At 59.7% G+C, this 57028-nt stretch carries 53 protein-coding genes (2 of these 53 running past the window's edge); 23 read left to right on the top strand and 30 right to left on the bottom strand.

The annotated features are described in order from the left end of the window. The 5 genes from H7C18_RS19540 to H7C18_RS19560 form a co-directional block, all read right to left on the bottom strand. On the bottom strand, window positions 1-849 hold the start of the coding sequence (locus tag H7C18_RS19540) for an ATP-binding response regulator (RefSeq protein ID WP_185130771.1). The gene continues 903 nt to the left of window position 1, outside the view; 849 of the gene's 1752 nt are visible here — the first part of the coding sequence; the start codon lies at window positions 847-849; its stop codon lies beyond the left edge, outside the window. Between the two features lie 40 nt (window positions 850-889). After that, window positions 890-1948: an HD domain-containing phosphohydrolase gene (locus tag H7C18_RS19545; protein WP_185130772.1), complete on the bottom strand. Its 1059-nt coding sequence runs from the start codon at window positions 1946-1948 to the stop codon at window positions 890-892. A gap of 161 nt (window positions 1949-2109) precedes the next feature. Then, complete coding sequence (locus H7C18_RS19550) at window positions 2110-2739, bottom strand: NAD(P)-dependent oxidoreductase (protein ID WP_185130773.1); 630 nt, start codon at window positions 2737-2739, stop codon at window positions 2110-2112. An 83-nt stretch (window positions 2740-2822) separates the two neighbouring features. Then, window positions 2823-3821, bottom strand: a complete 999-nt coding sequence (locus tag H7C18_RS19555) for an N-acetylglucosamine kinase (RefSeq protein ID WP_185130774.1) — start codon at window positions 3819-3821, stop codon at window positions 2823-2825. Between the two features lie 34 nt (window positions 3822-3855). After that, the gene (locus H7C18_RS19560) at window positions 3856-4848 is read right to left on the bottom strand and encodes a LacI family DNA-binding transcriptional regulator (RefSeq protein WP_185130775.1); all 993 of its coding nucleotides are present in this window, start codon (window positions 4846-4848) and stop codon (window positions 3856-3858) included. A gap of 268 nt (window positions 4849-5116) precedes the next feature. Here H7C18_RS19560 and H7C18_RS19565 point away from each other — a divergent pair, with 268 nt between their 5' ends. Beyond that, the gene (locus H7C18_RS19565; RefSeq protein ID WP_238357813.1) at window positions 5117-7417 is read left to right on the top strand and encodes a PAS domain S-box protein; all 2301 of its coding nucleotides are present in this window, start codon (window positions 5117-5119) and stop codon (window positions 7415-7417) included. A gap of 48 nt (window positions 7418-7465) precedes the next feature. On the opposite strand, the gene H7C18_RS19570 is transcribed toward H7C18_RS19565, so the two are convergent. The 3 genes from H7C18_RS19570 to H7C18_RS19580 all read right to left on the bottom strand — a co-directional run bounded on the left by H7C18_RS19570 (window position 7466) and on the right by H7C18_RS19580 (window position 10301). Then, on the bottom strand, window positions 7466-8083 hold the full coding sequence (locus tag H7C18_RS19570; protein WP_185130776.1) for a glycerol-3-phosphate acyltransferase: 618 nt from the start codon (window positions 8081-8083) through the stop codon (window positions 7466-7468). Next, window positions 8080-9180 carry a glycosyltransferase family 2 protein gene (locus tag H7C18_RS19575; protein WP_185130777.1) on the bottom strand — a complete coding sequence of 367 codons (1101 nt, stop codon included), beginning with the start codon at window positions 9178-9180 and terminating at the stop codon, window positions 8080-8082. The genes H7C18_RS19570 and H7C18_RS19575 overlap by 4 nt, the downstream gene beginning before the upstream one ends. A gap of 206 nt (window positions 9181-9386) precedes the next feature. Beyond that, entirely contained in the window at window positions 9387-10301 is a 915-nt protein-coding gene (locus H7C18_RS19580; RefSeq protein ID WP_185130778.1) for a nucleoside hydrolase, read from the bottom strand. Window positions 10302-10491: 190 nt separating this feature from the next. Here H7C18_RS19580 and H7C18_RS19585 point away from each other — a divergent pair, with 190 nt between their 5' ends. Further along, window positions 10492-11292 carry an IucA/IucC family C-terminal-domain containing protein gene (locus H7C18_RS19585; protein WP_185130779.1) on the top strand — a complete coding sequence of 267 codons (801 nt, stop codon included), beginning with the start codon at window positions 10492-10494 and terminating at the stop codon, window positions 11290-11292. A gap of 187 nt (window positions 11293-11479) precedes the next feature. Here H7C18_RS19585 and H7C18_RS36075 read toward each other — a convergent pair whose 3' ends face one another. The 5 genes from H7C18_RS36075 to H7C18_RS19605 form a co-directional block, all read right to left on the bottom strand. Then, window positions 11480-11563 (bottom strand): putative holin-like toxin, encoded by an 84-nt coding sequence (locus tag H7C18_RS36075; RefSeq protein WP_225038886.1) that lies wholly within the window; start codon window positions 11561-11563, stop codon window positions 11480-11482. 168 nt (window positions 11564-11731) lie between these two features. Further along, the gene (locus tag H7C18_RS19590) at window positions 11732-13864 is read right to left on the bottom strand and encodes a glycoside hydrolase family 36 protein (RefSeq protein ID WP_185130889.1); all 2133 of its coding nucleotides are present in this window, start codon (window positions 13862-13864) and stop codon (window positions 11732-11734) included. 550 nt (window positions 13865-14414) lie between these two features. Continuing rightward, window positions 14415-15755 carry an ABC transporter substrate-binding protein gene (locus H7C18_RS19595; protein WP_185130780.1) on the bottom strand — a complete coding sequence of 447 codons (1341 nt, stop codon included), beginning with the start codon at window positions 15753-15755 and terminating at the stop codon, window positions 14415-14417. Between the two features lie 128 nt (window positions 15756-15883). Beyond that, the gene (locus tag H7C18_RS19600) at window positions 15884-17533 is read right to left on the bottom strand and encodes a response regulator transcription factor (protein WP_185130781.1); all 1650 of its coding nucleotides are present in this window, start codon (window positions 17531-17533) and stop codon (window positions 15884-15886) included. Further along, window positions 17526-19358: a cache domain-containing sensor histidine kinase gene (locus H7C18_RS19605; protein ID WP_185130782.1), complete on the bottom strand. Its 1833-nt coding sequence runs from the start codon at window positions 19356-19358 to the stop codon at window positions 17526-17528. The genes H7C18_RS19600 and H7C18_RS19605 overlap by 8 nt, the downstream gene beginning before the upstream one ends. Before the next feature lie 179 nt (window positions 19359-19537). Between H7C18_RS19605 and H7C18_RS19610 the strand changes: the two genes are divergently transcribed. Together H7C18_RS19610 and H7C18_RS19615 are read left to right on the top strand one after the other, a co-directional pair. Further along, entirely contained in the window at window positions 19538-20425 is an 888-nt protein-coding gene (locus H7C18_RS19610) for a carbohydrate ABC transporter permease (RefSeq protein WP_185130783.1), read from the top strand. After that, entirely contained in the window at window positions 20425-21258 is an 834-nt protein-coding gene (locus H7C18_RS19615; RefSeq protein ID WP_185130784.1) for a carbohydrate ABC transporter permease, read from the top strand. Before H7C18_RS19610 ends, H7C18_RS19615 begins: the two co-directional genes overlap by 1 nt. A gap of 402 nt (window positions 21259-21660) precedes the next feature. On the opposite strand, the gene H7C18_RS19620 is transcribed toward H7C18_RS19615, so the two are convergent. Then, window positions 21661-22590 carry a phosphotransferase family protein gene (locus H7C18_RS19620; RefSeq protein ID WP_185130785.1) on the bottom strand — a complete coding sequence of 310 codons (930 nt, stop codon included), beginning with the start codon at window positions 22588-22590 and terminating at the stop codon, window positions 21661-21663. A 142-nt stretch (window positions 22591-22732) separates the two neighbouring features. Between H7C18_RS19620 and H7C18_RS19625 the strand changes: the two genes are divergently transcribed. The 3 genes from H7C18_RS19625 (at window position 22733) to pepT (ending at window position 25398) form a co-directional block, all read left to right on the top strand. Then, window positions 22733-23176, top strand: coding sequence for a DUF1284 domain-containing protein (locus tag H7C18_RS19625; protein ID WP_185130786.1), 444 nt, complete (start codon window positions 22733-22735; stop codon window positions 23174-23176). Window positions 23177-23346: 170 nt separating this feature from the next. After that, complete coding sequence (locus tag H7C18_RS19630) at window positions 23347-24141, top strand: lipoate--protein ligase family protein (RefSeq protein WP_238357835.1); 795 nt, start codon at window positions 23347-23349, stop codon at window positions 24139-24141. A gap of 24 nt (window positions 24142-24165) precedes the next feature. Further along, the gene (gene pepT / locus H7C18_RS19635; protein WP_185130788.1) at window positions 24166-25398 is read left to right on the top strand and encodes a peptidase T; all 1233 of its coding nucleotides are present in this window, start codon (window positions 24166-24168) and stop codon (window positions 25396-25398) included. 147 nt (window positions 25399-25545) lie between these two features. Here the strand turns inward: pepT and H7C18_RS19640 are convergent, their stop codons facing one another. Beyond that, the gene (locus H7C18_RS19640; RefSeq protein ID WP_185130789.1) at window positions 25546-25875 is read right to left on the bottom strand and encodes an MGMT family protein; all 330 of its coding nucleotides are present in this window, start codon (window positions 25873-25875) and stop codon (window positions 25546-25548) included. A gap of 51 nt (window positions 25876-25926) precedes the next feature. Next, a complete protein-coding gene (gene mraY, locus H7C18_RS19645; RefSeq protein ID WP_185130790.1) occupies window positions 25927-26877 on the bottom strand; it encodes a phospho-N-acetylmuramoyl-pentapeptide-transferase in 951 nt (316 codons plus the stop codon). A 232-nt stretch (window positions 26878-27109) separates the two neighbouring features. Between mraY and H7C18_RS19650 the strand changes: the two genes are divergently transcribed. Beyond that, window positions 27110-27571: a PaaI family thioesterase gene (locus H7C18_RS19650; RefSeq protein WP_185130791.1), complete on the top strand. Its 462-nt coding sequence runs from the start codon at window positions 27110-27112 to the stop codon at window positions 27569-27571. A gap of 77 nt (window positions 27572-27648) precedes the next feature. Here the strand turns inward: H7C18_RS19650 and H7C18_RS19655 are convergent, their stop codons facing one another. Beyond that, entirely contained in the window at window positions 27649-28833 is a 1185-nt protein-coding gene (locus H7C18_RS19655) for an MFS transporter (RefSeq protein ID WP_185130792.1), read from the bottom strand. Between the two features lie 173 nt (window positions 28834-29006). On the opposite strand from H7C18_RS19655, the gene H7C18_RS19660 reads away from it, so the two are divergent. Further along, the gene (locus H7C18_RS19660; RefSeq protein WP_185130793.1) at window positions 29007-29321 is read left to right on the top strand and encodes an ArsR/SmtB family transcription factor; all 315 of its coding nucleotides are present in this window, start codon (window positions 29007-29009) and stop codon (window positions 29319-29321) included. 153 nt (window positions 29322-29474) lie between these two features. Here H7C18_RS19660 and H7C18_RS19665 read toward each other — a convergent pair whose 3' ends face one another. The 3 genes from H7C18_RS19665 to H7C18_RS19675 form a co-directional block, all read right to left on the bottom strand. After that, window positions 29475-30656 (bottom strand): NAD(P)/FAD-dependent oxidoreductase, encoded by a 1182-nt coding sequence (locus H7C18_RS19665; protein WP_185130794.1) that lies wholly within the window; start codon window positions 30654-30656, stop codon window positions 29475-29477. Between the two features lie 31 nt (window positions 30657-30687). Next, window positions 30688-31125 carry a helical membrane plugin domain-containing protein gene (locus tag H7C18_RS19670; RefSeq protein WP_185130795.1) on the bottom strand — a complete coding sequence of 146 codons (438 nt, stop codon included), beginning with the start codon at window positions 31123-31125 and terminating at the stop codon, window positions 30688-30690. Window positions 31126-31524: 399 nt separating this feature from the next. Beyond that, complete coding sequence (locus tag H7C18_RS19675) at window positions 31525-32529, bottom strand: ABC transporter substrate-binding protein (protein WP_185130796.1); 1005 nt, start codon at window positions 32527-32529, stop codon at window positions 31525-31527. A gap of 203 nt (window positions 32530-32732) precedes the next feature. On the opposite strand from H7C18_RS19675, the gene H7C18_RS19680 reads away from it, so the two are divergent. The 5 genes from H7C18_RS19680 to H7C18_RS19700 all read left to right on the top strand — a co-directional run bounded on the left by H7C18_RS19680 (window position 32733) and on the right by H7C18_RS19700 (window position 38931). Continuing rightward, entirely contained in the window at window positions 32733-34127 is a 1395-nt protein-coding gene (locus tag H7C18_RS19680) for an extracellular solute-binding protein (protein ID WP_238357814.1), read from the top strand. An 85-nt stretch (window positions 34128-34212) separates the two neighbouring features. Beyond that, window positions 34213-35103: a carbohydrate ABC transporter permease gene (locus H7C18_RS19685; RefSeq protein ID WP_185130798.1), complete on the top strand. Its 891-nt coding sequence runs from the start codon at window positions 34213-34215 to the stop codon at window positions 35101-35103. A 15-nt stretch (window positions 35104-35118) separates the two neighbouring features. Next, on the top strand, window positions 35119-35946 hold the full coding sequence (locus H7C18_RS19690; RefSeq protein ID WP_185130799.1) for a carbohydrate ABC transporter permease: 828 nt from the start codon (window positions 35119-35121) through the stop codon (window positions 35944-35946). A gap of 39 nt (window positions 35947-35985) precedes the next feature. Beyond that, window positions 35986-37761, top strand: a complete 1776-nt coding sequence (locus H7C18_RS19695) for a cache domain-containing sensor histidine kinase (protein WP_420481872.1) — start codon at window positions 35986-35988, stop codon at window positions 37759-37761. 3 nt (window positions 37762-37764) lie between these two features. Then, the gene (locus H7C18_RS19700) at window positions 37765-38931 is read left to right on the top strand and encodes a response regulator (RefSeq protein ID WP_185130800.1); all 1167 of its coding nucleotides are present in this window, start codon (window positions 37765-37767) and stop codon (window positions 38929-38931) included. Between the two features lie 4 nt (window positions 38932-38935). Here the strand turns inward: H7C18_RS19700 and phnE (H7C18_RS19705) are convergent, their stop codons facing one another. From phnE (H7C18_RS19705) to H7C18_RS19720, 4 genes are all read right to left on the bottom strand, one after another. Next, window positions 38936-39742, bottom strand: coding sequence for a phosphonate ABC transporter, permease protein PhnE (phnE, locus tag H7C18_RS19705; RefSeq protein WP_185130801.1), 807 nt, complete (start codon window positions 39740-39742; stop codon window positions 38936-38938). 15 nt (window positions 39743-39757) lie between these two features. Further along, window positions 39758-40573 carry a phosphonate ABC transporter, permease protein PhnE gene (phnE, locus tag H7C18_RS19710; protein WP_185130802.1) on the bottom strand — a complete coding sequence of 272 codons (816 nt, stop codon included), beginning with the start codon at window positions 40571-40573 and terminating at the stop codon, window positions 39758-39760. Then, window positions 40563-41348: a phosphonate ABC transporter ATP-binding protein gene (gene phnC / locus H7C18_RS19715; protein WP_185130803.1), complete on the bottom strand. Its 786-nt coding sequence runs from the start codon at window positions 41346-41348 to the stop codon at window positions 40563-40565. The genes phnE (H7C18_RS19710) and phnC overlap by 11 nt, the downstream gene beginning before the upstream one ends. An 89-nt stretch (window positions 41349-41437) precedes the next feature. Next, complete coding sequence (locus H7C18_RS19720) at window positions 41438-42553, bottom strand: phosphate/phosphite/phosphonate ABC transporter substrate-binding protein (protein ID WP_420481873.1); 1116 nt, start codon at window positions 42551-42553, stop codon at window positions 41438-41440. A gap of 370 nt (window positions 42554-42923) precedes the next feature. On the opposite strand from H7C18_RS19720, the gene H7C18_RS19725 reads away from it, so the two are divergent. Then, window positions 42924-43436 (top strand): C40 family peptidase, encoded by a 513-nt coding sequence (locus H7C18_RS19725; RefSeq protein ID WP_185130804.1) that lies wholly within the window; start codon window positions 42924-42926, stop codon window positions 43434-43436. Between the two features lie 63 nt (window positions 43437-43499). On the opposite strand, the gene H7C18_RS19730 is transcribed toward H7C18_RS19725, so the two are convergent. The 3 genes from H7C18_RS19730 to H7C18_RS19740 form a co-directional block, all read right to left on the bottom strand. Then, window positions 43500-43892, bottom strand: a complete 393-nt coding sequence (locus tag H7C18_RS19730) for an ArsR/SmtB family transcription factor (protein ID WP_185130805.1) — start codon at window positions 43890-43892, stop codon at window positions 43500-43502. Then, window positions 43879-44295, bottom strand: a complete 417-nt coding sequence (locus H7C18_RS19735) for an SRPBCC family protein (RefSeq protein ID WP_185130806.1) — start codon at window positions 44293-44295, stop codon at window positions 43879-43881. Before H7C18_RS19735 ends, H7C18_RS19730 begins: the two co-directional genes overlap by 14 nt. Window positions 44296-44401: 106 nt before the next feature. Next, window positions 44402-45631, bottom strand: coding sequence for an MFS transporter (locus tag H7C18_RS19740; protein ID WP_185130807.1), 1230 nt, complete (start codon window positions 45629-45631; stop codon window positions 44402-44404). A 196-nt stretch (window positions 45632-45827) separates the two neighbouring features. Here H7C18_RS19740 and H7C18_RS19745 point away from each other — a divergent pair, with 196 nt between their 5' ends. Next, complete coding sequence (locus tag H7C18_RS19745; RefSeq protein ID WP_185130808.1) at window positions 45828-46424, top strand: nitroreductase family protein; 597 nt, start codon at window positions 45828-45830, stop codon at window positions 46422-46424. 43 nt (window positions 46425-46467) lie between these two features. Here the strand turns inward: H7C18_RS19745 and H7C18_RS19750 are convergent, their stop codons facing one another. Next, window positions 46468-47739 carry a TolB family protein gene (locus H7C18_RS19750; RefSeq protein ID WP_185130809.1) on the bottom strand — a complete coding sequence of 424 codons (1272 nt, stop codon included), beginning with the start codon at window positions 47737-47739 and terminating at the stop codon, window positions 46468-46470. Window positions 47740-47887: 148 nt separating this feature from the next. Here H7C18_RS19750 and H7C18_RS19755 point away from each other — a divergent pair, with 148 nt between their 5' ends. Both H7C18_RS19755 and H7C18_RS19760 read left to right on the top strand, forming a co-directional pair. Further along, the gene (locus H7C18_RS19755; RefSeq protein ID WP_185130892.1) at window positions 47888-48331 is read left to right on the top strand and encodes a MarR family winged helix-turn-helix transcriptional regulator; all 444 of its coding nucleotides are present in this window, start codon (window positions 47888-47890) and stop codon (window positions 48329-48331) included. A 130-nt stretch (window positions 48332-48461) separates the two neighbouring features. Then, the gene (locus H7C18_RS19760; RefSeq protein WP_185130810.1) at window positions 48462-49931 is read left to right on the top strand and encodes a catalase; all 1470 of its coding nucleotides are present in this window, start codon (window positions 48462-48464) and stop codon (window positions 49929-49931) included. A gap of 94 nt (window positions 49932-50025) precedes the next feature. Here the strand turns inward: H7C18_RS19760 and H7C18_RS19765 are convergent, their stop codons facing one another. Beyond that, the gene (locus H7C18_RS19765; RefSeq protein ID WP_185130811.1) at window positions 50026-50517 is read right to left on the bottom strand and encodes a hypothetical protein; all 492 of its coding nucleotides are present in this window, start codon (window positions 50515-50517) and stop codon (window positions 50026-50028) included. Window positions 50518-50725: 208 nt separating this feature from the next. Here H7C18_RS19765 and H7C18_RS19770 point away from each other — a divergent pair, with 208 nt between their 5' ends. The 3 genes from H7C18_RS19770 to H7C18_RS19780 all read left to right on the top strand — a co-directional run bounded on the left by H7C18_RS19770 (window position 50726) and on the right by H7C18_RS19780 (window position 54642). Continuing rightward, a complete protein-coding gene (locus tag H7C18_RS19770) occupies window positions 50726-52054 on the top strand; it encodes a phytoene desaturase family protein (protein ID WP_185130812.1) in 1329 nt (442 codons plus the stop codon). A gap of 42 nt (window positions 52055-52096) precedes the next feature. Beyond that, window positions 52097-52990, top strand: a complete 894-nt coding sequence (locus tag H7C18_RS19775) for an RNA polymerase sigma-70 factor (protein WP_185130813.1) — start codon at window positions 52097-52099, stop codon at window positions 52988-52990. A gap of 248 nt (window positions 52991-53238) precedes the next feature. Beyond that, the gene (locus H7C18_RS19780; protein ID WP_420481874.1) at window positions 53239-54642 is read left to right on the top strand and encodes a methyl-accepting chemotaxis protein; all 1404 of its coding nucleotides are present in this window, start codon (window positions 53239-53241) and stop codon (window positions 54640-54642) included. Here H7C18_RS19780 and H7C18_RS19785 read toward each other — a convergent pair. After that, window positions 54639-55757 carry a branched-chain amino acid aminotransferase gene (locus tag H7C18_RS19785; RefSeq protein ID WP_185130814.1) on the bottom strand — a complete coding sequence of 373 codons (1119 nt, stop codon included), beginning with the start codon at window positions 55755-55757 and terminating at the stop codon, window positions 54639-54641. The genes H7C18_RS19780 and H7C18_RS19785 overlap by 4 nt on opposite strands. Window positions 55758-55881: 124 nt before the next feature. Between H7C18_RS19785 and H7C18_RS19790 the strand changes: the two genes are divergently transcribed. Beyond that, window positions 55882-56781: a LysR family transcriptional regulator gene (locus tag H7C18_RS19790; protein WP_185130815.1), complete on the top strand. Its 900-nt coding sequence runs from the start codon at window positions 55882-55884 to the stop codon at window positions 56779-56781. Window positions 56782-56795: 14 nt separating this feature from the next. Further along, on the top strand, window positions 56796-57028 hold the 5' end (the start) of the coding sequence (locus tag H7C18_RS19795) for a Crp/Fnr family transcriptional regulator (RefSeq protein WP_185130816.1). The gene runs 274 nt beyond the window's last position; the window shows 233 of its 507 coding nt (coding positions 1-233); the start codon lies at window positions 56796-56798; the stop codon falls past the right edge of the window.

Genomic DNA, 57028 nt, shown 5'->3' on the forward strand with positions numbered 1-57028 from the left:
TCCCCCGAGCATCTCGCACAGCTTCCGGGTGATCGCAAGACCCAGTCCCGTTCCCCCGTACTGCCGGGTCGTCGAGGAATCCGCCTGAATGAACGCTTGAAAAAGCCGATCCACCTGATCCTCCGTCATGCCGATCCCCGTATCCCGGACGCGGAAGGAGTACCCTGGCGGTCCACCCGCCGTCTCCGGTTCCGGCTCGGGAATCAGCTCCAGCCGAATCGTGCCCCCTTGGGTGAACTTGGCGGCGTTGCTGAGCAGATTGTACAAAATCTGGCGCAGCTTGGTCGTGTCCGTCCGCATCCTTCCGAGCGCCGCCTCGATCTCGAGCCGGTTGCCGCCTGCCTCGACCATCGGCCTTACGGTAGTGACCGTCTCCCGGATCAGCTGAGGCAGATCGCATTCTTCGAGGTACAGGCTCATCCGTCCCGCCTCGATCTTGGACAAATCGAGGATGTCGTTGATCAGCATCAGCAGGTGCTTGCCCGCATGGTGAATGCGGCCCAGGTCGGCCGCGAACTCCGGCTCGTCCTTCTCCTCGGCTTCTTCCTTCAGCATTTCGCTGTACCCGATAATGGCGTTGAGCGGAGTGCGCAGCTCATGGCTCATATTGGCAAGGAACTGGCTCTTGATCCGGCTCGCTTCCACCGCCTCGTCCCGGGCGCGCGACAATTCTTCCGTCCGCTCCCGGACCAGCTCCTCCAGCTGATCGTTCATGCGGATCAGCTCCCGATTGATGGCGCCGATCTCGCGGCCCTTCTGCTCCGCGAGCCGCTCCGCCGCCTGGCGGGCCGCCCTTTCCCGCTCCAGCTCCCGGCGCAGCAGCCGAATCTCCTCTTCCGTCGCTTCCATAGGTCACTTCCGCTCGGTTATGTCATGCTTTCCGGCCCGGTCAAGCCGAATGTTCCCGCTCCCTCGCCCTGCTCTCTCCGATTACGCTTAAGAAAGCGTCGACCACGTCCGGGTCGAAATGCGCTCCCCGCTGCCGTTCGATCTCCGCCACCGCTTCCTCCCGGGTCCAAGCCCGCTTGTACGGCCGCTCGTGGGTAAGGGCGTCGAAAAAATCGGCGATCGCCACGATGCGTCCCGCCAGCGGAATTTGATGGCCGCTCAACCCTTTCGGATATCCCGTGCCGTCCCACTTCTCGTGATGGGACGCGGCAATCGTGCCGGCCAACTGCAGCGCGGGAAAGGAGCTTCCGTCCAGGATGCTCGCCCCGATCGTCGTATGATGCTTCATCTGCTCGAATTCCTCCGGCGTGAAGCGGCCCGGCTTCAGCAAAATGCTGTCGGGGATCCCGATCTTGCCGATATCGTGCAGCGGGGAAGCCTGCCGGATGAGCGCGGCTTCCGAAGGGGCAAGTCCCATCGCCCTGGCCACCAGGTACGCCAACTCGCCGACCCGCTGCGTATGGCGGCCCGTATCGTCGTCCCGGTATTCCGACGTCCGCGCGAGCAGCTCCAAGATTTCCTGCTTCGCTTGCAGAACTTCGACCGTCCGCGCCTCCACGATCTGCTCCAGATGCTGGTTCTGATGCTGAAGCTGCAAATGAAGATAGCGGGTTTTGAGCAAATTCTGAATCCGCAGCGTTACCTCGGCCCGGTCCAGAGGCTTGGTCAGAAAATCGTTCGCGCCCAGAAGCAGCGCTTCCTTTCTGGCTTCCGGAGTCACGTCGGCGGTGAGAACCACGACCGGCACGTAATAGCCGTCCTCGCCCCGCTCCCCAAGCTGCCGGAGCAAGTCGAAGCCGTCGACGCCCGGCATGTGCAGGTCGATCATCACCAGATCGGGCTCCACCTCCCGGTAAAGCCGCCCGAAGTCCCGCGGATTCGTCGTGCTATAGATGGAATCGAATCCCGCCCGGCGCAAAATCCGCTCCAGCAAGGCGATGTTGACTTCCTGGTCGTCGACGATCAGAAAGCGCGCTTGTTTTCTCCACTCATTGTCCATTCCACGGCGCCCCGTTCCAAAATCATCCTGTTTTCACCCATTATACGGGAAAATTCGACATAAAACGAGATGTTTGCCAAAGACGATTTTCTCCGGGAAACGAAAGAAAACGCAAAAAAACCGGCTTCCCCTAAAGGAATGCCGGCCTTCTTGACGTCCGATTATTTTTCGGAAGCGACGGTAATCCGTTCCTTCACGTGCGCGGCCCGCTCGATCTCGTCGACGACGGCGACGGCGTAGTCCTCGTAGCTGACATAGCTCTCGCCTTGGGAATTGACGAGCAGATGATCCTTGCCCTTCAGATAAGAGCCGGTTCTCCTGCCCGGCGCGATCTGGGCGGAAGGGCTGACGAACGTCCATTTCAAGTCCGCCGCCGCCTGCAGATCCTCCAGATTCTGCCCCTGGCTCTTCGCCAGCGGCCGGAACGCGTCCGGGAACTCCGGCGTGTCGAACAAGCGAACCGTTTTCCCGGGATCGGCGAACAAGCTGCCCGCGCCGCCGACGACGATAAGCCGGGTGTCCGACCCTTTCAGCGCCTCAATCAGTCGACGTCCCGCATCCACGTTAAGCTCCGGCTTCTCGAAAAATCCTGCGGCATTCACGACGACATCGTAAGAAGTCAAATCGGCGGACGTCAGCTCGAACATGTCCTTCACGACGACGTGAGCAGCCTCTGCGGGCGCTTTGGCCGCATTCCGCACGATCGCCGTAACCTCATGGTCCCGGCTTGCCGCCTCTTTCGCGATGTTGCTTCCCGCCTTGCCGCCTGCCGCGATGACCGCGATTTTCATAGCTTCGTTCCTCCCCGGTATGATTGTTCTATTGTAACCATTCTAGTTACATGTCGCCCGACTGTCAACTCGCTTTGATAGGATTACCCGGAGACCGGCCCGCTATGGCCGATCAGCCGGAAATCCGAAATTCGCCGCAGCCGGGCCTCCAACTCGTCCGGGAGAGATTCGCCGCCCGCTTCGCAGGCCGTCCAGACCGCTCCGACGACCGGTTCGATTCCAAGCTTGACGATGGAAGCGAAAGGAGCGATGCCGCGCACGGCCTCCTCGATCGGTCCCGTTACGAAAGTTCCCTCGCCTCGGGTCAACACGCTGCCGACGAGGACGACGTCGAACGTCTCCTCCTCCATTCCGAGCCTGCGAATGACGGCACGGGCGGACTTGCCGAGCTCCTCGCCCTGCCTGCGCAAAATGGCGCGGGCAGTCTCGTCTCCGAGGAGGGACGCCCGGAACAGCAGCTTTACCGCGTCGAGCGGAACCGTTCTTCCGTGATCCAGGAAGTCGTGGAACATCTCGTTCACGGTGCCGTAGCCGAGCAGCTCGAGCAGCATCCCGGTCAGCAAGGTCGGCTCCTCGCGCCCTTCCCACGCGCGAATGACGGCGCGGTAGGCTTCCACCGCCAAATCCCGGCCGCCGCCGAAATCGCCGTACTCGTACTCGAAGCCGCCGCACTGGAACGTCTCGCCCGACGCGTTGCGTCCCGCCGCGTTGGTGCCGCTGCCGCAGATCAGCACGACGCCGCAAGGCCTGCTCGTGCCCGCCCGCAGCCCAATCATCGTATCGCATACGATGTCGCTTCGGGCAATTCCAAGCTCGGCGATCATCGGCCTCAGCACGCGAAAATCCGCCTCCCGGTCGGCTCCCGCGAGGCCGAAGCAGGCCCGCTCGATCTCCCCGGCCGTCACGCCCGCCTCCGCCAGCGCCGCCTCAACCGCTTCGAATAGATGGCGTTTGGCCCGCTCGGCTCCGAGCTGATGGTTCCCGTTTCCGCTCGCTCCTTTGCCGACGACGTTGCCCCGCTCGTCCGCGACGAGAGCGTACGTTTTGCTTCCTCCGCCGTCCACGCCCAAATAATAAGCCATCCTGATCTTCTCCCCCGCGGCCGTCTCCGGCCGATTATGCGATCGGCGCCGCCGACTCCCGAACCACCAGCTCCGGCTCCAGCTTCACCGTCACGCTTCTCTGCGGCGCCCCTTCGATTCTCTTCAGCAGCAGTTCCACCCCATGCCTGGCGATCTGCCCGGCCGGCTGGCGGACCGTCGTCAGCCCCGGCCGGAACTCCGCCGCGTAAGGCTGGTCGTCGAACCCGACGACCGACAAATCCCGCGGCAGCCTCAGCCCTGCGTTCTTGCACGCATCCATGACGCCGAGCGCGATGTTGTCGTCCGCCGCGAAGACGGCGGTCGGCAGGCGATCCGCGCGGATCCAGCGCTCCGCGATCTCATAGCCGGACGAGATGCGGAACGTTCCCCGCTCGACGGAGAAAGGCTGCAGTCCGGCTTCCGCCATCGCCGCCCGGAACCCGCGCTCGCGTTCCCGGCTGCTGAGGAACGGCCCGGGGCCGGCGATGTGCGAGATCCGCCGGTGCCCCAGCCCGATCAGATGGCATGCGGCATCGAAGCCCCCCTTGAAATTGTCCACGATCACGGAAGGAGCCGGCGAATGCCGCATCTGGTTATCCAGCAGGACAACCGGTATTTTCCTTCTTTTGAGTTCGAGGACCGACTCGTCTTCCCGGATCGGCGACAGCAGCAGCACCCCGTCGACGCGATCTTCCTTGAACGTGGAATGGGCCGGCGAACCCTCCCCTTCCGGAGAGACCGACAGCGCGAGGTAATAGCCCCTTTCCGCGAGCCGATCGTTGATCTCCTTCGCCACCGCGTCGAAGAAAGAATCTTGGAGCGTCCGCAGCGTCAGCCCGATGATGCCCGTCTTTCCCTTCGCCAGGCTGCGCGCCGACGCGTTCGGGCGGTAGTCCAGCTCCTTCATCGCTTGCAGAACTTTCTCGCGGTTCTTGTCCCGGACCGAAGCCGCGCCGTTCAGCACCCGGGACACGGTAACGACGGACAAGCCCGCCCGCCGCGCCACGTCGAATATGCTCACTTTCATGTTCCGCAACCCTTCCGGCTTGAAAACAGCCGTTCACAAAAATTAAATCGCTTTAACTTTAAGATCTGACTGGATTTTTTAGGAAAACGTTTACTGCCTATATCTTCCGCCCCTTAAACCTCCTCCATTGTATCCGAGCCCTTCGGAATGTTCAACGGTAAAGTATAATCGCTTATACTTTTGAAAATGCAAAGACTCCGCGATTGACATGGCAAGACCGCCGTTGTCTAATTGAAGTTCAGACATCCGGAACCGGGAGGCAGCACCGTTGACGATAAAAGCCAAACTCTCCATCTTCCTGTTCGCCTTGTCGGCGGCCATTCTATTGCTCAATTTATCGATCTTCTACGCATCCAGCAAATCCGACTTGGAGAATCGGATGAAGCAGCAAATGAACGTTATCGCCAAGCAAATCGGCGCAACGGTGCAGTCCACGCAGCAATCCCGCCAATATATGGAGGATACGGCCGGCGTCATGCTTCGGTCCGTGGCGCTTGCCGCCAAGGACAAGCTGAGCCCGGACATCGCGAACATCGACAACGGGCAGCTGCCCGCGCTCAGCCGCGAGCTCGGCGTCGACGGGATCAGCTTATGGGTCCGCCAACCGAACGGCGAGATCGTCGTGGCCCGCTCGTCCGACCCGAAGGAGCTCGGAATCAGCTCGAAGACCTGGGATTACTGGAACACCGCCTTTCAGCAGCTTCTGGATCGCGGCAGCGTGTCGATTCCTCAAGGACAGAAGCTCGAGCACTTCTGGTCCGGCCCGATCAACTACGCTTCCTCCGATCCGGAGCATGTCAATAAATGGGGCTATTACTACGACGGCACCACGAACTATATCATCAATCCGATTATCGACGCGCAGCAGTTTATCCGCTTCGAGAGATCTTCCGGCACCGACGCGGTGATTGCCAAGATCATGAAGGAGAATCCCGATATCCTCGATATATCCGGTCTGAACCCCCCGTTTTTCGGCAAAGAGAAGATTATCAAATACAAGCAAGGCATGCCGGTTTACAACCTGGACGTCCGCGATATCGTATTCGGGGACTACAGTCTTCCGGATCCGAACGACGCGGAGGAGATGAACCTCGCGCTCCGGACCGGACAGATGGTATCCGTTCAGAAGGTAATCGCGGGCCAGTCCGTCATTCGCAGCTTTATTCCGATCAACGCGGACAATCCTTATGTGATCGAATTCAGCTTCAACCGCGATTCGATTCAGCAGCAATTGAACCATCAACTGCTTATTCAAGTCGTCATCTCCGCCGTCCTGGCCGCCGCCGCGATCGTGGCCAGCTACTTGCTCGCAGGGGTGATGCTGCGGCCGATCAACCGAATCTTGAACACGGTCAACGAGATTGCCGCCGGCAGGCTGGACGGAAGAATCCATGTCCGCTCGAAGGACGAACTCGGCCTGCTCGCCTCCCGTATCAACGCGATGAGCAGCAGCATGCGCCACTATTTGTCCAGGATTCAGGAATCCGCCGAAGAGCTGCGCAGCACGAAGCAGTACCTGGAGTCGTTCGTCAACCACACGTCCGACGCGATTCACGTGTCCGACCTGCAAGGCCGCGTTACGCAGGTGAACCACGCGTTCGAAACGATGTACGGCTGGAGCGCGGACGAGATTCTGGAAATGCCGCTCCGCAACGTTCCCCAAGCATACAAAAAAGAGCATCAGGAGGTCGTGGGCAAGGTGCTCCAAGGGGGAGCGGTCGCCGATCTCGAGACGGTCCGTTACGCCAAGGACGGCAGCAGAATCGACGTGAGCCTGACCGTCTCCTCTATACGGGACGAGGCGGGCAAGATCGTCGCGGTCGCTACCATCTCGCGCAACATTACCGCCCGGAAGCAGACCGAGGAGGTTCTGCGCCGATCGGAGAAGCTGTCGGTCGTCGGCCAGCTCGCCGCCGGGGTCGCGCACGAGATTCGCAATCCGCTTACGACGCTGCGGGGGTTCGTGCAGCTGCTTCAGAAGCAAGGAAATTTGCCGCCGACCCATCTGGAGATCATGCTCTCGGAGCTGGACCGAATCAACTATATCGTGAGCGAGCTGCTCATCTTCGCCAAACCGCAGGCGGATCGTTTCCGGCTTGCCCCGGTCCCCGTCATCGTCCGCGATCTGGCGCTTCTGCTGGAATCTCAGGCGAGATTGAGCGGCATCGACATCGTCACCCGCTTCAAGCAGCCGCTTCCCGAGATCCGGTGCGAGACCAACCAGCTCAAGCAAGTGCTGCTTAACTTGATGAAGAACGGCATGGAAGCCATGCACGAAGGAGGTACGCTCGAGGTCGAGGCGGAGGCGCTGGAGGACCAGCAAGGCATCCTCATCCGGATTACCGACCACGGGCACGGCATCGCGGAGGAGAACCTTCCCCGCCTCGGGGAGCCGTTCTACTCGACGAAACCGACCGGCAACGGCCTGGGGCTGATGGTCAGCCAACAAATTATCGCCAATCACAAAGGCTCGATGCGATTTGCAAGCACGCTCGGCGAAGGAACGAGAGTCGAGATCCGGCTGCCGATCGGCGAGCCTTCGGAGGAAAGCGAACAGAACGCGGGCTGAGGAGGAGACGGCCGGGGCGGGCCGGACTGCAACGTCGGCCGTTCCCCCTTACGCCGAATGCTTGAAGCGCCCGTGGTACAAGGCCAGCAGCGACCGGCGATGCGTATAGGCCAGCAGCAGGAAGTTGCCGAGCCAAACCCACAGCAGCGGTTTGGGAAAAGACCTGACGTACAGATAGACGCCAACCAGCAGCAAGCCGAAGACGACCTGGAAAGCGTCGGTCTCCGTGGAGCCGCCGGCGCGGCCTCGGACCGCGAACCGGATAATCGCGAGCAGCGCCGCTTGGATGACGGCGTACGCCAGAGAAGCTTCGAAGGCGGTAAGCGCGCTCCATACACCGAACGTGACCGCGATCGCCTTGCCTCCCTTCCCTTTAAGGAAAGGGGAGAACGCATGGCCCGCGAGCGGCGCCAACGCGACGGGAATCGTCGCCGCGCCTTGAACATAGCCGTTCTGCGTCAGGAGCAGAACCGGAACGTAGCCTTTCAGGAAATCGAGGGCGATGCCGGCAAGCCCGAGCGGGAAGCCGGCGGCTTTCCACAAGTTAAGCGCCCCGGGGTTGCCGTCGCCGACGTTCTTCAGGTTGTGCCGGGCGATCAGCCCGAGCCAGTAAGAGAACATGAGCGAGCCCGACAACCCCGCAAGAGCCGTCCAGATGACGATCATACGCTGAGCTTGCCTCCCACTTTAACCTGTCTCCCTTTCCATATCACCTGCTTGCGGAACACGACCTGGTAGGCGGAATACGCCATGACGATCAGGAAAAACAGCGTGGACAGCGGGTGAAGCACGATCGCCGCCGCGCCGAATCGGCCGACGTAACGAGTGAAGTAGACGATCTGGAGCGTAAACAGCAGATAGCCTGCCGCGAGCGGAATGGCCCAGGAACTGCCGAGGAAGATGAAGAACGATTCCGAAGCGATCAGCCCGACGACCCATGCCGCGACCAGCGCGATCGTTCCCGGGCGGAGCGAGCCCGTGCTGAGAACGGCGCTTTTGGCAAAGCCCTGTATTTCGCTGACGATGCCCTGGGGGTACATGCGGAAGGAGACAAGTCCCGCTCCGATGAAGTTCGCGACGGGGATGCCGGCTTCTCCGAACCGGGCGCCGAGGCTCAGATCGTCCAGCACCTCCGACCTTACGCCGGCATGGCCGCCCATCCTGTCGTAATCCTCCCGCGAGACGACGATGCAGGAGCCGTACAAGCCTTGCCGCGGATTGGACCGCTCGAAGAACGACGTGAACGCGAACACCCCGAGCAGGTTCAACAGGAGCGCCAGCTTCTCGTAGAACTTGCCGGCCGCGTGAAAAGGAACGACGGAGATCGCCCCGCCCGCCCGTTCCCGCGCGCGGACAAGCGATGCCAAAGCCGTAGGCGCCAGGCGGATGTCGGAGTCGAGGAACGCGATCAGATCGCCGGAAGTCCGCTGGTAGCCGTTCCAGACCGCCCAGTTCTTCCCCGTCCAGCCTTCCGGAAGCTCCGGGGAGTCCAGCACGGTGCAGCCGAAGCTCAAGGCGATCTCCTTCGTCCGGTCCTCCGAACCGTCGTTCACGACGACGATCTCCCATGGCCGGAACGTTTGCGAACGCAGAGATTCGAGCAGGCTCGGCAGGTTCGCCTCTTCGTTGCGGGCCGGAATGACGATCGACAGCCTGCGTGCGGGCTCCGTTCCTTCCAAGCCGGCGGGAAGCGTTCGCCTGCGGAACAACAGGAAACCCGACAAGCAGCAAACCGCCAGCAGCCCCCATACCAATGCCCCCATTGTGAGACCTCCTCCGCGAGTCGCCGCAGTTCCCTCTTCCTTCGATATCAGCTACATTTTACCATAAGAAAAAACGGCCGGGTTTATTTTTATATGCTTGTTCCCGCCCAAAAAGAAGCTAAGCTTCCCCCGGGCCGGACCCGGCAAGGAGAAGCTTAGCTTCGAGATGATGTTTGGCGTTTGGGAGCGTCCGGAGCCGACATGCGTTACAGCACACGGCTCAAGAAATGCTTAAGGAACCTTTCGCTTTCCACCCCGAGGCAGACGCGGGCGTTCGGCTCGCCTTCCCGTTCATAGGTCCGCCCCAGCTTCTCTCCTTCGGTGTCGACGCCGACGCTAAGCTCCTCCGTCGCGACGAAGCGGGAATCGATCGCCACGCCGATCGCCAGCGGATCGTGCAAAGCGCAGCCTCCGATGCCGGGATAGTCCGCCTCGTAGAAGTCGATATAGAACTCCGTCATATCCGCGAAAAAGTCGCCGAGCTCTCCCGCCGTCCGCCGCCATTCCCGCACCTCGGAACGCGGCAGCAGCGTCTTCAGCGTCACGTCCAGGCCGACCACCGTAAGCGGCAAGCCCGCGCTGAACACGAGATCGGCCGCCTCGGGGTCGCTGAAAATATTCGCCTCGGCGTACGGGGTTACGTTGCCCGGCGCGCGGACGGCTCCTCCCATGATTACGACGCGATCGACGAGCGGGACGATGCCCGGGTCCTTGCGAACCGCCGTCGCCAGATTGGTAAGCGGTCCGACGCAAACAAGCGTTATCTGATACGGGCGCCGGCGAACCTGCTCGATCATAAAATCCGCGGCGTGCCCGGGCGCGGGCTTCCGCGACGGCTCCGTCCAGCTGGCGCCGCCCAGCCCGTCCGCCCCGTGAATATGACGCGGATACTCCGTCTTGACGCGAACGAGCGGCTGCGCCGCCCCCTCGTAGACCGGCGCGTCGGAGCCCAGCTTGTCCAGCACGATCAGCGAGTTGCGGGCTGCTTCCTTCACCGTGATGTTGCCGAAAGTCGTCGTCAGCCCCAGAAGGTCCAGCTCGGGAGAACGAACCGCGTACGCAATCGCGAGCGCGTCGTCCACGCCGGTATCGACGTCCAGAATGATCGGTCTAGCTGCCATCTTGTTTTTCCTCCCCTGATCTTCACCTGCGCCTTGAAATGCCCGATAATCCCTTCAACATTATAGCACTTCCGGTCTAAGGAAAAGGAATCGGCGCCGGATCAGCCCCAGCCACTTACGGGATCCGTCATTGACAAACGCAAATGAAAATCATTATCATAGTAACAGACCGAAATGGAGCGTGAGCGCCTTGAATTGGGATGCAGGCAAGCTGGAACAGAGTTTTTCGGTGGTGTCGAAGGAACGGCCGAATGCTTTATGGACCGCTTCCGCCTCGGATATGGTCCGCCCGGAGACGATGAGCTCTTTCCTTGCCTTGTACCGTTCGCGAATCAAGGCGGCGGAGGACGGGACGGCGGCTACTTATTTTTGCGGATATATCCGTTCCCTCGCTTTTGCCCTGCAATACGGAGTGTCGGTGTACGACCGGGCTCTCCTTCTGCCTTTGGAAAATTTGACGATTCAACTGGTCCCGGACAACGGGTACGATCGGCTCTGGTTCGTCGTTCATTCCTGGGAGGACGAGGCGGCGCCCGGCGATCCGGCCGCCCGGGAGAATTGGCTGGGCGAAATGCTCACCCGCTTCTACCGCGGCACCATCCGTCCCCTCGTTCAAACGATGCAATCGTTGACCGGCCTGCCGGAGGTGCATCTGTGGGGACAACTTCCGACTCTTTTCCAATATTATTCGGATGTTTACCGGGAAGACCCCGACATGCAGCCCTATCTGGACGTCTTCGAGGCGGATTACGCGTTCCTCAGATACGGTTTGGATCCGCAAGAAGCGTTCGGCCGCCCCAAAAACCCGTTCGACGTCAAGCCCCGCTACACCGAAAGCCTGACGGATCCCGGCCGGCAAACGCTGCTCAAGAACGCCTGCTGCCGCTTCTATTGCACCGAAGGCGGGGATTACTGCTTCTCCTGCCCCAGGCTGAAGGAGACCGAGCGGGAGAAGCAGCGCGTTCAATACCGCAGCGCGGCTTCCGTCTGATCATTCTCGGCGAGTGATGGGAAACATATAGGGAATTACAGGTTGCATGATACTAGGATACGTAATAAAATAAAAGCGAAAAACGCTGTGCGGGAACACAGCGCCTCTCTGACACAATTGCCGCTTTTAAGGGCGGTAAGCTAGGCTTGGCTAATTGAAATAGACCGCGGCCTTGGGGAAGGGCGGTCTATTTCCTTTTATGGAAGGATAGAATAAGTACGACCAATGTCGCGAATGAGATCATCAGCGTCAAGGCCTGATACACTTCCATGGCATCACCTCCCTTCCGGGAGACTAGCCGACCGCCCTTGCGAGCTTATTCAATTGTGCCGGTTCGATTCTATCATTTTCTGGAACCTTTTGATAGAGTTTGTCGAGATACAAAAGGCCATCGCCGCAGGGGCGTCTCCGCCCCTGCGGCAATGGCCTTTTTTCTGCGTTACAGCGGGTTTCGGCGGCGAATCTGAAGCTCTATCAGCCGCGCCGTGCGGGCGCGGGGCAGCGTAACCGCCAGTGTGCCCGATGCGGCATCCCATACCGCACGGCTGTCGTGCTCGCTTGGATACGCAATTCGCGCCGCGGCCTCGGCTCCCGCAAGCTGCGGGATCGGCAGCGCGATGTCCGTTTCGTCTCCACCGATCCGCCAAACCGCTACGTAGGCGCGGTTGCCATTTCGCAGCCCGAAGCAGACCCAGTCGTCCTCCGATTTCGGCAGTCCGATCGGCCAGAACGGCAGCGACTCGCGGATGTCGGCGCGGATCGTTTTGTAGTAGTCGAGCGCCTCCTTCACGAGCGCCCGCCGGCGCGGGCTGAGCTCGGCCAGATAGCCGCTCTGGTGAACCCGCAGCAGCATCGCGTTCACCATGTTGAAGACGACCTCCTCGTCGTCCCCTTCGCGCAGCGGATACGACCAGATCGCCGATTGCTCGGGCGTCAGCGCCGAAGGCGAGCTGGCGGCGATCGCCGCGTAGTTGACGTAATCCTCCTGGTCGCTGGTGGATTGAATGCTGTGGCGACTAAGCATTGCATAATCCATCCGCATGCCCCCGCTCGAGCAGTTCTCGATGACGAGGTCCGGATATTTGGCGAAGATCGAATCCAGCCAGGCGAGATAGGCGCGGTTGTGCTGCAGCAGCCCATCGCCGAAGCTGTCCGCGTCCGTCTCGGTGCCGATACCGGCGTTGATGTTGTAGTCCATCTTGATATAGCCGACTCCGTAATCCTCGACGAGCCGGCGAATGACCTCGTTGGCGTGGGCGATGACATTAGGATTCCGATAGTCCAGCTGATACCGGCTGCGGTCCTTGATCCGCTTCCCATGCCGAATGAAAAACCAGCTGTCGTCCGCATCGCGGAGCTTCGGACTGCGGATGCCCATCACCTCAAGCTCCAGCCAAAGGCCGGGAATCATCCCTTTGCTCCGGATGTAGTCGAGCACGTATTTGATTCCTTCCGGGAACCGTTCTTCGGAAGGAAGCCACTCGCCGACGCCGTCCCACCATTCTCCGGCCGCGTACCAGCCCGCGTCGATGCAGAAGTATTCGCTCCCGACTTCGGCTGCGGCGTCGATGAGAGGAAGCAGTTTTTCCGTCGTCGGGCTTCCCCACAGACAATTCATGTAATCGTTGAAAATAACCCGAAGCAGACGATTATCCTCGTTTGGCCTCCGGATGGCGCGGCGATAGACGGTGAACTGTCCGATCGCTTCGTCGAAGCCTCCCCGCACGGCGCCGACCGCAACCGGAACGGAAGCGAACTCCTCGCCCGGAGCGAGCTGCTTCCACCAATGGTTGTCATGCTCGGTCGGACCGCTGACCAGCAGCGTCAGATGATCGAACTGATCGATGATCTCCCAATGCCATGAGCCGTTATGTTCGATCTGCCAGATCAGGCTCGTCCCCGCTTCCTCGTTCTTCAGCACCGCCATCGGGATATGTTCGGCCGCCGACCAGGAGCCGGTGTTGCTGCAGGAGATCCGCTTCGAAGTGCGGTCGGTGAGATGGGACAAGCCGAGCTCGGGCAGCGAGTATTGGCGCCATTGCAGCTCGCTCTGCCAGCCGGTGTGAGGGATGAACAGCGTCATTTTCTCGTCGCGGTCCTTCGCTCCCTCTTTGTCCAGCCCCGTGAGGGCGAACGTGGACACGTACTCGACCCCGACCGGCCCGGCCCCTTCGTTCCGCAGCATCGTCCAGCACCGAAGCGCCGAGATCCCGTCGAAAAATTGCCAATGGGACGTCGAGACCAGCCCCGTCTCCGGATCGGCCAGCTCGATCTCCAGCTTGCGCCCCGTCTCGTTGCGTTCGTCGCGATGCGCGCGGTACTGCATGCGAAGCCCGGGAAACGTCGCCCGGTGCGTGCGGCCGTGGTACTCCGCCCGATCGTCCCCCGTCAGCTGCAGCTCCAGCAAGCGGAAGCCTTGTTCCTGATTAGCGCTCACCGTGGAAGGATCGTACGGCACCGCGCCCAAATGCAGCAGCCGTACGTCCAGCTCGTCCGTAATATGAAGAGCGATATAAAGTCCGTTTTCCTCGATCTCGATTCGGTTTGCCACCTGAGCACCCGCTTTCCTCATATTCAAAATAACGTGTCTCCGATAGGCCAAGCGCCGGGCACAGGTGCAGCGGATACGATGATTTATATCGCAAGCGCGCTCTTCGGACTAGCGCAGCCTTGCGCTTGCGATGTTTTGTATCGCATAAGCTTGCAGCAAAGCCGCTGGCCGAGCTCAAGTAACGCTGATGCGATGATTGATATCGCAAGCGAGCTCTTCGGGCTCGTCCAGCCTTGCGCTAGCGATGTTTTGCATCGCATCAACTTTGCTCGCGCTTGCCGCAGCGGGGCCGCAACAGCCTCCCCAAAGCTCCGGCTTGCTCCCCGACCAGCCTTTGCGCTGCTCCAACCTGACCTGGGAGCTGCTCCGATCACTCCAACGCCCCCGTATCGCCCTGGCGCCGCCGCGACCAACCGAGCGGCCCCCCGCGCTTCCCCGACCAACCCGGCGCCCCCGTATAACGCGACTTAACTCAGCCCCGCACGGGACTGAGTTAAGCGCGGACGTTGTACGGGCGGTCCCGCCTCGGGCGGACGCCTCAGGCGGACCGGTATCCCGGCGCTGCCGATTCTTATTGCGAGGAGCCCAGTTGCTGCCAGGCTTGCTCGATCTGCTTGATCGCAGCGTCTTTCTTCAGGCTGCCGCCGATATAAGACTGCATGATCTCGCCGAACTTCTGATGGAACGAGTCGGTCGAATAGTTGATGGACAGGTCGCCGGATTTCTCCGTCTTGAGAATCTCGTCCATCTCCTTCGGCATGTCGAGGGCCGGCAGCGGAGCGTCCTTGATCGGCGGAATGACCTTCGCCACGGTGGAGAACCAGTTCTTGCCGTAGTCGGACGTGTACAGCCAGTTGAAGAAGTCGACGACGTCCTTCACGTTCTTGGAGTCTTTGCTGATCCGCAGGGCTTGGTCGGCGCCGGTAATGATAACCGCTTGGTCGGCCTTGTCGCTGACCGGGTAGCCCATGATGCCGATCTGAATGTCCGGGTTGATCTTCTTGATCGCTTCTTCGTCCCAGGCGCCCTTGCCGGTCATCATCGCCGCCTTGCCGGATGCGAAGTCGCTGATCTCGGCGTTGCTGTCGCGTTCAAGCGGCTTGTCGGTGCCGTGCTTGACCGTCTTGTCGATGAAATCGAAGAAGTTGTTCTCCAGCAAAGGATGGTCGGCGAACGTCGTCTTGCCGGCGATGAAGTCGGCGACGAGCTGCTTCGGCTCCTCGTTCGCGTCCTGCGCGGCCGCGTCTACGAAATGCTGGAAGATGTGCTTCCACACCCACCATTCTTTGTAGGCGTTGGCGAACGGCGTAATGCCTTTGGCCTCCAGCTTCGCGATGGCGTCGTCCAGCTGCGCGGTCGTCTTGGGCACTTCCGTGATGCCGGCGTCGGCGAACAGCTTCTTGTTGTAGATCATCGTGAACAGGTTGCCCTTGACCGGAAGCCCGAGCACCTTGCCGTCGGTCGAGGTCATGTTGGCGCGCACGGAGTCCGTCATCGCGGCGGCCAGCGGCTCGTTCGTCAGGTCCTGGCTGTATTCCTCGTAGGTGTCGATATCGCCGCCCGCCGTCGTCTGGAATACGTCCGGCACGTTGCCGGAAGCGATCCGCGACTTCAGGACGGTGTTGTAGTCCGCCTGCATGATCTCGAGGTTGATCGTGACGTTCGGCTTGACCTTCTTGTATTCCGCGATATAAGCGTTGAAAGCGTCGGTATATTCCGGAGAAGCCGTGAACATGTTGATCGTGACCGGCTTGTTCGACGTTTCTCCGCTTGCCGCCGAAGATGCCGGAGCGGATGCCGTTCCCGTCGCGGCGTTGCCTGCGTTGTTGGCGTTGTTGCTGCTGCCGCAAGCGGCCAGCAGTCCGGCCGTCAGCGCGATGCCGGCTGTCAACCCCAGTGCTTTCTTTACCATGTTGCGCCCCCATTTCCAATCTTGATTGTTTTTGAGCTTGAAGCTAATTCTAAAGATTTCGGGGAAGGAGAAAAATGTAGATAAGTGGCCTCTTAAGGGTAAAAAAGTGTAATCCGGCCTGTTCGCTTTTATCCATCCGTCCGGCCTGTCCGGTATTCGGAAGGGGACAAGGAATAGTAATTCCGGAACGCCTTGCTGAAGTAATTTTTGTCCTTGTAGCCGAGCATCTCCGAGATTTCCTGGATCTTCAGATCGGAGTGGCCGAGCAGCTCCTTGGCCTTCTCCATCCGGATCTTCTGCACGTATTCGTGAATGCCGAAGCCGTACTGCTGCTTGAACAGCTTCATCAGGTATTCCCGGCTCAAATAATACTTCTCGGTGAACATCGAGATCTTGATATCCTCGAAGTAATGCTGGTCGATGTATTCCTTGATCTCGTGAACGTCGAACGGCCTCTCCGCGGAGGAGACGGCACGGATCTGTCCGGCGTAATAAGTCAGAATGTCCAGCAGCAGCGCCTCGTATTGGTCGATATCGGCATAATCGGACGAAAGACCGATCGCTCTCAAGGAACTCTCCCCTGCATCGGCGAGCTTATTCTCTTGCACGCCGTACTCCAGCGCCAGGTCGCCTAGCAGGAAGACGAATTCCCCGAGCAGCCGGCCGGCCTCCCTAAGGCTGAGCGCATCCAGAGAACGCAGTTTCTTGACGTAATCGGCCACGACGGTGCGGGCCTGATTCGCATGGCCGCCGTCGATCGCGCCGCGGAGCTGGCCGATCCGGCCGGCGAACGAAGGCGTCTCCTTCGGCGGCGGGGAATCCGCCCGAGGCGCGGCTTGGACCACCGTCCCGCCCCCGCCCAGCTTGAGCAGATCGATCTCGCCCGCCGCCGCTTCGGCGCTCTCGAACGAATCCGCCAGCTTGGAGATATCCGGGGCGGGAGCGCCGATGCCGACGACGACCGTCAAGCCGAATAGATCGCGGAGCGCGGCGACGACCTTTTTCATAAAATGCGCCGATCGAAAGCCCAAATCGCCCGTATGCCCGCCGGTCAACGTGTGAAAGACGACGATTTCCCGCTCCCGCTTCGGATGAGGGAAGCTGAAGCTCTGGAAACCCTCCTCGGCGAAATCGTGGATCACGTTCGTTACGGCGAACGAGAGCAAGTCCCGTTCCCGTTTGAACCGCGCCGCGGCCGTCGCCTCCGGGTTAAGCAGGAGCACCGCCGACGTTCCAAACCGCTTGTCCGGATCGTCGGCCCCGATCAACCGGAGGAACGACTCGTTGCTGCGAACCTTGAGGTTTCGCTCGATGATCTGAAAGATGATGTTCTCCTTCAGTTTCGGCACCGACAGATTGAGCGTAATGTTGCGGTTGATATCCTCGTTCTCGCTCTCTTTGCGCGCTTCCAGCACCCCGATCGCCTTGCGCAGCGCCTGGTTCAGGTCGGCGCGGTTGACCGGCTTGAGCAGGTAGTCGACGACTCTCGAGCGGATCGCCTGCCTCGTGAACTCGAAATCGTTGTAGCCGCTGATGACGATCGTGAACAGATTCGGATAGTCCCGCTCCACGTTCTGCAGGAATTCCATCCCGTTCATCTCGGGCATCTTCATGTCCACGAGCACCAGGTCGGGCTTCCACTCCTGAAGCATCGCCAGCCCCGCGCGGCCGTCGCCGGCCTCTCTCACTTCTCGCACGCCCAGCCCTTCCCAGTCTCCCAGAATTCGAATCGCTTCGCGCGAAGGCTCTTCGTCGTCGATAATCAGCGCTTTATACATGAACGCCGCCTCCCCTCGGAATGATCATGCTCATCTCGGTACCGGACTCGTCCGTCTCAATCTCGAGGCCCGCCTCATCTCCGTAGATCAGCTTCAGGCGGGCGTTCAGATTTTTGAGTCCGATGCTCTCCCCTTCGCGGTCCTCCCATTCGGCGCGGAACGAGCGAAGGATGTCCCGCAGCCGGTCCGGCGCGATGCCGGGGCCGTTGTCCCGAACCGAGATGACGGCTTGCAGCTCGGTCAGATGGATGCGGATGACGATGGTGATGGCGCTGGATACTTTCTCGAGCGCATGCTTGATCGAATTTTCCACCAGGGATTGAATCGACAGCTTCGGAACGGCGATGTCCGTCTGCGATTCGTCGAAATCGTAGACGACCTGAAGCCGCCGGCCGAACCGGGCTTTCTGAAGAACGAGATACCGCTCGATATGCTTCAATTCGTCCTTAGCATGAACGATGTCCTTGCCGCTTATGCAATATCTTAGCGTCATCGCCAGCGCGTCCACCATATCGGCAATCTCGTCCATCCCGCCCTTGAGAGCTTTCGTCGAGATCGCCTGCAGCGCGTTGTACAGGAAGTGGGGATTGATCTCAGCCTCCAGCGCTTTGAGAATCGCGTTCTTCTCGACCAGCTTCATCTTGTAGCGCTCGTTGATCAGCTCGTTCGTGCGCCGGACCATCAGGTTGAAGTGCTTCGACAGATAGGCGATCTCGTCGCGTCCTCTCACTTCGGCCGCCGCGTCGAACTCCCCGGTGCTGAACCGGCTCATCTGCCGGGACAGCTTCTTGAGCGGGCTCGTAATGGCGTTCGACGTCAAGGTGACGAGCACGATCGCGAGCAGCAGGAAGCCGAAGCCGGTCCAGATGCCGATAAGGCGGGCGGTCCGGGCGGCGGCGTAAATCTCGCTGTACGGGATCGGCTTGATCAGCTTCCAACCGTCAGTCCCGCTCACGTTGTAGACGACGAGATACTTTCTGCTCCCCTCTTCCCAAGTGAACTGGGGCTTGGCCATGGACGGATCGACGTTGGCGAGAAAAGCGGACGTCCCGATCGCCTTGTAAAACGTCTTGTCGTCCACATGGAACGGAACGTTGCCGGAATCGAGAAACATCAGGTGCTCTCCGCCGGCGAACGGAACGTCCTGGACGATCTGGTTTTTGACCGAATCGTTGAAATAGAACGACAACACCGCCCGAGGCTGCCGGTCCGCCAGCGACCTTATGACCCGATGATAGGCCATGAAGCAGTTCTCCCCGTCGAACGGATAGCCGATCTCCGCGGGGAAAATCAAAGACTGGATCGCGCGGTTCTTCCCGCTGGCCATCGCCTCCCGGTACCACGCCTGGCGCGGAATGCTGTCATCCAGTCCCGCGCTGACCGTCACGTTGCTTGCTTCCCGCGAGATGTAAATGTATTTGCCTTCGTCCACCAAGTACAAGTAAATCCGTTCGATATCGGTGCGGGAATAATAAAGGGTTCGAAGATAGTCCTCCAGATAAAGCCGCGAAGCGTAATCGACCGATTCGTGCTTGATGGCGTCGATGATCTCGTCGTATTTGATCTGGGGCAGCGAGAGCTGTTCGATCTCGGAGAAGTACTTCTCGAAGTTCTGGTTCACGAGCTTCAGGTTGTTCGTATTGCTCGCGATGCTGTTCTGAACCGATTCCCGCTCGATGATCTTGTAGGAAATAAACGTAAGCGATGCCACGATCAGAATGATTATGGAGGTGAAGAGCAAAATAAGCTTGTTGACGAGCCGGCGCGTGGCCAGATCCCGCAGGCGGCGCAGCGCCGTTCCCGTCCATTCTCGTACGTTCCCCATCGGTCCTCCTCCCGGGCGGATCCAGTTCACCTTATTACCCTTAACTGTTTACTTAAATCCATTTTTCGGCTGGTTGGGCTGTTTTATAATGCACTATAGCCTAACCGGCATAGGTCTGTACAGCCAGGCCTCCGGTGCCAACCGACAAATCCATGCTATACGACAATGAGGTGCGGACGATGAACAAATGGGGCAGACGATTGACCGAGAAAGTGGAGTTCGGCATCTTCACCTTGCCCGTTCTGATATGCGTAGCGGTTGCTTTTTACATCCCGTTCGTCCTGACGGTCCGCTATTCGCTGACCAAGTGGAACGGCATTTCCAAGCATCCGAAGTTTATCGGAATGGACAATTTCAAGCAGATTTTCACGGGCGACGACCTCTTCGCCAGCTCGTCCTGGTTCACCGTCAAATATACGATCCTGTATATTATCCTGATCAACGTGCTGGCTATCCTGCTGGCGCTCGTGCTGGACTCGAAGCTGAAGTCAAAAGCGTTTTTGAGGGCGGCGTTCTTCATCCCTTACATTCTGAGCCTGGTCATCGTAGGGTTCATCTGGAAGTTCATCTTCATGCAGGGCTTCGAATCGCTGGGGAACAGCACGGGCTGGTCGATCTTCGGCTGGAGCTGGCTGGGGACGCCAAGGCTGGCGTTCATCTCGGTGCTCGCAGTGTCGATCTGGCAGTCGATCGGCTTCTACCTCGTCATCTACATCGCGGGGCTGCAGTCGGTACCGGACGATCTGAAGGAGGCGGCCGTCGTCGACGGCGCCGGGCCGATCCGGAGGTTCTTCAGCGTAACGCTGCCGCTTCTCGCGCCTTCGATCACGATCGCCGTATTCATGGCGCTGACCAACTCGATCAAGGTGTTCGACGTCATCCTGTCCCTGACGGGCGGAGGTCCGGGCAGCTCGACCTACAGCGTCGCCTTCGACATCTATCAGGACACGTTCACGAACAATCTGTACGGCTACGGTACCGCCAAAGCGCTCGTTCTGTTCGTCGCGGTGCTCATCATTACGGTCGTTCAGTTGACGATCTTCAAACGCAGGGAGGTTGAGAGCTAATGCGCAGCAGCAATACGGCCGGCCGGATCATCGGGGAAGTCGTGATGATCGTCATCGCGCTTCTGTTCCTCTACCCGCTGTTCCTTGCCATTTTCAACTCCCTGAAGACCTTCCAGGAAGTGTTGACCGACGTCATTGCCCTGCCGAAGCATCTGATGTTCGCCAACTATTCGTACGTCTGGAAATTCATCAACTACCCGCGGCTGTTCCTGAACAACTTCGTCATTACCGTTCTCGGACTGCTCGGCATTATCCTCGTCTCCTCGGTCGCGGCTTACAAGCTGTCGCGGACGAGATCGCGGCTCAGCATGGTTCTCTATTTCCTGTGCATCATGCCGATGCTCATTCCGTTCCAGTCGATCATGCTGACCGTCCTCAAGACGGCCCAATTCCTTCACCTGTCCAACAGCACGTGGGGGCTCGGCCTGCTGTACTGGGGATTCGGAGCTCCGCTCGCCGTGTTCATCTACCACGGCTTCGTCAAAGGCATTCCGCGCGAGCTCGACGAGAGCGCCACGATCGACGGAGCTTCCGGCTTCCGGCTGTTCTTCTCGATCATCTTCCCGCTGCTGAAGTCGGTCACCGCCACGATCATCATCATCGACGTGATGTGGATCTGGAACGACTTTCTGCTTCCGCTGCTCATGGTCAACGGCTCGCCGACGACCAAGACGCTGACGCTCGCCGCATACACGTTCGTCGGCCAGTACACGTCCGACTGGCAATATGCGATGACCGCCATGGTCATGGCCGTGCTGCCGTCGATCATCGTCTTTATCATCCTGCAGAAGTACGTCGTGAAAGGCGTCGTTGCGGGGGCGGTCAAGGGCTGAGGCCGAATGTCCGCCGGGTTGCCCGGAGGCGAGAACCCGGCAGGGCGATATTCGGCGGTTTCTGGTCGGCATTGACAGCGAAGGTCGGGGATTGGGGAATCCGGCAGCGGCTGCAAACAAGCTTCGGAATCTTCCGGGCCCGGTGCCGCTGCGGGGTTTCGGCGGTTGGCAGGTGTATGGGATGGATCCAACCCGCCGCCTCGAACGGGAAAACCTACTTATAATTATTAGCAGTCGATTTGATCGCCGCCCTGAACAGGAAAATCTCCTTATCTTTTCGCTTCTTGAGGTCATAAGAGCCTCCGGACGCTAAAGATAAGGAGATTTTCCGCTTTAATCCTTTGAATTCTCGTTTATACGGCTATTGTAAGGAGATATTCCCTTCCAGGCTCACCCGTTCGCTCAAAACGCCCCCGTGGAGCACCGCTCCCACACCGCCAGCGTCTCCAGGCGCTGCCCGCGGAGGCGCTCGGTCGGCCAGATGCCGCGGTCTTCGCGAAGATCTTTCTCGATCAGCTTGAGCATCCACAGGGAGAAAACGGCGGCGAACAGCCGGTATTCCCGCAGGAAGGTTTCTTTCTCCGGAATCAGCCCGTCGCCCAGCCGGGCGGCCTCCTCCGCGTAAGCCTGCAGCAATCCGGCCCGCACCGAGTCCACGATCGGGCCTCTGGGATGGAGCGGATGCGACAGGTCGATCGCGTGGTACAGGTCCCAGTAAGGGCTGTTCAGGTGGGCATGCTCCCAGTCGAGCACGCGGATTCGCCCGCCCGCGACGGCGAAGTTGCCCGGGTGAAGATCTCCGTGCGAGAGGACCGGACGCCGCCCCCATTCGCCAAGTTCGGCCATTCTCGCTTCCGCCTCTCTCAGCCACTTCCGTTCCTTCTCCTCCTTCGCCGAATCCAGCAATTCGCGCACCATTTGATTCACCGCCGGCTTCGGTCCGCTCAACGGCGCATTCGCCCATCGCTCAGCCGGCAGGCGGTGCCACTCGGCGATCCGCTTGACGAGCTCGCGGGCCGTGCTCTCCCGGAACGAGTGGTCCAACGGTCCGAGATCTTCGAACAGCAGCCAGCCGCCCCCTTCTTCTCTCTCCGGCGAGCAGCCGATCAGACGCGGATAGATCGGCGGAAGCGAAGGAAGCACATTCTCGTACACCCACCGCTCCAGCCCGGCCTGGGCGTCGTTGGTGAGCGGCTTGCGGATGAAGCTCTCGCCCTCCGACAGCCAGATTCTCTCCACCGGATGGCCGTTATTGCCCGTGTGCAATAATTCTCTCCGCACGATGCGCCGCCGATCTCCGCCGCCGTTCCCCCATGGAATCCATTCCTTCAAGCTGTCCGCCTCCCGTTTGCTTGATTCCCATCATAAAGCTCCCTCCGGTCCGTTGTAAATCCGCAGTTTGTTCGCCATTATGTTAACCTCCATGTTAAAATGGGGTTTACAATACAGCATCCACCCCAAAGGAGGAATCCGGATGGCGATCCGATTGCGCGGCCATCATCTGCTCTGCTTGCTCGGGTACCGGGGAAAAGGTTACTCCGAAGGCTTTTGCGCCAACATGACGAACGTATACGAGACGTTGAGGGAAACGCCGGATACCCCGATCGAGCTGATCGATGGGCCGGACGACATCTGCGCGGCGTTCCCTTCCGATCAACCTGCGCACTGCGAGAACGTCAGCGTCTATGAGAAAGACGAAGCCATTCTGGCGCAGTTGGGCTTGACGATCGGCGCCTCGCTAAGCTGGGCGGACGTCTGCGAACGGGTTCGGACGCGCGTCGAGCCCGGGGACATCGCCGGCCTGTGCGCGGATTGCCGATGGGAGCCGCTCGGCCTGTGCCGCGAAGGCGTCGGCCATATCCTCCGCGACGCCCGGCTGCGGCCTTTGCCTGCCGCTGACCGCAGCCTGAACGGCTGAAACGATAGCTCGGCGTCCCCTTTGCGGGAACCCGATATTCGCCCGCTCCCCGGACGATGTTCATTTGGGCGATCGCCGACGTTTGAGGTATGATAGAGGCAGGGAAGGGGACTGCCGACGTGGACCGTAACAAGCCGTACATACCCGATAACGCGCTCATCCTGGATCGCATGAACGAGCCGTCCGAGGTCAGCGTGCTGGACTCTTTCGCGCTGGACGAACTGCTGTGCCGCCAAGCGGGCGAAGGCGGCCCCGCCGTCTGCCACCTGTGGCGGCATCCTCGCGCGCTCGTGCTCGGGCTGCGCGACAGCCGGCTGCCGCAAGCGGCCGAAGCGGCACGACAGTTCGCGGCGGAAGGCTTCGAAGTCGTCGTCCGCCACTCGGGAGGCGCCGCCGTTCCGCTGGACCCGGGCGTCGTCAACTTATCGCTCATTCTGCCCCGGCCTTCGGGCGCTTCGAACTCCGGCGATTTCCACGACGATTTCGAGCGGATGTACGCCTTGATCGCCGAGGCGCTGAGCGGAACCGGCCATGCGGTGAACAAAGGCGAGATCGGCGGAGCCTACTGCCCCGGCGATTACGATTTAAGCATCGGCGGCTTTAAGTTTTGCGGGATTGCGCAGCGGCGCCAGACGAAAGCGCTGATCGTGCAGGCGTTCATCGTCGCCGAGGGCTCGGGGGCGGGCCGCGCGGGACTCGTCCGCGAGTTTTACCGTCTGGCGGCCGGAGACGCCGATCCTTCGAGGTTCCCGCAAGTGGAGGAAGCGAGCACGGCCAGCCTGAGCGAGCTGATCGGGATCGGCAAGGGCGCCTCGGCCGTGTTCGCGCAGGAAGTGAAGCGCGTGCTTCGCGCCGGACAGACGGAAGCGGGACTTGCCGCCGCCGCGGCTTCCCTGCGCATGCCGTCTCCGGAGGACGTTCGAACGATGGCCGAAACGCTGCGATCCCGCTACGCCATTCTGTGAGGATAATAAGGAGGAAATCTCGACATGAGAGATGAGATGGTTCGCCGCTTTGTTTCTTACGTGCAGGTGGATACGCAGTCGAACGCCGACAGCGAGACCTGCCCGTCCACGCCCGGCCAGCTGACGCTGGGCAAGATGCTGATGGATGAGCTGAAGAGCATCGGCATGCAGGAAGTGACGATGGACGGGAACGGCTACGTTATGGCCACGCTTCCGTCCAATACGGACAAGGATGTGCCGACGATCGGCTTCCTGGCGCACCTCGATACGGCGACCGACTTTACCGGCGCCGGCGTCAAGCCGCGGCTTGTCGAGAACTACGACGGAGCCGACATCGTCTTGAACGAGGAGAAGCGGATCGTGCTGTCTCCGAAGGATTTTCCCGAGCTGGGCGGCTACCGGGGCCACACGCTGATCGTGACGGACGGCACGACGCTGCTGGGCGCGGACAACAAGGCGGGGATCGCCGAGATCATGACGGCGATGGAGCATCTGATCCGGAACCCGGATATCAAGCACGGCAGGATCCGGGTCGCCTTCACGCCGGACGAGGAGATCGGCCGCGGGCCGCACCGGTTCGACGTCGCCGCCTTCGGCGCGAAGTTCGCTTATACCGTCGACGGCGGGCCGCTGGGCGAGCTGCAGTATGAGAGCTTCAACGCGGCTTCCGCCAAGATCACCGTGCACGGCAAGAACGTGCACCCCGGCACGGCGAAAGGCAAGATGGTGAACTCGGCCAAGATCGCCATGGAATTTCACGCCCGGCTGCCTGCGGCCGAAGCGCCGGAGCATACCGAAGGATACGAAGGCTTCTACCACCTGCTCTCCGTCAACGGCGACGTGGAGGAGACCAAGCTCAGCTACATCGTCCGGGACTTCGACAAGGAGCGGTTCCAGAAGCGCAAGGACGAAATGACCGCCATTGCGAACGACCTGCGAAGCGTGTACGGGGAAGATCGGATCGAGCTTGCGATCAAGGACCAGTACTTCAACATGCGCGAGAAAATCGAACCGGTGCCGGAGATCGTAGGCGTCGCCCGCGAAGCGATGCTCGGACTCGGGATCGAGCCGGTCATCGAGCCGGTCCGCGGCGGCACGGACGGTTCGCAGCTGTCTTATATGGGATTGCCGACTCCGAACCTGTTCACCGGCGGCGAGAATTACCACGGACGGTACGAGTACGCTTCGGTGGACAATATGCTCAAAGCGACGCAAGTCGTCGTCGAGATCGCTAGGCTGTTCGAGAGCAAGGCCTAGGCTTCTTCCGCCGCGACGACAAAGCGATGGCGGCGCGAGGTGAATAACCCCGCGCCGCCATTTCGCGCTTCAATCGACGAGTATCCCGTAGACCGTCGCGTTCAGCTTGTCTATCCGAGCAAATTGGCGATCCGCAACCATTCCCGCCTATTCGGCTTTCCCGGATTCCGGTGCGGGATGGTGCTGGAAGCTCTCCAGATCAATGATTCGTCCCAGCGACGGTTCGACGCCCTCTTCCTGCAAGAGAAGCTGCTGCGTATATCTTCCCTCTTCTCCTTGAATCGCGATCTCTCCTTTGGAATTGACGACCCGATGCCACGGCAGATCGTGCTTCCCGCTCATCGAGTGAAGGATGCGCACGACTTGGCGCGCGGCTCGCGGACTTCCCGCGCAAGCCGCGATTTGTCCGTACGTCATGACCGAGCCGGGCGGAATTCCTTTTATGATGGCGATGACTCGTTCGGTAAAAGGCTGCATGAGCCATCTTCCCCTCTCGCATGGTCTGCCAAATCCGTTCAACTCGCGAAGCTACAGAACGTACCTCCAGATCAGCCAACAAACTCCGACGGACAGCCAGGATATGAACCCGAAAACCATCACGATCTTGTTCTCGCTCCAGCCGTATTTGAGGCTGAAATGAAAATGAATCGGCGTCATTCGGAAAATCCGCAGCCTCGTGCGCTTGAAGTACCACACTTGCAGAATGACCGACAATTGTTCCGCCAGGTAGACGGAGAACAAAATCGGAATCAAGATTTCGACCTTCTCGATCACGGCCAGAATCGAAAGGGAGCCTCCGATGGCGAGCGATCCGGTATCGCCCATGAACGCCCGGGCAGGGTAGATATTGTACAGAAAAAGTCCGAGCAAGCACCCGATCATGACAAGAGAGAACGTCTTCACCTCGGGCTTGTCCGAAATGAGGAAAAAGAAAAAGTAAGTAGGGATCGCCACATTGATCAGCAGTCCGTCCAGTCCGTCCGTAAAGTTGATGGCGTTCGCGGAGCCGACGATGAACAGCAGCATGACGGCAATGTACACGTAGATAGGCAGATGCAGCTGAAAGCCGTGGAACAGCCGGATATCGCTGGTCAGCCCGAATGAACGATAAAGGACGAGCAGCAGCGCGCCCGTAAACAGAAATTGCAAGACCAGCTTCATGCGGCCGGAAATGCCTCCGGGGTCCTGCCAAAATGCTTTTTTGAAATCGTCCATAAAGCCGACCGAACTGAACAGAAGAAAGGTGGCGCAGAGAAACACCATGAGCGGAGCGGGATGGTACGGCAGCGAGGTCGCCAGACCGATCAACAAGATCAGGCCCGCCATTAACGGAGTCCCCCGCTTGGCCTGGTGATCGGGCGGCAATTCGGCGCGGATCGGTTGCGTCAGTTTCAGGCTGCGCAGCACCCAGATCAGCAGCGGCGTCAATGCCGTAACCAGCAAAAAAGACAAGCCCGACACTCCCAAGATCCCGAACATACCGCAAACCCCGTTTCCCAACGTTTTGTTGTTTCTATCACTAGTGTAATTCGACGATCGGGTTGATATTCCTTTTAAAGAGAGGTTCACGGAGCTTCGACGTCCGCGCCCGTTCTGCGGGTTGCATTGGGGACTGGCTCTACGGGCGAAAAATCCTTGGCTCTGGTAGAATAATAAGCAGAAGCGCTCGAGCGCATAGAGAGTAAACGATGGGATAGGAGGATGGATCCGCATGGAGAACAAGACGTTGGAGCCTCTGGCCGACTCGGACTCGGCTGAACTGGCGGAGAAGATCAAGCGTTGGGAAGAGAACGGCAGCAAGTTGTTCTGGGGACACCTCGGCCTCCGCATGGAGGAATGGAGCGATCGCGGCGTCACCATCTCGGTGGACATTCGCCCGGAGCTGCTCAACCTGGGCGGCCTGCTGCACGGCGGCGTTCACGCCTCTCTGATCGATACGGCGATCGGCATGCTTATCATGATCGTTCGCGGGGAAGAAGACATCGTCACGACCAACCTCAATATGCACTACTTGGCTTCGCGTTCGGAGGGACGGGTATTCGCTGCCGCGGAGATCGTTCACCAATCGCGCAAATCGATTACCGCGCAAGGCTTCGTTCGATCGGAGGACGGCGAGCGGCTGGCGTTCGGAACGGCGACGTTCCGCATCGTCGGGCCGCGGCCGCAAGCATAAAGCCATAATGGGAAGAGGGAAGCGCCGGAAGGCTCTTCCCTCTTTGTTTTCCCGACCGGGCTCCCCTCCCTCCCGCTTCAAGCAGCCGAGCGCCGGCCGGCTTGGCGCTTCCGCGGACCATAGAGCGCGGCTCTTGCCGCGATCAGAACGAGGCCGAGCGCGAGGAACGAAATGCCGGCTATCACGACGTACCGGGCTCCCATTCCCGCCATGAACGCCCCGCCGATCGACGTGCCGACCGTAATGCCAAGATTGGCGAAAGCCACGAACAAACCGTTGGCGAAGTCGGGCGCTTCCGATGCCGCGGAAGTAATCCAATACTGCGAGATGTTCAATCCCAGGGTGAACAACACCCCCCATACCGCGATCAGGATCATCATCGGAACCGTGAAATCGCCCAGGGCGAATACGAGCGCATAGACGGCTCCGAACGCGAACGGATAAACGAGCGCGGTCGGTATCGCCCTGCGGTGAAGCGATTTGCCGGCCGCCAGGTTGCCGGCGATGCCGGTCAAGCCGAACAGCACCAGCATGAGGCTGATTTGTTTGCCGGACATATGCGTCACCGCATCCAGATACTCTGCGAAGAAGCTATACGCAGCGTACATGGCGGAATTGATGGCAATGACGGTCGCAATGCTGAGCCAGACGAGAGGCTTCTTCAGAACGCCCAGTTGCTCGCCGTAGGTCAGCTTTTCCCGGACCGGCATCGAAGGAACGAAGAGGAGAATGGCGGCGAACGTCACCGCGTTGACGACGGCGAAAAACCAGAGCGCGGCTTCCAGCGAGACCGTGTCGGCGATAAAGGAAGTAATCGGCGTTCCGATGACCATCCCGGCCGTGACGCCCATGAACACTTTGGCCGTTACCCGGGTAACCTGCTCCTTGCTGACGGTATTGGCCGCCGCGACGAAGGCGACCGAAAAGTAAACGGGATGGAGAAACGCCGGAACGATTCGGGCGATCAAGAGTACGGCGAAGTTGGGCGCGTACACGGAGACGACATTGGTGACGACGAATAGTCCGATGACCAAGAGCATGGCCGTCTTGCGGTTCATGCCCGAGAACAGCAAGGGCAGCACCGGTCCGGCGATCGCGACCGCGAGCGCGAACAAGCTGACGAGCAGTCCCGCCTGGGAAGCGCTGATGCCGAATTGCTCGGCGATTCGCGGCAAGATGCCGATCACGCCCATCTCCGTATTGATGATGCCGAAGACGCCGAACGTAAGGATGTAAACGATCAATGATTTCGATTTTGTCATGGTCCCTCTCTCCTTAAACCTGTTTGTTTGTTCCTTTGTTTTATTGTTCCAGTTTTTTAGTACAATAGGATGATATCGTCATCTCTTTGAGAAGTCAACGGTTATTTTAATATTCTAGTTTTATGGTACATTAGTAGTTTGAATTCCTCTGTCGAACGTGCTATGCTGGACCTATGAGAAAACCTTATCAGCCTGCCGCAAGCGACATCCGGTTGTCAGCCGTCCTTTATGCCCTGAGCGACCCGCGTCGGTTGCAGATCGTTCAGAGCCTCAAGGATCAGGCGGAGCAAAACTGCGCGGTGTATCATGAGCTGATGCCCAAATCGACGCTGACCCATCATCTGAAGGTCCTTCGGGAAGCGGGGGTGGCCAAGGTAAGAATCGAAGGGACGCAGCACTTCTACTCGCTGCGAACGGAGGAATTGGATCAGCTGTTTCCGGGGCTGATGTCCGCGGTACTCAACGCTCCGCCCGATCTGATCGAATAAGGGGACAAAAAAAGTACCTTCCACAGGAGACGGAAGGTACTTTTTTTATGCGAAGCTTACTCAAGTGCTTTGCGGGGACCTTCGGAAATGATAGATTACTTCATGCAAAAAGGAGCGCCGCATCGGGCGCTCCTCTTTGAAGCTCGCTTCGGCTTAGTAAGCCAGAGCGAACAGACCTTGAATATGGGACAGATAGCGAATGTTGCTCGCTTCCTTCATCAGCGAAGCCGGCAGGCCTTTCAGGCGGGTGTTGTTGCCGCCGATCGTGCCGACCGCGTCCTTGCGGCCCAGGCTTCCGAGCGTACCGGAGAATACCGGCACGAAGGCGTCCATCTTGCCGCCCTTGAAGAAGGCGGACAGGTTGTAGCCGACCGTCTCGCCCATCTGCCAAGCAAGCTGGGCGGTCGGCGGGTACGGACGCTCGCCGCCGCTCGGGAAGACGACGGCGCAGTCGCCGGCCAGGAACACTTCCGGATGCGACGTGGATTGAAGCGTCTCGCTGACGGTAGCGCGGCCGCGGTTGACTTCGACGCCGCTGTTCGCAACGACCGGATGGCCTTGAACGCCGCCGGTCCAGATCAGCGTGTTGGTGTCGATAACGCGTCCGTCCTTGAGGGAGACGGTCGACTTCGTCGCTTCGGTAATGGCAACGCCCGTGATGAATTCGACGCCGCGCTTCTCGAGGCTCTCGACGGCGCGCTGAATCAGTTCGGGCGGGAAGATCGGCAGTACGGACGGAGCCGCTTCGACGACGTAGAGCTTGATGTCGGCGAAGTCGATGCCCTTGGCGCGGCATACTTCCGGAAGCTTGTCGGCGAATTCGCCGACCAGTTCGACGCCGGTCAAGCCGCCGCCGCCGACTACGAAGGTCGCGTCGGCTTTGTTGCCGGACTGCTTGTAGGCGTCCAGTCGAGCTTCGACGTGAGCGCGAATGCGGTTCGCATCGTTTGCGGACTTCAGCGTGAAGCTGTTCTCTTCCAGTCCCGGAATGCCGAAGAACGCCGTCTCGCTGCCGAGGGCGACGACGAGAGCGTCATAAGCGTAAACCGAACCGCTGGCGAGAAGAACTTTCTTGTCGGCGGGCTTGATCTCGGATACCGAGTCGACGACCAGGTGAACGTCCTTGCCGCTCAGCAGCTTCTCGAGCGGCAGAGCGACGGCCTTCTCCTTGATCGTGCCGCCGGCGAGACGGTGAAGCTCGGTGATGATCTGATGGGTCGGAAAACGGTTGATGAGCGTAATCCGCGCTTCCTCGGCACTCAGGTGCTGACGCGCCGTCAGCGCGGTCAGCAGACCGCCGTAGCCGCCGCCCAGAATCACAATATGTTTTGACATGTCCAGTCCTCCGTTCTAATCCGTATCGGGTTTATTCTGCCTTGTTGTTCTTCTCGGCCAGCGCGCCCAGGAACGCTTGCGTGAAGCGAAGCGTCTTCTGAACCTGCGGATCCTTCAGCATTCGGAGAATGCCGAACAATCCGATCGTGCCGCTCGCTTCCGCTTGGGAACGATCGCCGGCTTCGATAGCCGCCGCCGCGATCTCCTTGGTCTTCTCGACGACCGGCTTCGCCATCTCGCCGAAACCGTGCGCGAAATCGTTGATCAGCACCTTGTCGGTAACGATTCCTTGCGCGAAGTCGTAGGCCTTGGTCAGGAAAGTGACCATCTCGGCCAGCTTGGGCAGGTTATCCACCAATACGGTAAGGGACTCCTGAACCTCCGGCTTCAACAATTGATCCAGCATATCTTGCGAGTTCCGTTCCACTGCGGCGTCGCTGGCGACCGCCTCTTGCGAAATTTGTGACATGCGAGAGTGTCCTCCTTTGCAGTAATATCCTAATCGGTTGCGTTCTCCCCGCCTGACACGCCAGGCAGCCGGAACGAGTAGACAGAAGAACACTTTGTAACATTTTTCACATGGAATAGCGATTTACGACGTCTCTCCATGCGATTGCCGTCAAGCATTCCGCAGCCGTTCCCGACTCCGCCCTTCCGTACACAAAGCCATGACAGGATCGAAGCTGAACCATCCCCGTCTATTTTACACCGATTCCTTGCAAACATAAAATAAAAATATTTGCCGAAAACGGCCTGATCGGCAATTTTTTGTGATTTTTTGCACGAAATCGACACCAAGCATCGAAAAAGGGCATCCGCGGCGACGATTTCCGTCGCAGCGAATGCCCTCCAGCCTCTTTTTGAACGATCAGCCGAGCATCTTCTCTACGTCTTCCAAGATCCATTCCATCGCGGCCGTGCTGTAGTCGTTCCATCTGGCGCTGTCCACCAGATAGACATGCTTGTTCTTCACGGCCGGAAGGTTCTTCCAGGCGGACGCTTCCAGCTCGGACACCCGCTGTTTGTCGGCATCGCCATCCACGAGGATGAACAGGTAATCGGCATCGCCGGCGTAATCGACGACCCCTTCTTCCGAGATTTCGGCAGACGCGGTCAGCGCCTTCTCCTTCTCCGTCGGGACGAAGCCGAGATCGTCGAACAGCGGCGAGAATACCTGCGTCGCATGCTGGTAGATCGCCTTGCTCCAGAATTGCAGAACGACGGCCGTGCTGCCCTCCTTCACGTTCGGCTGAATCTTCGCCTTCACTTCCGCCGCTTTGGCCTTGTAAGCGTCCTGCCAGGCCTTCTCCGCGTCTTCCTTGCCAAGCAGGCCGGCCAGCGTATCGAGCTCCGTCAAAGGCGGCTGTCCCCAAGGCGTGGCGATCGTCGGCGCGATCTTCTGCAGGCTCTCGATCACTTCCGGCTTAAAGTAGCTGCTCAGCACGATCAGATCGGGATTCACGGCCGCCACCTTTTCCAGATCCGCTTCCTGGTCGCCTACGCTTTGAACCCCGGCGGTCTCGTCCGCCGAATACTTGTCCAGATAATAGTCCAGCGTTCCCGCCGGCTTCACGCCCAGGGAAGCCAGCTCCCCGTAGTTGGTCAGCGCCACGATGCGCTGCGGATTCGCCGGCACTTCCACCTCGCGGTTCAGCGCATCTTTATACGTCTTAACGCCCGAGTCCGCCGAAGCCGACGAAGACGCTGACGCAGCAGCGGATGCGGACGGAGACGCCGCTCCGGCCGACGAAGACGGCGAAGCCGACCCGCTCGCATTCCCTCCATTGCTTCCATTGTCGGCCCCGCAGGCACTCAGAATCGTTCCCATCAGCAATACCGGCAGAATGAACCCCGCCATTTTGTTTCTCTTCATTCCGTCTCTCTCCTCGTCCTATCTTCTCTACAATTGAGAATGGTTATCAATATCACCATTGTAGTGGAATTTCTAGCAAAACGCAACAAAAGGATCCTCCCAACATCTTGAAAAAGCAAACCTGAAATATAAAGTTCACACATTGTTGCTCCGGTCTGGCTGTCTCATAATGAGGATACACTTCAAACAAGGGGGCAATGCAATTGGAAACGAAAGCTAAGAAAGCGCTCGCGGTCGCCGTGGCCGGGGCTCTGTCACTCAGCCTCGCCGCTTGCGGCAGCAGCAACAATAACGATAACAGCGGCAGCAGTGCCGGCAGCAGTCCCAGCTCCAGCGCAACATCGTCCAGCCCGGCCAGCTCTCCGGCGGCATCCTCGCCGAGCGCCGATTCCGGCAAGAAAGTGAAGCTCACGTTCCAGAACATCTACCCGGACCCGAACACGCCGACATACAAGACGCTTCATCAGCTGATCGACCAATATCAGAAGGATCATCCGAACATTACGATCGAGCTCGATACGCTGAACACCGATCAACAGAAGCTGAAGCTGAAGACGCAGGCCAACTCCAAGGAAATTCCGGATATCACGATGGTCAATCCGGCCGCCCAGATGAAGCCCTTCGTCGACGCCAACCTGTTCGTGCCGCTCAACGATATGCTCGACCAGAACGGCCTGAAGGATACGTATCAATCCGGTCTTCTCGACTATTACAGCTTCAACGGCAACACGTACGCGCTGCCGGACGGCAACAACATCGAGGTCGTCTACTATAACAAGGACCTGTTCCAGCAAGCCGGCATCTCCGCGCCGCCGACGACGTTCGACGAGCTGCTTGCCGACGTGAAGGCGCTCAAAGCCAAGGGCATCATCCCGATGGCAATCGGGGAGAAAGATACGTGGACCGGCTCGTTCATCTTCATGAACATCCTGCTCCGCACGAACGGCCCGGGCTTCCTGCAGGACGTCGCCGACGGCAAGAAAACGTTCGAAGATCCGGCCTTCACCGAAGCGGTTCAACGCTTCCAGGATCTGATCCAAGCCGGCGCGTTCGAAGACGGCGCGACCTCGATCGACGCCGATACGGGCCGCTCGCTGTTCACGACGGGCAAAGCCGCCATGTATATGCTCGGCACCTGGGAGACCGGCTCGATCGACGCTTCCCCGGTCGGCCCCAAAGTCGCGGCGTTCCAATTCCCGACGGTCGACGGCAAGGGCGACGTCAACCAGTTCATGCTCGCTCCGGGCACGGGCTACGCGATCGCGGCCAACAGCGAACACATTCAAGAAGCCAAAGACTTCCTGAACTACTATTGCTTGAACTTCCCGAAGGTCCAGTTCGAGAACAAGAACGCAGTCGGTCTTCCGCAGAAGGTCGACGGCGATCTGAAGGCAGCCGGCTACTCCGATCTCGCCATCAGCGTCATGGATCTGTTCTCCAAGGTGAACGGCGGCGACATCTCCTTCGACAACACGATGAACCCGGCAGTGTCTCAAGCCCACTTGACCAGCCTGCAAAATCTGTTCGTCCAGAAGGTCGATCCCGCCCAAGTCGCCAAAGAACATCAATCGGCTTACGACGCTAACAAAGACAAGTAAAATCTAGCATCATCGGCAGCCGGGAGTGCGAAGGGGCCAAGCGCTTCTTCGCCTCTCGTTTTCCGGCGATACGGAGGCGACGACCTTGAACGTACTGAAAGTCTCTGCGCTGACCCTCGGCGTGTTCGTTTTACCTGCCCTGATCATTTATATTTGCATCGTGTTCATTCCGATCGTAGTGTCCTTCTACACGGGCATGCTCGACTGGAACGGCATCGGCGAAGCCAAGTTCGTCGGCTTCGACAACTTCCATAACCTGCTTTTCCACGACAAAGTGTTCTGGCCGGCCGTGCGCCGCACGCTGCTGTATGCGGTCGCGTCCATGATCGAAATCCCGTTCTGCCTGATGATGGCCGTCCTGCTCAACCGCTACGTCCGCAAAGGCAATACGCTTGTCTCCATCTACTTCACGCCGGTCATCCTGTCCGTCGTCATTATCGGGCAGCTGTGGAAAACGATCTACAACCCGGCATCGCTAGGCGGCATGCTCAACCAGGCGCTGACGACGTTCGGCCTGGACAGCTGGACGCATACCTGGCTGTCGGAACCGAAGATCGCCATCTACTGCATCTTCTTTGTCTCGTTGTGGCAATACTTCGGCTATCACCTGCTCATTCAATTTACCGGCGTCCAGAACATTCCCAGCGAAATTTACGAAGCGGCGAAGATCGACGGAGCGGACGGTTTCAAGGCCGACCGGTACATTACGTTCCCGCTGATCGTCCCGATCTTTAAAATATCGATCGTGCTCGCTTTTATCGGATCGTTGCAATCGTTCGACATGATCTGGATCATGACCGGAGGCGGACCCGGCAACGCGACGGACGTGCTCGCCACTTATATGTACAAAACTTCGTTCAACTCGCAGCAATTCGGCTACGGAAGCGCGATCGCGTCGTTCCTGGTCATTCTGTGCCTCGTCTTCACCGTTGCCATCAATACCGTCATGAACAGAGTCGACAAAAAGTTCAGCTAAAGGGGGCGCGCGAACATGAAATTTCAACCGGTCAAATGGCTCGTTTACCTGCTCATCGCCGTCCTGGTCGTTACCCAGCTGTATCCGCTTGTCTGGCTGCTGCTGTATTCGGTAAAGACGAACGACGAGATTCTGAGCGGCAAGTTTTTCGCCCTGCCGGAGAGCTGGAAGTGGACCAATTACCGCGAGGCGTATACCGGCGGGCACTACATCAAATATTTAGGCAACAGCGTACTCGTCACCGGCGTCACGATGCTGTGCGTCATTCTGCTCAGCGCCATGGTGGCGTACGCGATTACCCGCTTCAAATTCCGGTACGGCCCGGCGGTCATGCTCGTCTTCCTCGTAGGCATGATGATTCCGCTCCAGACGACCCTGCTGCCGCTCATGAAGATCTTCAAGTTCGTTCACGTGCTCGGGACGTATTGGGCGCTCATTCTTCCTTACGTTGCCTTTCAGCTCCCGATCTCCATCTTCATCCTGAGCGGGTTCATGCGGTCGATTCCGACCGAAATGGAGGAGTCGGCGTTCATCGACGGCGCGAGCGTCTATCGAATCTTCCGCTCGATCATTCTGCCGATCACCGTTCCGCCCGTCATGACGGTGTGCATCCTGACCTTCATCTCGATCTGGAACGAATACATTATGGCGGCGACATTCACCAGCTCCGAGAGCATGAAGACGCTCCCGTTCGGCATCTATTCGTTCGTCAGCCAGTACAGCGTCAATTACGGCGACATCGGCGCCTACATGGTCATGGGCGCGGCCCCGGTTATTCTGATATACTTTGTTCTGTCGAACCGGATTACGAAAGGCATGGTGGCCGGAGCCGTCAAAGGATAAGGACCCGCGACGGACCGCCGCGGAAGGAGACCACAAGCCGTGTTCAGGGGCCAGCATTCCATCAGCATGAGGCTGTTCTTCTTGATCGTGTTCTGCATGACCGCCGTTCTGCTCTTGATCAGCGTTCTGGTGTATAACCGGACGATCGCCCAGTACCACCAGAGGTTGAACGACATCACGCAGAAGAACGTCTCACAGACCGACGCTTTGTTCGATCTCCTGCTGCGGGGATACGACAGCTTGTCCAAGTCCATCAGTTCCAACATGGATCTCATCCGGCTTCTGCAGGAGAAGCCGGATAACGCCGCCATCGACTTTATCAACGAGCGCACGATCACCAATATGATCGGCGCTATTTACTATTCCAGGGAAGACTTGATCGGGATTCACGTCATGAACTTCAACGGCAAGATCTATAATTACGGTAACGCCATGAGCGCCATCGACACCGACTATGCGGCATCCGACTGGTTCAGCATGATCCGGGCGGCCGCCGGCAAGATGTCGTGGATCGGCGTATCGGCGCAGTCCGTCATCGATCGGGCCGAGACCCGGCCGGTGTTCGCCTTCGGGCGGCTCATCTACGATTTGAACGAGCACACGCCGATCGGAATCGTGCTGATCGAAGTGGAGCCCCAGTCGATTCTCGATGCGATGGCCAACCTGAAGCTGAGCGATCATACCGAAATTTACGTGGAATCCGACCAGGGCTCCATCCTCGCTTCGACCGAACCGAACGTCACGGAGATACCGAAGCCCCTGCAGGGGCTTCCGGCTCCGGGAAGCGATCAGGATATTTTCACCCAGGACACGGACGGACATCTCGTGATCGTCTCGAAGCTTCCCTTCGGCGGCTGGACGATCACGAGCCGAACGCCCGATGCCGACGTCAATGCCGAATTGAATCAGACGCGTCGCTTCCTGTTCGTGGTGGTCGCCGCTCTGATCGCGTTCTCCGCGTTCATCGCTTCGCTCGTCGCGCGCTCGATCTCGTCCCCTCTCAAGCGGATGATTCGCGAGATGAAGAAGGTCGAAAGCGGGAATTTTAACGGCATGCTCGACATTTCGTCGTACAAGGAGATCAATCAGCTCACCGCGTCGTTCAACCGAATGGTGGGCAGAATCTCGGAGCTGATCGAGCGGGTGAAAATCTCGTCGGTCAGCGAGAAGAACGCGGAGCTGCACGCCCTGCAATCGCAGGTAAACCCGCACTTCCTGTACAACACGCTGGACATGATCTATTGGATGATGGACGAGAAAGGCGACGAACGCCTCGGCGAAGTGATCCTTTCCCTCTCCGCCATGTTCCGCTACAGCAGCAACTGGGAGGACGGGATGGAAGTGACGCTCCGGGAAGAAGTGGAGCAGATCGGGCATTATTTAAGAATCATTCTGACGCGGCTCGATAACCGGCTGCAGGTGGAGATCGACATCGATCCGCGCTGGATGGACATCAAGCTGCCGAAGATGACGCTGCAGCCCATCATCGAGAACGCCGTCAAGCACGGCCTGGAGCCGTTGAAGCGTCCGGGTGAGCTGAAGGTCTTCGCCGAGCGGGACGCAAGCCATCTGAATCTCGTCGTCCGGGACAATGGCGTCGGCATGACGGAGGAACAGCTCTGCAGCCTGACGGAATCCGTCAACGGCGGCGGCAAACAGAGCGGCAAAGGGAGAAGAGGCATCGGCATGCAAAATTTGAATCGGAGGTGGCAGCATATGTACGGGGAAGCCTATAGCCTGCAGGTGAAGAGCTCTCCGGACGAAGGAACCTCGGTCATTCTGCCGCTGCCGCTACCCATGGAAGGAGAACAATAGCCCATGAACATTCTGATCGTGGACGACGAAGGCGTCATTCGCGAAGGCGTCCGGCGGACGATCCGGAACTTCGCGCCCGAATACGGCGTCATCGTCGCTTCGTCAGCTGACGAAGCGGCCGCCGAGATGGACCGGCACCCGATCGACATCGTGCTCACCGACATCCTGATGCCGGGAATGGACGGTCTGGAGTTCATGAAGGTGTCCCGGGGCAAGTATCCGAACGTCCGTTGGGTGGTCATCTCCGCGCATTCCGAATTCTCGTACGCTCAGAAGGCGGTCCGGCTCGGAGCGCGCGATTACCTGCTGAAGCCGATCGGCAAGAAGAAGCTGATGGAGCTGATCTCCTCCCTCTCCGAGGAAATTCGCAACGAGAAGGTCCACTCGCAGCAGGAAGAATTCCTCCGCTCCAGCCTGAAATATCTTCGTGAAGCGGTATTCCAGCGGCTGGCGGCGGGTCTCGACATCGGCAAGCTGGACTTGGGACCGATCGCGGACGCTCACCCGCGCTTCCGGCTCGTCATGGTGACGATGGATGCCGGCAGCAAAAACGTCCATCTGGAGCATTTCATCATCGATAACGTGTTGACCGAGCTGATCGGTCTCTTCGGCGCCGGATTCGTCGTCAGCTTCGACCGCCAAAGTCTGCTCGGCCTCGTCACGCTGAACGAAGGCGTCGCGATCGAGACGCTGCTCGGCGAACTCAAGTCTCATCTCCGGCATTATCTCAAAATCCCGTTTCAGGTGCTGCACTCCGACGAACTGACAGACATGAGAAAAGTGCCCCAGGTCGTGGGGCACTTCCGTCAGGCATCGGCTTCGGGCGCGTACGTCCCGTTGGAAGGAGGCGGCGAGAAGGCGATCGACGTGGCGCTGCGCTTCATCGACAGCCATTTTCACGAAGACTTGTCCCTCGAGAAGGTCGCCTCGATCGTTTTCCTCAATCCGATCTACTTCAGCCAGCTGTTCAAGCAGAAGACCGGCCACGGCTACAAGGACTACGTCATCTCCCTGCGCATGGAACAGGCCAAGCGGCTGCTCGACAATCCGAACCTGAAGCTGGCGGACATCGCCGAACGGATCGGCTACCAGGACGTCCGCCACTTCACCCAGGTGTTCCGCCGGAAGTTCGAGATGACGCCGACCGAATTCCGGCTTCGCGGCCACTGATCGCTCATCCTTTAATCAGCTTGGCGCGGAGCTTGTTGGAGATCAGTTCGATAATCAGGATCAAGACGACCAAGCCGATCAGCAGCGAGCCGACCTGGTTCCATTTGTAGCTGTTCATGGCGAAGATCAGCGGCGCGCCGATCCCCCCCGCTCCGACCAGGCCCAGAATCGAAGCCTCGCGCATGTTCATGTCGAAGCGGTAGATCGTGACGGACATGAAGATCGACAGCAGCTGCGGAAAGATTCCGTAGCGAATCTTCTCGAACGTCGTGCACCCGATCGACGTCATCGACTCCAGCACCCTCGTATCCAGCTCCTCGATCGCATCCACGTACAGCTTTGCAAGCATCCCGATGGAGGTCAGCGCTACCGTCAGCACCCCCGCGAACGCCCCCATGCCCGATACGCGAATGAACATCAGGCCATAGACGAGAGCCGGAATCGTCCGGATCAAGATGAGCAACAGTCTGGTCAGCCAAGCGACCGGCTTGGGAACGATATTGGACGCGGCCAGGAAGGCCAGCGGAATCGACAGCACCGCCCCTACGATCGTGCCCAGGAAAGCAATGGCGACCGTCTCGAGGAGCAAGTACAGGACGCTCTGCTTAGACACGCTCAACAGAAGATCGAGATCCGGGTGGACGATCCCTTTCAAAATATTCAGCGCCATCTTGAAGCCGCTCTGGTTCATGTCCTTGAGGTTAACCACCCACAACGACCACACGAACAGGAAGGCCACGATCAAAGAAACGCTCAGGAAATAACGGTAATTGCGCGGGGAAGCGCGAAGCTGCTTCTCTACGGTCGTCATAGCGCCCTATTCTCCTTAAATGAGCTTTTTGCGGAAATGCTCGCTAATGGTTTCGATCAAATATACGGTAACGACCAGCGCCAGAATGATCATCCCCACTCTCGGATAATCGCGCCAGCCGAGATTCTCGTTGATCAGAAGCCCGACGCCGCCTGCCCCTACGAAACCGAGAATGGCCGCATAACGCACATTCCCTTCGAAGCAGAACAGCGAGTTGGACAGATAGCCCGGAAGCACCTGGGGAAAGACCGCGTAACGAAACGCCTGAATGCGCGTCATGCCGGTCGATTCCATCGCTTCGAACGATCCCATATCGACGTTCTCGATTTGTTCGTACAGCAGCTTGCCTACGTACGAGAGAGTGAACAATAGAATGGCTACGACACCGGCCGTAGGCCCCAGTCCGAAAACAAAGGTCGCAATCAAGGCGGTCACCAGCGTCGGCAGCGTTCGAAGCAAGCTCAGGATCACTTTGAACACTGCGGTGACGACACGGTTCCGGATAATGTTGGAGGACGCCAGCACGGCCAACGGGAGAGCGAGCACCGCCCCGATCATCGAGCCGAGCAAAGACATCTGCAGCGTCGCGAACAAAGCGCTCCACAAGGTGGACATGTAGCTCCACTTCGGAGGAATCATATCCCCGATGAGGACGAAAAATTGGCCGATCTGCGTAAACAGAACTTTAAAGCTGAAATTCGTGAAATTGGCGGACAGAATCGTCGCGACGATTAAGACGAGCAGGACGAGCGGCGTCCGCGATCTTTTCTCGTAAACGATTTTGCCGTTCGGCAGCAGCATTTTCTTGGGCGGGAAAATTTTATCGTACATTCGCCGAGCTCTCCTCCGCCGAGGATTTCATTTCTTCGACCTGGCCGCCGTAGATTTCGTCCAGAATCTGCTTGGTCACCCGGTTCGACTCCCCGTCGAATACCACTTCTCCCTTGCGGATGCCGATGATCCGGTCGGCATACTCCAGCGCGACCTCCACATGGTGGATGTTCATGATGACGGAGATGCTCATGTCTTTATTGATCCGCTTGAAATCGTCCATGACCATCTTCGCGGTGACCGGGTCGAGCGAAGCGATCGGCTCGTCGGCCAGGATGATGTCCGGATTCTGGGCCAGGGTGCGGGCCAGCGCGACGCGCTGCTGCTGTCCGCCCGACAGTTGGTCCACGCGAACGTACGCCTTGTCCAGGATGCCGACTTTGTCAAGCGCTTCCAGGGCTTTTAGCTTCTGTTCCGTCGTGAAGACGCCCGTAACCTTGCGCCACCAAGACAGATCCGGAACGAAGGAGACGAGAACGTTCTTGATGACGGTCGTTCTCGTGACCAGGTTGAAGGATTGGAAGATCATCCCGATCCTTCTGCGGAAGCGTCGGATTTGCTTGCCCCTCAGCTTGGCCACGTCGACATCATCGACGCTCAGCCTTCCGCCGGTGATGTCGTGCATGCGGTTGATGCAGCGGATCAGCGTGGATTTGCCCGCGCCGGACAAACCGATGACCGCAACGAATTCGCCCTGCTCAATTTTCAGATTGATATTCTGCAGCGCGATCGTTCCGTTGGCGTATTTCTTCTCCACCTGGTTGAACTCGATCATGGAAAAATTCCCCTTTTAGGAAAAGATGAGAACATCACGGAACATGATGCTCTCATCTTTAATCGGTATGAAGTTATGGGAAACGCGGTTTACTTCTTCGCGTTCTTGATGACTTCTTGAGCTTGGCGCTCGCCGTCGTAGTCGGAGGACTTCGCCGGCTGGTAGCCTTCATGGCTGTAAACCGCGATGACCTTCTTGCCTTCGTCCGTTTGGGCGATGGCGATGAACGCGTCTTGCAGCGCCTTCTTGAATTCGTCGGTCATGAGCGGGTCTTTCTTGCTGACGCTGATCGTGTCGTTGTAGATGCCTTGCGTGACGCCGATCACGTTCGTCTCGTCCCAGATCGACTTGCTGCGGCTCCAGTCGCTCGTCCATTGCTTCTCGTAATCCCTTCTAGCGTCGGCATAAGCGACGACGACGTCGACTTGTCCGTTAGCCAGACGAGCGAACGAGCTTCCGTAAGAGTCGGACGTGACGACATGGGACAGGTCCGGAATGGTCTTGTTATCGAAGTTCTTCTGCAGCCACAAGGTCGGATAGATGTATCCGGCCGAAGAAGACGTGGACATGACGGCCCAGTTCGCGCCGTTCAGATCGTCCCAGGTCAGCTGCTCGCCGTTGTTGACTTTCGCGGACAGCTCTTGGCCTTTCTTGGACGGGCCTGCGATGACGAGCGCGCGGTAGTAAGTCGCTTGCTGATCGGTCGGCTGGGTCGGCTTGTTGTCGTTCCAATCCTTCGGGTTATCCGAGTCGTTCGACAGTCCGGCGCGGGTCGCCGTCAGAATGACGTCGGCTCCGTCGTCATACAGGACGTACGTGCCGCCCGGGATAAAGCCGATGTCCGTCGTGCCCGCCGTCAAGGCTTCCCCGACCGCTTCGTAGGTCGTACCGACATCAATCGTTACTTTATCGACATTGTAGCCTTCGGTGGCCAGTTGCTTCTTGAGCAGGTCTTTGAGCGGATCGGTCGCCGTGATGATCTGGTCCGGATCCTTCGAAGGAACGAAGCTGACTTTGAGCTCCTTGATCTCTTGGGCGGCGCCGCCGGCGCTGGCCGAAGGGCTGGCTGCCGCGCTTCCGGAAGGAGAAGCGGAAGGACTGCCGGATGCGCTGCTGCCTGCGTTATTGTTGTTGTTGGAGCCGCAGCCCGCAATCAGGCCCAGAGACAGTGCGCATGCAGCAAAAAGCATTAACTTGTTCTTCAAATTCGGTAACCCCCACTTTTGGTCAAATTTCTCAAAACTGAACCTATTATACCAGCTCTCTGTCAACGAAGTGTTAATCTGGCTTGTACAAAAGTGTTCTATTTGTAAATATTATAGCGTAACAAGTTGAACTTCAACTGATTTTTCCGATGGTGGCGCTTCCTTGTTGGAAGTATTCCCCCAGGTTTCGAGGATATTCTCATGCAACGGCTTACATCCTCCGGAATGCTCCAATTTTCCCTCATAATACCGTAAATTTGGAAGTATGAAGATCGTCTCAATTTGGCATCTTCCCTAAATTCGCCGTGCTATACTTCCCTGAGTCGGGAATCATTCTCAATTCTCAATTCATAGGAGGACATCATAGACCATGCAAATTCATTGGAAGAAAACAGTTATTGCGCTTGCCTGCCTGACCGTCTTCGCCGGAGCCGGCGTCACCCTCGGCGCGGGCACCGGACAAGCCTCGGCGGCGACTGTCCAAGCCAGCATGACGGCCAGCCAGAAGGCGGACAAAATCATCGCTCTAGCGGAGTCCCTGAAGGGCAAGGTTCACTATACATACGGAGTGAACAATCCGAGCAAGCTGATCTTCGATTGCTCGTCGTTCACGAAATACGTGTTCGGCAAATACGGGGTCAGCCTGAAGTGGGGAACGAAATATCAGAGCAAGGAAGGTACATATGTCTCGAAGAGCAATCTGAAGAAGGGCGATCTCATTTTCTTCAGCACGGGCACCAAGGGCGTCATCGGCCACGTCGGCATCTACATCGGCAACGGCAAGTTCATTCACAACACGATCGGCTCTTCGTGGAACGGCATTCTCATCAGTAATCTGAGCAGCTATACAAGCCGTTATATAACCGCTCGCAGAGTGCTGTAAGGAAAAAAGACCTCCAAGCCGGCATCAAGCCGCTTGGAGGTCTTTGCCATTCGCCAGGAACGGCTACTCGTCCGTCGGCGGCTCCGCGGCCGCCAAGGGCGCCGGATCGTCCGGACCATCGGGCCCCGACTCGACGAAGCGCTTGAGAGCAGCCATCTTGTTGTCCCAGAAGCGCTCGTAGTAGTCGAGCCACTTCTTCAGCTCGCGAAGGGGCTCCGGTTCGAAGCGGTATCTCGTCTCCCGCCCGACCTTCCGCTCCCGCACGAGGCCCGCGTCGGCCAGAATGCGCAAATGCTTGGAGACGGCGGTTCTCGTCATCTCGTAATGGTTGCTGATGACGGTAACCGGCATCTCCCGGTCGCTTAACAGCCTGAGCAGGCTGCGGCGCGTCGGATCGGCGATCGCCTGAAAGACGTCGTGCTTCGCCGCGGCGGCGGAACCGTCAGCCTTCGACATAGCGGCGAAGCTTCTCGAGGTCGCCCCAGCCTTGAGCCATCCGTTCGCGGACCATCTTGTGGGGTTGGCCGAATTCGGTGACCTTGTCGGGATCCCAGCCGCCGTGGATAAGCGTGAATTCGGTCTGATCCCCCAGATCCTTCAATTCGAACGTCAGCGTCCAGTCCTTGCCCCAACGGAACGACAAGCGGCGCATCGGTTCGATCTCGGTCACTTTGCAGGGAGACTGGCCGTACGGTCCCGCCTCAAGATGGAACTCATGGCCGACGACCGGCTGAAAATCGCTGGGCATGAACCAGGCGGCGATGCCTTCCGCCGTGGCGACGGCATCCCATACTTTGGCGATGGGCGCGTTCAGCACTTGCGTACGTCTAATATCGGGGAGCTGCTCGGTTTGGGACATTTCGGCAAAAATCCTCCTTCATAGGGTTCGCTCAAAAGCGAAACCAAATGGTTTCGTAATAAGTTTACGACACCATTTGGTTTCGCGTCAAGAGGGTAAATGTTGGTCAGCGGCCCGGCGACAGGCGCAGATTGCCCCGCATCAGCAGCCAGCTGAAGATCGGCGCGCTGCCTACGACGAACAGCAGTACGTTGAGAACGGTCGGCGAACGGCTGATCTCGATCGTCACCAGAAAGACGGCCATTCCGAAGATACGGCCGACGTTCAGCGCCAGCTCCCGGACGACGACGTATTCTTCCCTGAGGCGGGCGCTGTCCTCGTTCTGGCCGATCAGGTCGAAGACGGCGGATGTCATCGGAATGCCGTACAGCGGGAAGAAAAGTCCGATCCCGACCCCGAACGCCAGCATCGTACCGTAGCGGATGCCGAAGAAAAACGGCAGCACGACCGCCGTAATGACGACGGCGCCGACTAACATTCCTTTCACGCGCCAGGCCGGCTTGAGCCAGCGGCCGACCGCATAATAGCTGATGAACGACACGGCCGACGTCAGCAAGGTGAAGTTGCCCAGCTTCAGCTCGCTTCCGGTCTGGATGTAGACGAGCAGACCGATCATCAGGCCGAAGACGCTCTCGCGGACTCCCTGCACGGCAAGAGCCGACAGCACCGAATGCCAGGGCGAGTTCGGGGTATGCCAGATGCGAATCGGATGGCGCCAATCGTAGGACTCGCCGGGAGGACGGTTGCGCAGCCAGAAGCTGACGATCGCGCCGACGACGAAGATGCCGAGGGAGACCATGAAGATGATGCGGTAGCCTCTCTCCGCGGTCATGTGCGAGATCAGGAAGCCGGAGCTCCAAGGGGCGATCATGCCCGCCAATGCGCCGATTACGCCGGCCAGCCCGTTGAAGCGGTCCCGGTTGGCCGCGTCCGTCACTTCGAAATACAGGACGTTGAAGGAGACCCAGAAGAGCCCGTTGGCCATGCCTTGGAGGACGCCGAGCGGCGCGATATACGCGATGCAGCGGTGGCCGAGCAGCAGCACCAGCGCATAGAAGACGGCGGACGCGCAAATGCCGAGCCGCAGCACGAGCCGCTTGCGCCCGCTCTTGACCGCGGCGCCCGCGATCCAGAACGTGAGCGCCATGCACAGATAGCTCAGCAGCGTGAACCAGCCCAGCAGCGCGAAGTTCTTGCTCGCCTTCCAGATATAAACGCCCAGGAACGTGCCGGACAAGGCGCTGGCCGTAATAAACAGCCCGTTAACCGTGAGCAGCAACCGATTCTGCCCATCGAGCCGCCCCCCGGAAGAAGCGGTCGGATGACTCGTGGTCATAAGCTTGCACCTCTCGGGGAATTTGGAATGGTTGGACACCGTCATAAACTGCCCCCGATCCGCGCGGGACATTCGCTATGGAGGGATTTTCCGGCCGACATGCGCTTATGATTAGCACAGTTACTATACATAAGTAAGAAGCTAGTTTATACTATCCGAGTAGAGAAAAAACCACTTTGGAATGGAGGATTCCATCATGAGCAACGCTTCATCCCCTGCCGTGCCGCAACGTCAGCCAGCCTATCCGATCGACCCGGACATCGTACATCGCTGGTCTCCCCGGTCCTTCCTGGAAAAAGAGGTTCCCGACAACGTCCTCATGAGCGTATTGGAAGCGGCCCGTTGGGCGCCGTCCGCCTTCAACGTTCAGCCTTGGCGTTTTATCGTCGCAAGGACCCGGGAGGAGCGCGAAACGTTCCTTCCTTTTATTAGCGAGTTCAATCGCATCTGGTGCGAGAAAGCTCCCGTTCTGATCCTGGTCCTCTCGAAGACCGTCTGGGAACGCGGCGAAGTGGCGTCCCATGCCTTCGACACCGGATCCGCCTGGGGCTATCTTGCTCTGGAAGCGACGAAGCTAGGGCTGGTCACGCATCCGATGGCCGGCTTCGATCACGCCCAGGCCCGCGAGACGCTCGGCGTTCCGGAAGAGTACGCCATTCAAGCGCTCGTGGCGCTCGGCTACCAAGGGCCGAAGGAGGCTCTGCCGGAACAGCTGCAGGCGCGAGAAGTGCCGTCCCCCCGCGTCCCGGTCGGGGAGATCGCCTTCCGGGGCAAGTTCGGCCACTCTCTCTAATCCCGCGATACAAAACATCGTATAGCAGAAGGAAGGCGGGCCGTTACCGGCTCGCCTTTCTTCTGTCTTCATAAAATTGCAGCACGGCGCCCCAATTCCACTGCTCGTAGTAATTGGCTCCAAGGTCGATGCGGCGGATCCAGACGCGAGCCGGCCCGCCCCCGGCTCCGACGATCATCACGTCGGCGCTTCGGCGATCGGAGCGCACCCAGGCCAGCGTCCGCGACGCCGGAAGATAGACGGGCGCGTAGTCGCCGTGCGCGGAGGAAGGCGACGTGACCCGCCTCTCCCTCTTGCCGCGAAGCCCGACCTCGACCAAATACGGAAACGGCCGCTTCGCAGGCTCCGTAGCCCATTCCTTCTGCTCGCGCGCCCGCGATACGAGAATCCTCCGATCGCCCTTCCAGGCCGGCGTCTGATCGACGAAGCCTGCCGGCGTATGAATCGTCGGCCTCCCCAGCGGAATGTCCGCCGTCTCCAACCGCTTGTTCGACGTCGCCTCACGACCTTCCCCCGCGATGTAGGCCAGCCGGTCGTCCCCCTCCGCCCAAGCGAACTGCTGCTCGCCGCCGGCCATCTTGTCGAGCTGCTGAAACGACGAGCCGTCGGCCGAAAGCACGCAGAGCGTGTTGCTGTCCGCCGACAGCGAAGCGGTCGGCTTCGCCAGGAACGCCATCCAGCGGCCGTCCGCCGACCACCGGAAGAAGCTCGTGCCCACCGCGAAGAAATCGTCCGATCTGTCGGGCAGCGTGTACAGCGTTCGAAAGCGTGCGGCATCGCCTTGCGCCGACAAGGGGATCTTCAAGATGCGAACCGGCGTCCAGCCGCCGTCCGGCTTCAATTCCGATTCCGACGAAGCGACGAAGCCGCCGCCGCCGGGCAGCCACGAGAAGTTGCCGATGCCGGAAGCCGCGTTGATCGGCTGCCCGGGCCGCTCGGCGTCGATCCAGTCGATGCGGTTGCCTTCCCGGTAGGCGAGGCGATTGAGGGAAGGCGCCCATTCGAATCGGTCTCCCGCCACCCGTGAGACGAGATGCCCTTCTCCTTCTCCCGCCGGCCGAACCCAGAGCTCCCTTCCGTTCTCCCCGGCCGCATACGCGATCCAGCGGGCATCGAACGACCACTTCGGGCCGGCCGCTCTCTGGCCCGTCGTCAATTGCCGTTCTACCGAGCCTTCCCGAATCCACAGGTCCCCGCCGCGGACGTACGCGGCGCGCAGCGGCGCATCCTTCGCCGCGGACGCCGTCCCGATGCCCGCTCCCAGCGTCAGCGCCGCGGCGAGCGCCGCCAGCAGCCACTTTTGGCGAATGTTCATGCGATCTTCTCCTCGGTTTCGATTGATCCGCCTATACGATTTCCCAATGAGCGCCGAAGCATGCCTGACTTTTCCGGGTCCGATTGACTTTTGCCGATCTGCGTCATACCTTTAAATGAAGATGAACCGAAAGGTCGTGAGCGGCAGGATGAATACCGGCCGGGAAGACGCACTTCAGCTCTACATTACGCTCTCCAGAGCCAGCCAATGGGTCAACGCCCACGCCGACCGCGACATCAAGCGGCACGGCCTGAACCGGACCGAATTCGGCGTGCTGGAGCTTCTCTACCATAAAGGATCGCAGCCGATCCAGCAGATCGGCAGCAAGGTGCTGATGAGCAGCGGCAACATCACCTACGTGGTGGACAAGCTCGAGCACAAAGGCTATGTACGGCGCAACGTCTCGACCGAAGACCGTCGGCTGATTTTCGCGGAGATTACCGATGCGGGCTGCGCGTTCATCGAAGAGGTGTTCCCCTCGCACGCGCGGATCATCGAGCAAGCGGTCGCCGGCTTGTCCCCCGAAGAGCAGCGGGAAGCGGCGCGCCTCCTCAAGAAGCTCGGCCTGTATGCCCAAGGCACCTTCAAGTAAAATGCTTCCTCCTCCCGTTTCCAAGCTTTTTCCAACTCATAGCGTCCCTACCTTTCGCATAAACATCTGTTGATAAGCCAAACGGCTGCGCAAGAAGATTCGGACCTATGAACGGAAGGGGAAACGATTCATGGACCGACTGACCACCAACCAAGGCGTGCCCATCGGCGACAACCAGAACTCCCGAACGGCCGGACAGAACGGACCGACGCTGCTGGAGGACTACCAACTGCTCGAGAAGCTGGCCCACTTCGACCGGGAACGGGTTCCCGAACGGGTCGTGCACGCCCGGGGGGCCGGAGCCCACGGCGTGTTCCGGCTGAAGCACAGCATGAAGCGGTATACGAAGGCCGCTTTCCTCCAGGATGAAGGAACGGAGACGCCTGTCTTCGTCCGCTTCTCCACCGTCATTCACGGCCAGCACTCGCCGGAGACGCTGCGCGATCCCCGCGGCTTCGCCGTGAAGTTCTACACCTCGGAAGGAAACTACGACTTCGTCGGCAACAACCTTCCGGTATTCTTCATTCGCGACGCGATGAAATTCCCGGACATGGTTCACTCGCTGAAGCCCGATCCGCGGACCAACATCCAACGGAACGACCGCTATTGGGACTTTATGTCGCTCACTCCGGAATCGACGAACATGCTGCTTCACGTTTTCTCGGACGAAGGAACGCCCTCCGGCTACCGCCACATCCGGGGCTCCAGCGTGCATGCGTTCAAGTGGATCAACGCGTTCGGCAACATGGTGTACGTCAAGCTGCGGTGGGTGCCGAAGCAGGGAGTCCGCAACCTGTCGGCCGCCGAAGCCTCGGCGATTCAGGCCGTCGACTTCAACCACGCGAGCCGCGACCTGTACGAGGCGATCGAACGCGGGGATTTTCCCGAGTGGGACCTCTATGCGCAAATCCTCGACCCGGCCGACATGGACAGCTTCGACTTCGACCCGCTCGACGCGACCAAGGATTGGTTCGAGGACGTTATCCCTTATCAGCCGGTCGGCACGATGACGCTGAACCGCAACCCGGACAACGTATTCGCCGAGACCGAGTCGGTCGGGTTCAACCCCGGCGTCGTCGTTCCGGGCATCGAGCCGTCCGAGGACAAATTGCTGCAAGGGCGCCTGTTCTCTTACTCGGATACGCAGCGCTACCGCATCGGAACCAACTATCTGCAGCTTCCGATCAACTGCCCCTATGCCCAGGTGAACAACTACCAGCGCGACGGCGCGATGCCGTTCAAGCAGCAGAACGGGCACATCAACTACGAGCCGAACCGCTACCAGACCGCTCCGAAGGAGGAAACGGCTTATGCCGACGCTCCTAGCCCGCTTCAAGGAGCGGCCGGCCGGGAGAAGATCGCCAAGACGAACGACTTCGGTCAGGCCGGGCAAGTGTGGAACCGCTATTCCGACGAGGAGAAGGCGGCCGTCCTGAACAATCTGGCCGCCGACCTGGCACCGGTATCGGAACATACTCAGCTGCGGGCGGTGTGCAACTTCTATCGGGCCGACGAGGAGCTCGGAATGCAGCTGGCCGAGCGGCTGAAGCTGGACTTGTCGCTCTATCTCAAGCATATGTCGGAGCCTCGCAACGCCTAAAGCGAAGCAAGACGAAGAAGCCCCGCGCGGACCGATCGGCCGCCGGGGCTTCTTGCTGCTGCAGGGGATGAGTGCGCGCCGCGGTCTCCGCCTCTCAGCCGTAATCCACTTCAAACGTCGCTCCGAGCGGCATCAACTCATACAAGTAGCGTCCGATCAGCTCCTTCTCGACCGTTATGAGCGGGGACGGCGTCCTTACGTCCAGATAGATCGTTCCCGTCCACGGATCGTATTCGTGGAAGGAGATGCGCCCTCCGGCGAACATGCCGCTCATGACCGCCACGATGCCGGGAAGATCCAGGCTGCGATTCATCGCCGCCTGCCGGATCAGATCGGGCACTTCCCCCACCTCGGGCACGCTTTCCAGCCGAATCATCGAATATTCCCTCACCTTGAAGCAGACGTACGGCACCAACTCGCTGGCGGCGAACTTCCGGAGCGCCGTCCGGTCCGCATCTTCCAGTCTGAGCTCCTCGTTCCACGCATAGATGGTGGCGGTATGCTTGCCGCCCGTATGGACGCGAACGTATCTCAGATGCGGAAAGCGCTTACGAATCAGACTTTCCGATAAAAGCCGGGTTCCCATTCCGCTCCCTCCCGATCTTCGATCCTTCTGGCGAAACGTTCCTGGCTTATTATATGAGCGCCGCGGCTCGGCCACCACCTCTTCCGCCCAAAATCGCGCCGTTTTTGCCGCCGAAAAAAATCCGCCGTTTTTTTACGCGAGCTTTGTCACAGATGAGGGGGCCTCCCCGTCCTGTGGGGTGAAAACCAAAAAACGGAGGTTGAGGCGCATGCAAGCTTACGAAACGATCGTCATCGGCGGAGGAATCGCGGGACTCGTCGCCGCGGCGGATCTGGCACGGGCGGGTCGCCGCGTGATGTTGCTCGAACGGGGGGAACGGCTGGGCGGACGGGGAACGACCGCGAGGAAAGACGGAGCTTTGTTCAATCTGGGCGGCCATGCGTTGTACTTGGGAGGAGAGGCTTACTCCATCCTCGGCGAATTGGGAGTAAAGCCGGCGGGGAGCAAACCTTTGACCGACGGATCGGCGGTCTGGCGCGGCGGCTTGATGCCGCTGCCCGATAACGCGTTTCGGCTGATGTCGTCGAAGCTGATGACCCTTTCCGGAAAAATGGAGTTCGGCTCGCTCATGATGAAGCTGGGCCGGATCGATCCGGCCTCGCTGGCGCATCTGAGCGTTCGGGACTGGGCCGAGCGGCAGCTGCGCGATCCGATGGTGCGCCACCTCTTCTACGCGCTTGCCCGCACGGGCACGTACAGCATGGAGATCGACAGTCAGCAAGCCGGCGCGGTCGTACGGCAGGTACAGCGCTCGCTCAAGAACGGCGTGCTCTACTTGGACGGAGGATGGCAGACGATCGTCGATTCGCTGCGGGACGCGGCGGTGCGGGCGGGAGCCGACATCCGGTGCCGAGCCGGCGCCGCGGAAATCGTCTCGGAGGATGGACGGGTCCGAGGCGTGCGGCTGGCGAGCGGAGAGCTGCTGAATGCCCGTCAAGTCATCAGCGCGCTTCCTCCCGCCGAGACGTGCGGGCTCGTTCCGAACGGAGAGGACACGGCACTGGGCTTCTGGAAGCGGCAGGCGCGGCCGGTTCGCGTCGCCAGCCTTGATTTGGTCATGCGCCGGCTGCCGGTGCCGGATCGCCACTTCGCGATCGCTCTGGATCAGCCGCTGTTCTTTTCCAACCACTCGAGGGTAGCCAAACTGAGCGACAATGGAAGCATGGTCATTCACGTTACCAAGTACCACGGCGCGGAGGGCAGCGATCCGAAGCGGGATGAGCGCATGCTGGAAGATCTGACGACGCTGATGCAGCCGAATTGGCAGCGGGAATTGATCGCGAAGCGCTTCCTGCCGAACCTGACCGTCGTTCACGACCAGATTCGCGTGGGCCGCAGCGGCCCTCTTCCCGGACCGTCCGTTCCGGAAATTCCGGGGCTGTACGTAGCAGGGGATTGGGCCAGCCATGGAGAAATGCTAGTGGATGCGGCCGCGGCCAGCGCCAGACGCGCATCCCGGGCCGCTCTCGCCGAGCTGGCCGGCACGGCGGCGAACGCTGTGGGCGCCGACGCGAACGATCGGCTTCTCAAGGTATAAACGATGTTGGCAGACTGATCTCGAACGAAAGGGGGCGATGTTTTGGAGGACGCCCTGCTCTCCGGCCTTTATGCTTCTTATAAACCGCTCCTGTTCACGCTCGCCTACCGAATGCTGGGCAGCGTGATGGACGCCGAGGACGCGGCCCAGGAAGCGTTCCTCTCGCTGAACGAGACGAGCGACCCGGAACGCATCCGCAATCCGAAGGCGTATCTGTGCAAGACCGTTACGAACCGGTGCATCGACCGGCTCCGGTCGTCGCAGGCGAAGCGCGAAGTCTACGTGGGCCCTTGGCTGCCCGAGCCGCTCGTCTCGCGCCCGGACGGCGAGGACGACCCCTACGGCACGTATGCCCGCCGCGAGTCGTTGTCCACCGCCTTCCTGCTGCTGCTGGATCAGCTATCGGCGGTGGAACGCGCCGTATTTCTGCTGCGCGAGGCGCTTCAGTACGATTACGCGGAGATTGCGGCTATCGTCGACAAGAGCCCCGCCAACTGCCGCCAGATTTATCACCGGGCGAAGCGGTCGCTCGGGGAACTGCCCCGGACCGATCCGGATGCGAAGACGGCTCCCCATGCGGAGCTGCCGGGTACGGTCGTGGACCAGTTCATCGGCGCGCTGGCGACCGGGAATGTCGGCAAGCTGATGGATCTGCTGACGAGCGATGCCGTTCTCCTCTCGGATGGAGGCGGCAAGGTTACCGCCGCCACTCGCCCGATTCTCGGCCCGGACCGGATCATGCGGTTTTTGGCAGGGCTGCTGGAGAAGATTCCGCCCGGCTTCTCTTCCCGCTCCGCGGAAGTCGGCGGCGAGCCCGGCTTCGTTACCTACGTGGACGGGAAGCCGCAGAGCGTCTTCTCCTTCCTCATGGAAGACGGCCGTATCAAGCGGATCTACCTGGTCGCCAATCCGGATAAGCTCGTCAACGTTCCCTAACCTGATTTTTTCCGCCGCGCCGGGCGCTCGTTCCTCCAATCGGGAGCGGGCGCCCGGTTTCGGTTTTGCCGAATATGGGACTTTATGCCGATATTTTCGATTCCTTTGGGAAGTTTTTAGGAGAACTATGGAAGGTTGTCTGGTATGATAGTCATGGAGAGAGACAATCATTGGAAGGATGGAGATGGGTGAAGTCCGACGATACGTTGTTCCAGAGAAATAAACTGCTCGTCAAGATCATCTGGGGAATGCTGATTCTGGGAATCGGAGTCGACCTGATCACGGGCGCTCCGACGAATTCCATCTATGTTCTGGCCGCCGTCGGCTTCGTCGCGTGCGCGGCGGCGACCTTGCTGACCTACAAGCGCTGGCTGGAAAATTACGTGATGTACATCATCTCCGCCATCATTACCGCTCTGACCGTTCTGCTCATCCTGACGGGACCGGTCATTACGACCTACTTCCTGGTTTACGTCAATCTGGCCATCATGACGCTCTACGGCAACTTCCGGTCGATCGTGTTCTCGGCCGTCCTGGGGGCCGGGCTGACCGGCTATCTGTTCGCAAGCGACTATCGGCACGAGATGTTCGCGGACAACGCGCCGCTGACCGTCTTCCTGTACCTGGCGATGATCGCCGCGCCGCTGCTCGCTTCCGCCAAGTTCAGCGAAAGGCTGCAGAAAGCGGCCGCCGACGGCCGCGAGAAAGCGCTGGAAGAGCGGAACCGGGCTCAGGACCTCGCCCGGAACGTGGCCTCCTCGCTGCAAGAGCTCAACAACTTCAGCGCCGGCCTGAAGACGAACATGACGTCCACCGGCGCGATCTCCAAAGAAGTGACCGCCGCCTTCGCCGAGATTACGGCCGGCAGTCAACATCAGGCGGCGGCGATCGCCGAGATCGGCGAGTCGTCCCGAGCCATCGACGAAGCGGCCGGCGACTTGGCCCGGCGGTCGACGGACATGCGGCAGCTGTCGCTTCAATCCGCCAGGCTGACGAAGTCAGGCAGCGAGGAGGCGCGCGAGCTGGGCGAGCGGATGAACGTTCTCGGGGAGACGATCGACGCTTCCGTTCTGCTGATGCGCCAGCTGAACGAACAGAGCCAGCGAATCGGCGAGATCGTCGCCACGATCAAGCACATCTCGACCCAGACCAACCTGCTGGCGCTGAACGCCGCGATCGAAGCGGCCCGGGCGGGCGAGCACGGCAAAGGCTTCGCGGTCGTCTCGCACGAAGTGCGCAAGCTGGCCGAGACTTCTCAGGAGTCGACCGAGCAGATCGAAAGCATCCTCGATGCGATCCGGCTGAAAACGGAGGAAGCGTCCGCCCAGGTCGTCAGCGGCCAACAGACCGTAGCGGCCAGCCGCGAGGCCGCCGCTCGCGTGGCGGAGGCGCTGCGCACTCTGACCGAAGACTCGGGACGGGTGGAGAGCCAGTCCGAGCAGGTGAACCGTTCCGCGGCCGAGCTGCGGGAGCAGTATGCGAGAATCGCCGAACGGATGGATCAGATCGCCGCGATTACGGAAGAGAACATGGCCCAGGTCGAGCAGATGGCCGCCGGCATGCAGACGCAGGACGGCCGCATCTCCGAGATCGTGGACAGCTTCCTCCAGTTGGACAAGCTCGCCTCCGATCTGAACAAGATGGCGAATTAATCCCGGCCGGGCTTTGCCGGCTCCTCGCTCCCGTCCAAAGCCACGGTCCAGCCGAACGGATCGGGAGCGCGGCCGGTCTGAATCCCGGTAAGCTCGTCGTACAGCCGCCTAGTCAGCGGTCCCGCTTCGCCCGGGTTTCCGACGAGCAACCGCTCCCCGTCCCAATCCAGTTCGCCGATAGGCGAGACGACGGCGGCGGTTCCCGTTCCGAACGCCTCGGCCATCGTCCCGTTCCGGCAGGCTGCGGCCACCTCGTCGATGGCGATCCGCCGCTCTTCCGTCCCGATCCCCCAATGGTTCAGCAGCCGGAGGACCGAATCCCGGGTTACTCCATCCAGAATGCTTCCGCTCAGGGCAGGCGTCACCACTTTCTCCCCGATCCGGAAGAAAACGTTCATGCTCCCCACTTCCTCGATATATTTGCGATGAACGCCGTCCAGCCATAGCACTTGCGCGAAGCCGCGCGAAGCCGCTTCTTCCTGGGCCTTCAAGCTTGCGGCGTAGTTGCCGGCCGTCTTCGCCCCACCCAAGCCTCCGCGCACCGCGCGGACGTACTCCGTCTCGATCCGAATGGAGACCGGATCTCCGCCTTTTTCATAATAGGAGCCGACCGGCGTCATGATCATGATCAGCCGGTACTCCCGCGAAGGAGAGACGCCGAGGAGCGGCTCGACGGCGAGAATGAACGGACGAATGTACAGCGACGTGCCCGGCGCCGCCGGAAGCCAGTCCCGGTCGAGAAGCACGAGCCGGCGGATCGCTTCCGATACGAGCTCTTCGTCGATCGGCGGGATGCCGAGCCTGACATTGGAACGGCTCAGCCGCTTCAGGTTCATGTCCGGCCGAAACAACCGGATGCCTCCCGACGGCGAGCGATAAGCCTTCATCCCTTCGAACGTCATTTGTCCGTAGTGAAGCACTTTGGCGGCAGGGTCCAGCTCGATCGGCCCGTACGGCACGATGCGGGGATCGTGCCAGCCTCGCGAATCTTCGTAATCCATCATGAACATATGGTCGGTAAAAAAGCGGCCGAATCCGAGCGCGTCGGTCTCGGGCTTCGGCTTGGGGCGCCGGTTGCGGCGAACCGCGATCGGCTCCGGGCGGCGGATAGGCATGGCAAGCTACCTCCTGTACGATCGTTCTTGTCTTGAATCGTATCAGCCGCCGTACTATATTTGAAATATCGGTTTGGAACGGATATCATACCGAAAAAGTATCGAACGGTGGAGATCGGAATCCATGGACATTCGCCAGCTTCGTTATTTCCTGGCCGTCGCCCAGGAAGGGCAGGTTACCGGAGCGGCCAGGCTGCTGCATATGGAACAGCCTCCGCTCAGCCGCCAGTTGAAGCAGTTGGAGGAAGAGCTGAACGTCACTCTGTTCGATCGAAGCGGCAAGCGGTTCAAGCTGACGCCCGCCGGAGAGCTGCTGCGCCGGCGCGCGGAGGGGCTGCTGGCGCAGCTTGGAGAGACGGTCCAGGAGATTCGGGAGCTGGACGGCGGCGTGCGCGGAGAGCTCTCGATCGGCTCCGCCGTCTCCTGCATCTCCCTGCTTCCGGAACGAATCGCCCGGTTCGCGGAAGCTTACCCGCTCGTCACGTTCAAGATCCGGGAGGGCGACCATTTCCTGCTGGGCGAGCTGCTGGAGCGGCGGAAGATCGAGCTGGCGATCACCCGCCTTCCGTTCGAGGCGTCCTTCGATGCAGACAAGTACGCCGTGAGACGGCTGCCGTCCGACCCGTTCGTCGCGCTTCTTCCCACGGACTGGGGTCCCTCGCCGGCCGACCAGGCGATTCGGCTGGAGGAATTGGCGCAGCTTCCGTTCCTCGCCTTGAAAACCGAGCATACGACCGCCATGCACGAGCTGATTCAGGGCGAATTCCGGCGAAGCGGGCTTGCGCCGCGGATTCTGTGCGAATGCTCCAGCGTCGCGCTCATTCTTGCCTTCGTGTCCGCGGGCGTCGGAGCGACGATACTGCCCAAATCGGTCACCTCCACGCTGGCGCTGACGAACATCCGGATGTGCGCGATCGAGCAGGCGGAATTCCGTTCGGAAGTCGGACTCGTCTGGCTGAAGGACCGCCACCTGTCCCGCGGCGCCCTTCGTTTTATGGAGACGTTCGCGGGCGAGCAGATCTGACGGAGGTGACATTCATGCAGCTTCACAAAGGAGAGACGTTGTTCCGTCAAGGCGACGAAGGGCCGCTTTTCCATCTGAAAAGCGGCTTGCTCAAGATTGTCCGAACTCACGAGGACGGTTCGGTCCATCTGATGAACATCATCGTTCCGGGCGAGATGATCCCCCACCACTCGCTCATAACCCCGGGCGCTTATCACGGCACGGCCGTGGCGCTCATCGCAAGCGAAGTGGAGACGTTGTCCGCCGC

Source organism: Cohnella zeiphila (assembly GCF_014212055.1).
GTDB lineage: Bacteria > Bacillota > Bacilli > Paenibacillales > Paenibacillaceae > Cohnella > Cohnella zeiphila.

Bases quoted from the DNA above. Each gene is read 5' to 3' on its own strand.
- H7C18_RS19615 (WP_185130784.1), top strand. From the start codon at position 20,425: ATGCGCAGCAGCAATACGGCCGGCCGGATCATCGGGGAAGTCGTGATG.
- H7C18_RS19625 (WP_185130786.1), top strand. From the start codon at position 22,733: ATGGCGATCCGATTGCGCGGCCATCATCTGCTCTGCTTGCTCGGGTAC.
- H7C18_RS19550 (WP_185130773.1), bottom strand. From the start codon at position 2,739: ATGAAAATCGCGGTCATCGCGGCAGGCGGCAAGGCGGGAAGCAACATC.
- H7C18_RS19595 (WP_185130780.1), bottom strand. From the start codon at position 15,755: ATGGTAAAGAAAGCACTGGGGTTGACAGCCGGCATCGCGCTGACGGCC.
- pepT (WP_185130788.1), top strand. From the start codon at position 24,166: ATGAGAGATGAGATGGTTCGCCGCTTTGTTTCTTACGTGCAGGTGGAT.
- phnC (WP_185130803.1), bottom strand. From the start codon at position 41,348: ATGATCGAGTTCAACCAGGTGGAGAAGAAATACGCCAACGGAACGATC.
- H7C18_RS19785 (WP_185130814.1), bottom strand. From the start codon at position 55,757: ATGCCTATCCGCCGCCCGGAGCCGATCGCGGTTCGCCGCAACCGGCGC.
- H7C18_RS19655 (WP_185130792.1), bottom strand. From the start codon at position 28,833: ATGACAAAATCGAAATCATTGATCGTTTACATCCTTACGTTCGGCGTC.
- H7C18_RS19560 (WP_185130775.1), bottom strand. From the start codon at position 4,848: ATGAAAGTGAGCATATTCGACGTGGCGCGGCGGGCGGGCTTGTCCGTC.
- H7C18_RS19750 (WP_185130809.1), bottom strand. From the start codon at position 47,739: ATGAACATTCGCCAAAAGTGGCTGCTGGCGGCGCTCGCCGCGGCGCTG.
- H7C18_RS19575 (WP_185130777.1), bottom strand. From the start codon at position 9,180: ATGGGGGCATTGGTATGGGGGCTGCTGGCGGTTTGCTGCTTGTCGGGT.
- H7C18_RS19740 (WP_185130807.1), bottom strand. From the start codon at position 45,631: ATGACCACGAGTCATCCGACCGCTTCTTCCGGGGGGCGGCTCGATGGG.
- H7C18_RS19630 (WP_238357835.1), top strand. From the start codon at position 23,347: ATGAACGAGCCGTCCGAGGTCAGCGTGCTGGACTCTTTCGCGCTGGAC.
- H7C18_RS19790 (WP_185130815.1), top strand. From the start codon at position 55,882: ATGGACATTCGCCAGCTTCGTTATTTCCTGGCCGTCGCCCAGGAAGGG.
- H7C18_RS19745 (WP_185130808.1), top strand. From the start codon at position 45,828: ATGAGCAACGCTTCATCCCCTGCCGTGCCGCAACGTCAGCCAGCCTAT.
- H7C18_RS19545 (WP_185130772.1), bottom strand. From the start codon at position 1,948: ATGGACAATGAGTGGAGAAAACAAGCGCGCTTTCTGATCGTCGACGAC.
- H7C18_RS19760 (WP_185130810.1), top strand. From the start codon at position 48,462: ATGGACCGACTGACCACCAACCAAGGCGTGCCCATCGGCGACAACCAG.
- mraY (WP_185130790.1), bottom strand. From the start codon at position 26,877: ATGTTCGGGATCTTGGGAGTGTCGGGCTTGTCTTTTTTGCTGGTTACG.
- H7C18_RS19755 (WP_185130892.1), top strand. From the start codon at position 47,888: ATGAATACCGGCCGGGAAGACGCACTTCAGCTCTACATTACGCTCTCC.
- H7C18_RS19610 (WP_185130783.1), top strand. From the start codon at position 19,538: ATGAACAAATGGGGCAGACGATTGACCGAGAAAGTGGAGTTCGGCATC.
- H7C18_RS19555 (WP_185130774.1), bottom strand. From the start codon at position 3,821: ATGGCTTATTATTTGGGCGTGGACGGCGGAGGAAGCAAAACGTACGCT.
- H7C18_RS19735 (WP_185130806.1), bottom strand. From the start codon at position 44,295: ATGTCCCAAACCGAGCAGCTCCCCGATATTAGACGTACGCAAGTGCTG.
- H7C18_RS19570 (WP_185130776.1), bottom strand. From the start codon at position 8,083: ATGATCGTCATCTGGACGGCTCTTGCGGGGTTGTCGGGCTCGCTCATG.
- H7C18_RS19605 (WP_185130782.1), bottom strand. From the start codon at position 19,358: ATGGGGAACGTACGAGAATGGACGGGAACGGCGCTGCGCCGCCTGCGG.
- phnE (WP_185130801.1), bottom strand. From the start codon at position 39,742: ATGACGACCGTAGAGAAGCAGCTTCGCGCTTCCCCGCGCAATTACCGT.
- H7C18_RS19765 (WP_185130811.1), bottom strand. From the start codon at position 50,517: ATGGGAACCCGGCTTTTATCGGAAAGTCTGATTCGTAAGCGCTTTCCG.
- H7C18_RS19640 (WP_185130789.1), bottom strand. From the start codon at position 25,875: ATGCAGCCTTTTACCGAACGAGTCATCGCCATCATAAAAGGAATTCCG.
- H7C18_RS19770 (WP_185130812.1), top strand. From the start codon at position 50,726: ATGCAAGCTTACGAAACGATCGTCATCGGCGGAGGAATCGCGGGACTC.
- phnE (WP_185130802.1), bottom strand. From the start codon at position 40,573: ATGTACGATAAAATTTTCCCGCCCAAGAAAATGCTGCTGCCGAACGGC.
- H7C18_RS19660 (WP_185130793.1), top strand. From the start codon at position 29,007: ATGAGAAAACCTTATCAGCCTGCCGCAAGCGACATCCGGTTGTCAGCC.
- H7C18_RS19780 (WP_420481874.1), top strand. From the start codon at position 53,239: ATGCTGATTCTGGGAATCGGAGTCGACCTGATCACGGGCGCTCCGACG.
- H7C18_RS19590 (WP_185130889.1), bottom strand. From the start codon at position 13,864: ATGAGGAAAGCGGGTGCTCAGGTGGCAAACCGAATCGAGATCGAGGAA.
- H7C18_RS36075 (WP_225038886.1), bottom strand. From the start codon at position 11,563: ATGGAAGTGTATCAGGCCTTGACGCTGATGATCTCATTCGCGACATTG.
- H7C18_RS19675 (WP_185130796.1), bottom strand. From the start codon at position 32,529: ATGAAGAGAAACAAAATGGCGGGGTTCATTCTGCCGGTATTGCTGATG.
- H7C18_RS19690 (WP_185130799.1), top strand. From the start codon at position 35,119: ATGAAATTTCAACCGGTCAAATGGCTCGTTTACCTGCTCATCGCCGTC.
- H7C18_RS19730 (WP_185130805.1), bottom strand. From the start codon at position 43,892: ATGTCGAAGGCTGACGGTTCCGCCGCCGCGGCGAAGCACGACGTCTTT.
- H7C18_RS19580 (WP_185130778.1), bottom strand. From the start codon at position 10,301: ATGGCAGCTAGACCGATCATTCTGGACGTCGATACCGGCGTGGACGAC.
- H7C18_RS19650 (WP_185130791.1), top strand. From the start codon at position 27,110: ATGGAGAACAAGACGTTGGAGCCTCTGGCCGACTCGGACTCGGCTGAA.
- H7C18_RS19665 (WP_185130794.1), bottom strand. From the start codon at position 30,656: ATGTCAAAACATATTGTGATTCTGGGCGGCGGCTACGGCGGTCTGCTG.
- H7C18_RS19700 (WP_185130800.1), top strand. From the start codon at position 37,765: ATGAACATTCTGATCGTGGACGACGAAGGCGTCATTCGCGAAGGCGTC.
- H7C18_RS19725 (WP_185130804.1), top strand. From the start codon at position 42,924: ATGCAAATTCATTGGAAGAAAACAGTTATTGCGCTTGCCTGCCTGACC.
- H7C18_RS19670 (WP_185130795.1), bottom strand. From the start codon at position 31,125: ATGTCACAAATTTCGCAAGAGGCGGTCGCCAGCGACGCCGCAGTGGAA.
- H7C18_RS19600 (WP_185130781.1), bottom strand. From the start codon at position 17,533: ATGTATAAAGCGCTGATTATCGACGACGAAGAGCCTTCGCGCGAAGCG.